Source organism: Nocardiopsis coralli (assembly GCF_014892575.1).
GTDB classification, from domain to species: Bacteria; Actinomycetota; Actinomycetes; order Streptosporangiales; family Streptosporangiaceae; genus Nocardiopsis; species Nocardiopsis coralli.
The window spans coordinates 228,931-285,630 of the sequence record NZ_JADBGI010000004.1; the positions used below are offsets into that span (position 1 = coordinate 228,931).

Here is a 56,700-nt window from a genome sequence, read left to right on the forward strand (position 1 = left end):
ATCGCGGAGGGGAAGGCCTCCCGCATGCGTTCGAGGGTGCCCGGGTCGATGGGGGCGGCGCCCGACGACAGGCACGTGAGGGAGGAGAGGTCGCGGGTGCTCAGGTCCGGGCAGTCCAGGAGCGCGACCCACATGGTGGGGCTGCCGGTGATGTAGGAGACGCGGTGGTGTTCGACGAGCGCGAGGAATTCCGGCGGGCGGAACCGGCCCGAGAGCACGACCGTGACCCCGCACAGCATCAGGAACCCGGTGTTGACCAGGGCCTGCGCGTGGTACAGCGGCGCGACGACGAGCGCGGTGTCCGAGCCGATGCGGACCGCGCCCTCCACGCCGCTCGGGAACGGCCGCAGGGCCACCCCGGTGCCGTCGGCCTCGACGGCGTGGCCGGCCCGCCAGCCCGTGAACTGGGTGATGTTGGCGACGAGGTTGCGGTGCAGCACGCGCACACCCTTGGGCTCCCCGGTGGTGCCGCCGGTGAAGGCCAGGTGGGCGACGTCGTCGGCGGCGATGCCGGTCGCGGGGCGGGTGTCGGGCTGCCCCTCCACGAAGCGGTCCCACGCCACCGCGCCTCGGTCGAGCAGAGCCTGTCGCCCCGGCCCGTCCGCCCCCGCGGGCGCGACCGCGGTGGGCGGGACGAGCACGGTCGCCCGGACGGCGGTGCCCTCGGCGGCGGCCAGCGCGGTCGCGGCGTGCTCGGGGTGGGTCACCACGACCGCGGCTCCGGTCCCGTTCAGGTGCGAGCGCACGGAGGGTTCCGGCGAGAGCGGGTTGATGGGGGAGAGGGCCGCCCCGGAGTGCAGGGTCCCGAAGTAGGCCACGAAGAACCACAGGCTGTTGGGCAGGTGCAGGGCGACGACGTCCCCGCGGCCCACACCGCGTGCGTGCAGGGCGTGCGCGAAACGGTGGGCGCGGGAGTGCAGCTCCGCGAAGGTGAGCTCGTCGTCGCCGTCGACCAGCGCCGTGCGGTCCGGGAAACGCACGGCCGACGAGTACGCCAGGGCCGAGGCGTCGGTGTCGGGGTAGGACAGGCTCTCCGGGAGTCCTTCGGGCCAGTACGTGCTCAACGGAGCATCTCCCCTCTGTCGCTGTGTGAAGCACTTCACCACCGGTGCGGAGCCGCTGGCAAAGACGGTTGGGCGAAGGGAGGTAGAGACGCCTCCTATGGCCCCGGGCCACGGGTCCTCGCTGAGGGCCCGCACCGTAGGCTTCCGCCATGGACGTGCACCAGCTCCAGTACTTCGTGGCGGCCCTGGACCACGGGAGCGTCAACGCTGCGGCGCAGCGGCTCGGGGTCGCCCAGCCGACGGTCTCCCAGGCGATCCGCGGGCTGGAGCGGGAGCTCGGCACGGCGCTCTTCCACCGGATCGGCCGCGGCATGGTGCCCACCTCGGCCGGGCACGCCCTGGCCTCCCCGGCCCGGCAGGTGCTGCGCGGGGTCACCGCGGCCGGGCACGCCGCGCTCGGTGTGGCCGGGCGGGTGCGCGGGACCCTCGAACTGGCCGCGCTGCCCTCGATGGCCGGCCCCGCCCTCACCGGCCTCATCGCACGGTTCTGCGAACACCACCCGTGCGTGGACGTGGCCATCGACGACGTCCCGGACGAGGCGGGGATCGTCCCGCTCCTGCGCAGCGGTTCCAGCGAGCTCGTCGTGACCCACCTGCCCGCACAGCTGTCGCTCGACCCGGACGGGGGCGAGCGGCCGCTGGAGACCCTGGAACTCGGGCGCCAGCAGTACTGCATCGCCCTGCCCCCGGACCGCGCGGAGCTGGTGCCCGACCGGGATCCCCTCGGTTGGCACGAACTGCCCGACGTGCCGCAGGTGATCGTGCCCGGCGGCGGCAGCCACGCGGGGGAGATCGTGCGCGCCATGGCCCGCGCCGGCCGCAACCCCGCGCCCGTGGCCGTCGTCGAGCAGCGGGAGGCGCGGCTCTCCTTCGTGCTCGCGGGGGTGGGTGCGTCCTTCGTGGAACGCGGGCAGGCGCAGCACGCGCGCGAGCGCGGGGCGATCGTGCGCAGCCTCGACCCGCCGCTCAGCCGCGCGTTCGGCCTCGTCTACGACCCGCGCACCGTCTCCGAGGCGGGCGCGGCCTTCGTCGGCCTCGCGCGCTCGACGGGGTACGGGGCGCCGGCCGTGTGACCGGCGCCCGGTGCCGCCGACCGCGCGTCGATGGCTCCGGGTCAGCGGCCGCGGGTCAGCGGCCCTTCCAGACCGGGTCTCGCTTCTCGGCGAAGGAACGTGCGCCCTCCTGCGCGTCCTCCGAGGTCAGCACCGGATCGGTGATGCGGCGCTGGCGCTCCCAACGCTCCTCCTCCGGCCATCCCCGGTACTCCCGCAGGACCTGTTTGCTCGCGCGCACCGACAGCGGCCCGTTCGCGGCGATGCGCTGCGCCAGCTCCATCGCGGCCGGCAGGGTCCCGCCCTTCTCGGTGAGCACGTTGACCAGCCCGAGCTCGTGGGCGCGTTCGGCGTCGTAGGTCCCGCCGGTGAGGATCCACTCCGCGGCGACGTTGGCGGGGATCCGCTCCGGCAGTCGTTGCAGCCCTCCCGCGGCGGCGGCGAGCCCGAGCTTGACCTCGGGCAACCCCATCCGGGCCCCGCGCGCGGCCACGACGAGGTCGCAGGAGAGCACGACCTCGAACCCGCCCGCCAGGGCGTGCCCCTCGACGGCGGCCACGACCGGTTTCTCCGGCGGGCGCTCGGTGATGCCCGCGAAACCGCGCCCCGGAAGGGACGGACGCTCGCCGCGCAGGTACGCCTTGAGGTCCATGCCCGCGCAGAACGTGGGCCCCGCGCCGGTGAGCACGGCGACGGCCAGGTCGTCGCGGGCCTCGAACGCGTCGAGCGCGTCACGCAGGCGTTCGGCGACGCCGAGGTCGACCGCGTTGCGCACCTCGGGGCGGTTGAAGGTGATGACCAGGACGGAACCGTGCTCCTCGGTGAGCACCGTGTTCTTGTCGGTGTCCTGCCTTGCCATGGGGGACTCCTTCCTCACAGGTCCAGCGACTTGGCGATGATCGACTTCATGACCTCCGAGGTCCCGCTGAAGATGCGCGTGACCCGGGCGTCGGCGTACAGGCGGGCGATGGGGTGCTCGGTGATGTAGCCGTAGCCGCCGTGCAATTGCAGGCACGCGTCGACCACCCGGTGCTGCATCTCGGTGGTGAACAGCTTGACCTTGGCCGCGTGCGCTCCGGTCAGCTCGCCGCGCGAGTGTGCCTCCAGCGCCTGGTCGAGCAGGGCCTGCCCGGCGGCGACGTCGGTCTCGCACTCGGCCAGGGTGAACTTGGTGTTCTGGAACCCCGACAGCGGCCGCCCGAAGACCTCCCGCTCACGCGCGTACGCGGTGGCCAGCTGCACCGCCCGCACCGCCGAGGCCTGCGCGGACACCGCGATCGTCAACCGTTCCTGCGCCAGGTTGTTGGCGAGGTACTCGAACGCGCGGCCCTCCTCGCCCAGCAGGTCCGCGGCCGGAACACGCACGTCGGTGAAGGACAGCTCGACGGTGTCCTGCGCCTTCAGCCCGATCTTGTCGAGCGTGCGGCCCACCTCGAACCCGGGGGAGGAGGTGTCGACCACGAGGATGCTCAGCCCGGAACGCCGGTCGCCCCCGCCCGGTTTCGACGTGCGGCACACGACGAGGATCCGGTCGGCGTTGCGGCCGCCGGTGATGAAGGTCTTCGCGCCGTTGAGCACGTAGTGGTCGCCCTCGCGCACCGCGGTCGTGGCGATCCCGGCCAGGTCGGAACCGGTACCGGGCTCGGTCATCGCGATCGCCAGGAACAGCTCGCCCGCGGCCACCGCCGGGAGCCACCGCTCGCGCTGGGCCGTGTCGGCGTAGGAGAGCAGGTAGGGCAGGGCGATCTCCGAGTGCACCCGCAGCGACCCCAGGCTGCAGTCGGCGAGCGCGGACTCCTCGATGAAGACCGCGTTGAACCGGAAGTCGTCGGTGCCCGGGCCGCCGTACTCCTCCGGGACCTGCAGGTTGACCAGGCCCAGCTCGGCGGCCTTGCGGTAGGCACCCTTGTCGGGGACCCCGCGCCGTTCCCATTCGGCGAAGTGCGGGACGACCTCCTTGTGCAGGAACCTGCGTGCGGTCTCCCGGAAGGCCTGGTGGTCCTCGTCGAAGATGCTCCTGTGCATGTGGGTCTCCTCCGGTGTCGAGGGCGGGGCGAGAGTGCGGGGGCGAAGGGGGCGTCAGATGAGCCCGGCCTGGCGGGGCAGGGCGAGCACGATCTCGGGGAAGACGATGATGAGCGCGATGACGGCGGCGTCGGCGAGGAGGAAGACCGACGCGCCCCGGAACGCGTCGCCCACCCGTTTGCCCGGCACCGCGCCCGAGGCGATGAAGCAGTTCATGCCCACCGGGGGCGTCACGAGGCCGACCTCGACCATCTTGATCGCGACGATGCCGAACCACACCGGCTCGTAACCCAGCGCCAGCACGACCGGCATCACCACCGGCAGGGTCAGCACGAGCACCTCGATCTGGCTGAGGAAGCACCCGAGCACGAGGAACATCGCCACGAGCATCAGCACGATCACCAGCGGAGGCAGGTCCAGGCCGAGCATGAACGCGCCGAACGCCCGCGTCACACCCGTCACCGTCAGGAAGTAACCGATGAAGGCCGCGGCGATCACGAGCATGAGGATCATGACGGTGGTCCGGATCGTGGCGTCCACCGAGGCCGACAGGGCGCTCCGGGAGAACCGCTGTGGGCGTTCGTGCTCGTTCTTGCGGTTGAGCGCGCTTATGCCCAACCACACCAGCAGCGTGGCGACCGCGCCCAGGCCGGCCGCCTCGGTCGCGGTGGTGAGCCCGCCGTAGATCGACCCGACCACGACGACCACGATGACCAGGAACGGCCACACGGGCCCCAGGGCCCGGCGCTTCTCCGTCCACGAGTAGCGCACCGGGTCGCCCTGCGGCAGGTCCTGCGGCCGGATCCGGGTCCAGCAGAAGATGACCACGCCGTAGGCCACCGCGGTCATCAGCCCGGGGACCACACCCGCCATGAAGAGCGCGCCGACCGACGTCTCCGTCAGCACCCCGAACAGGATCAGCCCGATGCTGGGCGGGATCATCACCGCCAGGGTCCCGGCCGAGGCGACAACTCCCAGTACCAGGCGGTCGTTGTAGCCGCGGGACGACATCTGGGGCACGGCCAGCCGCGAGACGGCACCCGTGGCGCCGATGCTCGAGCCCGACAGCGCGCCCATCATTGAGCCCGCCAGCACCACCGCGTACGCCAGCCCGCCGCGGATGCCCGAGACCGCCCGCTCGGCGAAGACGAAGAGGCGGGCGATGATGCCGCTGCGGGTCGCGAACTCCGCCATGAGCAGGAACAACGGGATCGTCGTCAAGGTGTACGACGCCGCAGTGCGGTACGGGGTGGTCTCCAGATAACCGATCGTGGGCTCGAGGTTCAGGAAGATCAGCAGCCCGACGACGCTGGTGACGCCGAGCGCCCACGCGATCTCGACCCCGTACGCGAGGAGGACGAAGAAGACGGCGACGGGGAGCGCGATCAACAGGAACGTGGTCACGGGTTTCCACCTTCGTTCCGGGCAGAGGGGGGTGAGGGGGAGGCCGGGGCGGGCGGAACGTCAGCCGGGGTGGGCCTCCTCGGCCGCGGCGTGTTCGGCCGGGCGCAGGAGGAAACGCACGAGGACCGCCGCCGCGACCAGCGTCGAGACCGCGACCATGCCGTAGGCGATGCTCGGGTGCAGCGACCACGCCTGGCCGGAGGGTTCGTCGAAGCGGCGGACGGCCGTGACCGCGTTGGCCAGGCCGATCGGTACCAGGAAGAGGACCCCGCACACCCAGCCCACGATCCGGAAGGCCAGGCGGAACCGGGGCGGCCTGTTCTGCACGAACGACGTCACACGGATGTGGCCCTGTACGGCCGTCGTGTACACCAGCCCGAAGAAGACGATCGCGGGCATACCGAGCTCGGTGAGGAACGTGACCACCCAGCCCGGCGAGGAGCCGGTGATGATCCGGGCGACGGCGTTGCCGGCCATGATGAACATCGTCGACAGCAGCGCCAGGGCGGCCAGCGGTTGGAACACTCGGTACGTCAAGAAGTCGAACACGGGCATCCCGCCTTCCTTTCCGGCGATTCCACCAGCGGCGTGCGCGGGGTGACAAAGACGGGGAACCGAAGGCGCCTATAGCCCGCGCCTATGCCGTGAGTCACATGAAGGCGGCCCCGGACGGTGGTCCGGGGCCGCGCTCGAGGGGGGATGGGGGTCAGGCAGCGGGCTCCTCACCGTGGGGGCAGGAGTCGCGGTAGTCGGAGAAGTCCGTGCCGATACCGGTGTCCGGCGCGGGGCACAGGAACTGCTCGTAGCGCACGTCGTCGTCCACGAACCGCTTCAGCCACGAGATGCTGTACTTGGCGATCGCGTCGTCGGGCGTGTTCGGGGCGAAGTGGCTCGCGCCGCGCAGCTCCAGGTAGGTGGTGTCGAGGTCCTCGTCGAGGCTCTCGTACTGCGGGATCGCGTGCGACCGGGTGGAGGCGATGGTGTCGTTCTCCGCGCCGATGATCATGGTGGGGACCTCGACGCTCGACCAGTCGTTGCTGGTGTGCCACGGCGTCAGCGGGATCGCCGCACGCAGCTCGGGGCGGTCGTCGGCCGCGGCGAGGGTTCCGCCGCCGCCCATGGAGTGGCCCATGACGGCGAGCCGGTCGCCGTCGACCACGTCGGTCACACCGCTGTCCTCGACCATGTGGTCCAGGGCGGCCTCCAACTGCCGTCCCCGGCTGTTGGGTTGGTCGTAACGGGTGTTGGTGTCGATGGTCATGACCACGAAACCCTGGGACGCGAGACGCTCGCCGTACCAGGACATCGTGGACTCGCCGGCGGTGTAACCGGGTGAGATGACCACACCGCCGAAAGTGCCCTCGCTGTCGTCGGTGGGGTAGTAGATGGTGCCGCCGCCGAAGCCGTCCACGAGGGACGACACGTTCTCGGTGTCGGTGTCGAAGGGCCCGGTCGGCGCGGTGACGCTCTCCTCGGTGGGGTCCGGGCCGCGCTCGTTCGGGTTCTCGGCGTGCACGGGGGAGAGCACACCGAGGGCGGTGGCGGCGGCGACGCCGGCGACGACGGCGGTGCGGGCCGCCATGCGGGCGGCGCGTGCGGGGCGCGGGGGTTCGGGGGACGCCGACGGGGGCCGGGGGATCGTTCTTGGCACGGGTTGTCCTTTTGCAGCGGGGGTCCGGGCGGTGACTGCGTGTCACGTCCCGGCTGATGTCGTCCCACTATGGGGTCGCCCCCGGGGCCGCGCATCGGTTGAACCACCAGTCCCCGAGAGCGCCGTGACCACGGGAAACAGGGGAACCACGGGGCCTGCGGAGACTGCCGTGATTGTGGTGGTTCGTGGGGTTCCGGTGTTTTCTGTGGACGGCGCCGGGGCAGGGCCGTGACCGACAGGCACCACGTCTTTCGGGGGTCGAGCGACATGCCCGGAGCACAGGAACTGCCCGCGACGCTGCAACGCTCGCCGGTCAAGGCACAGCGCACCTGGATCGAGGCGCACGACAACGCCGTCGAGGAGTACGGGGAGGGCGAGCGCGCCCACCGTGTCGCCTTCGCCGCGGTCAAGCACAAGTTCGAGAAACAGGGCGACCGGTGGGTTCCCAAACAGCGCAAGGGACCCTCGGACGCACAGGCCGAGAACCCGAGCGCCGGCAAGCGCCGCGGCCCCGACCGCCCCACCGCGGGCGGTGTCGACGCCAACGCCACCAAGGGGCACCTGTACGAGCGGGCGCGCGAGCTCGGTATCGAGGGCCGCTCCACGATGCGCAAGGACGAGCTGGTCGAAGCCCTGCGCAAGGAGAGCGACCGGCAGACCTCCGCCTCGGGCCGCCGGCGCCGCTCCTGAACCCCGAACCGCGCCCCGATCCGGCCCCGGTATGCCCGGGTCCCTAGGAGGACTGATGTCGCAGACCGTCGCCAACCACCTGCTGCGCCGCCTGGCCGACTGGGGGGTCACCGATATCCACGGGTATCCGGGCGACAGCGTCAACGGGCTCGTCGCCGAGCTCGGGAAGATGAAGGGCGGCCCACGGTTCGTCCAGAGCCGCCACGAGGAGATGTCGGCCTTCGCCGCGGTCGGCCAGGCCAAGTTCGGCGGCGGTGTCGGCGTGTGCATGGCCACCGGCGGACCGGGCGCGATCCACCTGCTCAACGGGCTCTACGACGCCAAGCTCGACCACGTTCCGGTCGTCGCGGTCCTGGGCCAGGCCACCCGGAGCGCGGTCGGCGGCAGTTACATGCAGGAGATCGACCTGCACAGCCTGTTCAAGGACGTCGCCGGCGCCTACCTCGCGACGGTGTCCGTGCCCGAGCAGCTGCCCAACGTCCTGGACCGCGCCGTGCGCACCGCGTTGTCCGAACGAGCCCCCACCGCCGTCATCGTGCCCGCCGACGTCCAGGAGGCCGACTACTCCCCGCCCACACACGACTTCCTCCAGGTCCCCTCCAGCAAGCCGGCCGCCGGGCCGACCGAGCCGAGCACCGTCCTGCCGCCCGAGGGCGAGCTCGACCGCGCCGCCGAGGCCGTCGACGCGGGTGACAAGGTCGCGCTACTCATCGGGCAGGGTGCGCGCGGTGCCGAGGAAGAGGTTCGGGCCTTCGCCGACGCCACCGGGGCGGGCGTGGCCAAGGCGCTCCTGGGCAAGGACGTGCTCGACGACACCCTGCCCTACGTCACCGGAGCCATCGGACTGCTCGGGACCCGCCCGTCGTGGGAGCTCATGCGCGACTGCGACACCCTGGTGATCGTCGGGTCGAACATGCCCTACACCCAGTTCCTGCCGCCCTTCGGCCGCAAGGCGGTGCAGATCGACCTCGAGCCGGGCCGTATCGGCCTGCGTTACCCGACCGAGGTCAACCTGGTCGGCGACGCCGCGGCCACCCTGAGCGCCCTCACCGACCGGCTCACCCGCGACGGGACGAGCGGCGGCCGACAGGGCTGGCGCGAGACGGTCGAATCGAACGTGGAACGCTGGCGCAGGGTGCAGGCAGCGCAGGCGGAGGTCCCGGCCGACCCGATCAACCCGATGAAGGTCTTCCACGAGCTCTCGCCGCTCCTTCCCCAGAACGCCGTCGTCACCGCCGATTCCGGCTCGGCCACCAACTGGTACGCGCGCTTCGTCGACCTGCGCCCCGGCATGCGGGGGTCGCTGTCGGGCACGCTCGCGACCATGGGGTGTGCGGTCCCGTACGCGATCGGCGCGAAGTTCGCCCATCCCGACCGTCCCGTGATCGCGCTGGTGGGCGACGGCGCGATGCAGATGAACGGTCTCACCGAGCTCCTCACCGCCCAGGGCTACAGCGATCTGTGGGAGGACCCGCGCTTCGTCGTGTGCGTCCTGCACAACAACGACCTCAACCAGGTCACCTGGGAGCTGCGTGCCATGGCCGGATCGCCGAAGACCACGTTCTCGCAGGACCTCCCCGACCTGTCCTACGCCGGGTTCGCCGAATCGGTCGGAATGAAGGGCATCACCGTCGAAGACCCCGACATGGTCGGCCCGGCCTGGCGCACCGCCCTGGCCGAGGAGGGGCCGGTCGTGCTCGACGTGCACTGCGACGACGACGTGCCGCCGATCCCGCCGCAGGTGGAGTTCGACCAGGCCGTGGACACCGCGAAGTCGTTGCTGTCCGGCGACCCCGACACCCGGGGCGTGGCCGCGCGCGGCCTGGCCCTGAAACTGCGGGAGTTCCTGCCGCAGCGGGGAGGATGATCCCGGACCCTGCGGCGCTCCTCCACATAACGCGGGGCGCGGACGAGGTGGCCCGTCCGCGCCCCGTTCGTGCGCTGTCAGCTCCCCTGGATCTCACCGCCCGTGGGCGCGAGCACCTCGCCCGAGTAGAACGACGACAGCCGGTCCGCGGCGAAGAACACGTACGAGGGTGCGATCTCGTCCGGGTCGGCGGCGCGGCCCATCGGCGACTGCTTCCCGAAACCCTCCGCGCCCTTCTCGCCGAGCGTGGACGGGATCAGCGGGGTCCATACGGGGCCCGGGGCCACGCAGTTCACGCGGATGCCGCGCTCCCTGAGTACCTGTGACAGCGAGAGCGTCAGGTTCATGACCGCGGACTTGCTGGCCGCGTAGTCGATCAGCGACTTGTTGCCGCGCAGCCCGTTGATCGACCCGGTGATGATGATCGAACCCCCGTCGGGGATGTGTTCGAGCGCCTCCCTGATGGTCCAGAACACCCCCATGACGTTGACGTCGAACGTGCGGCGCAGCTGCTCGGTGCTCAGGTCGGTGAAGTCGTCCACCGGGGCCTGTGTGGCGGCGTGCTCGACCAGGATGTCGATGCCGCCGAGCTCCTCGACGGCCCTGCGAACCAGGTGGCCGCAGAAGTCCTCGTCGGCGAGGTCGCCCCGCACACCGACGGCGTTGCGGCCCTGCTCCTGCACGAGCGACACGGTGTGTTCGGCCTCGGCGTCCTCGCTCAGGTAGTTGAAGACGACGTCGGCGCCCTCCTTGGCGTAGGCGACCGCGACCGCGCGGCCGATCCCCGAATCGCCCCCGGTGATGAGAGCGCGCCGGTCCTCCAACAGGCCGCGGCCCTCGTACCCGCGCATCTCGTCGCGCGGCTGCGGATCCATCGGTTCGGTCCGCCCTGGATGGGGCTGGCTCTGTGGCGGAGGCGGTGTCTCGGACATGGGTCCTCCTCTCCTACGTGCCTCGGGGTGTCTGCCGCCCCCTACCCGGGACCGCACGCGGTGAATACACAGGTCGGGGCGGCGCAACGACGGCGTGCCGTGTCGGTGGAAAGCCTGCACAAAGTCGCGCGCGGGCGTGTTTCACGGGACACGTGTCCGGTCAGGGCGGTCAGGGAGAAGCAGGACGTGCGAACGCCCCCCGACCCACCACCGGTGGAGGAGACCATGGGCCACGACGAGCACGACGCCAAGGACCGGCAGCTCGAACACGACCGCACGGACTCGACCGAGCCCCTCACCACGGACACCGGGGTGCGGGTCGAGGACACCGACAACTCCCTGCGCGCAGGGGCCCGCGGGCCCACGCTGCTCGAGGACTTCCACGCGCGGGAGAAGATCACCCACTTCGACCACGAACGCATCCCCGAACGGGTGGTGCACGCCCGCGGCGCGGGCGCGTACGGCCACTTCACGCCCTACGAAGGGCTCAGTGACCTGACCGCCGCGCATTTCCTCAGCAGCCCCGACGTCACCACGCCGGTCTTCGTGCGGTTCTCGACCGTGGCGGGCTCCCGGGGTTCGGCCGACACCCCGCGCGACGTGCGCGGGTTCGCGGTGAAGTTCTACACCGAGCAGGGCAACTACGACCTGGTCGGCAACAACATGCCGGTCTTCTTCATCCAGGACGGCATCAAGTTCCCCGACTTCGTGCACGCGGTCAAACCCGAACCGCACAACGAGATCCCGCAGGCGCAGTCGGCGCACGACACCCTGTGGGACTTCGTGGGACAGCAGCCCGAGACCACGCACATGATGATGTGGCTGATGTCGGACCGTGCGATCCCGCGCAGCTACCGCATGATGCAGGGTTTCGGCGTGCACACGTTCCGGTTCGTGAACGCCGACGGCAAAGGCACCTTCGTCAAGTTCCACTGGACGCCGAAGCTGGGCACCCACTCGCTGGTCTGGGACGAGGCGCAGCGAGTGCAGGGCAAGGACCCCGACTTCAACCGCCGCGACCTGTACGAGTCGATCGAGCGCGGCGACTTCCCGGAGTGGGAGCTCGGTGTGCAGCTGGTCGCCGAGGAGGACGAGCACAGCTTCGACTTCGACCTGCTCGACGCAACGAAGATCATCCCGGAGGAGCAGGTCCCGGTGCGGCCCGTGGGCAAGCTCGTCCTGGACCGCAACCCGGACAACTTCTTCGCCGAGACCGAGCAGATCGCCTTCCACACCGCGAACGTGGTGCCCGGCATCGACTTCACCAACGACCCGCTGCTCCAGGCCCGCAACTTCTCGTACCTGGACACGCAGCTCCTGCGGCTGGGCGGGTCCAACTTCCAGCAGATCCCGGTGAACCGGCCGGTCGCCCCGGTCTCCAACAATCAGCGGGACGGGTTCGCCCAGCACCGGGTCCACCGCGGACAGACGTCGTACTACCCGAACACCCTGGGCGGGGGCTGCCCGGCCCTGGCCGACGAGGGTGTGTACCGGCACTACACCGAGCGGGTGGACGGCGACAAGATCCGGGTCCGCAGCGAAAGCTTCCAGGACCACTACTCGCAGGCCACCTTGTTCTGGAACAGCCTCGCCGACTGGGAGCGCGAGCACGTCGTGGCGGCGTTCCGGTTCGAGCTCGGCAAGTGCGAGGAGCTCGCCGTGCGCCAGCAGGCCGTGGCCAACCTCAACCACGTCGACCACGGTCTCGCCGTGAGCGTGGCCGAGGGCGTGGGTGTGGCGGCACCACCCATCGAACAGACCCCGAACCACGGGCGTTCCTCACCCGCGCTCAGCCAGGCGAACACGGCCTTCGGCGACATCACCGGACGCCAAGTGGCACTGCTGGTCGCCGATGGCGTCGACGCGCCCGCGGCCGAGGCGGTCCGCAGGGCCTTCTCCGACCAGCACGCGCACGTGGAGTACCTGGCCCCGCGCGACGGGGCTTTGCACACCCGCGAGGAGGGCGTGCTCAACGCCGACCGTGCCTACACCACCGTCTCGTCGGTGCTGTACGACGCCGTGGCCGTGATCGGCGGGCCGGAGTCGGCGCAGGCGCTCGCGGAGGACGGCACGGCGCGGCACTTCGTGCTGGAGGCCTACAAGCACCACAAACCGGTCCTCCTGGTCGCCGACGGCCGGAGCATCGTCGACGGGACCCCGTTGGCCGACCGGCTCCCGGCGTCCTTCGGCAGCACCACCACGCCGGAGGGTGTGACCGTGGCGCCGGCTCTGGACGAGGAGAGCGTCATGGCCTTCCTGCGGCAGGTCGGCCTGCACCGGCACTGGGAGCGGGAGACCGGATCGATCCCCGCCTGAGTGAAGGAGTGACATGAAGGTCGGATTCAAGCTGTTCGCCGAGGGGTTCGGACCGCGCGAGATCGTCGAACAGGCCGTGCGGGCCGAACGCGCCGGCTTCGACTTCGTCGAGGTCAGCGACCACTACCACCCCTGGCTGTTCAGCCACGGGCACTCCGGGTACGTGTGGTCGATGCTCGCCGCGATGGCCGAACGCACCGAGAACATCGGACTGGCCACCGGTGTGACCTGCCCGATCATCCGGCAGCACCCGGCGATCGTCGCGCAGGCCGCAGCGACCACCGCGCTGCTGTCGGACGGGCGGTTCACGCTCGGCCTCGGGTCGGGTGAACGCCTCAACGAGCACGTCGTCGGCATGCCGTGGCCGAACGCCACGGTGCGCCACGAGATGCTCCGCGAGGCCATCGAGATCATCCGGCTGCTCTGGAACGGCGGTTACCACTCCTACGAGGGCAAGCACCTCGACCTGGAGGACGCGCGCGTCTTCGACCTGCCCGAACGCTCGCCCGACATCGTCGTGGCGGCCGGGGGAGAGCGTGCGGCGAGCCTGGCCGCGGACCTGGGGGACGGCCTGTTCGCCACCGAACCCGACCCCGGCCTGGTCGGGACCTACCGCGAGTCGGGCGGCCGCGGTCCGCGCTACGGTGAGGTCCCGCTCGCGTGGGCGGAGGACGACGCGTCCGCGCTCGCCTCGGCACGGGAGATGTTCCGGTTCGGGGTCACCGGGTGGAAGGTCCAGGCCGAGCTGCCGAACCCGGTCAACTTCGAGGCCGCCACCGCGACCGTGCGCGAGGACGACATGGCCGAGGCGTTCGGATACGGCCCCGACCCGGAACGGCACCTGGCGGCGGTGCGCGGGTTCGCCGACGCCGGTTTCGACCACCTGTGCCTGATCAACGCCGGGCCGGACCCGGAGGGGTTCTTCCGGTTCTTCGAGGAGGAACTCTCCGGGCCCGTGCGCGCCTTGGGGGACTGAGGCCCCGGGGCACGGGGGTCAGCCGCGCAGCCCGCGCCACCAACCCATGAGCTTGCCCAGCAGGTCCTCGGGCTCGTCCGGGCCCGGAACCGCGACCTCACGGGTGCGCGGTTCCGCCGCGGCCGTCTTCTGCGGTCCTCTGGGCGCGGCCGGCACGAACTGCACCGGCAGTTCGCGCAGGCCCCGCACGAACGGGGACTGGTGCCAGCGCAGCTGCTCGGGCGCGACGTCCAGCTGCAGGCCGGCCAATCGTTCGTGCAGCACCGTCACGCCGGTCGCGGCGATCATGCGCGCCAGTTCGCGGGCCGGGCAGGCGTGCGGTCCCGCCCCGAACATCAGGTGGGCGCGGCTGCCCCCGGCCACCCCGGTGTCCTTGTCCTCCTCACGCTGTACCGACGGGTCGCGGTGGGCGGGCGCGAACCCGAGCAGGACGGCGTCGCCCGAGCGGATCTGGGCGCCGCCGATCCGGATGTCCTGGAGGGCGATGCGTCCCAGCAGGGTCTGGAACGGGGTGTTGCTCCACATGACGTGGTCGAGCAGCGACTGCACCGACAGACGGGCGTCGGTGTGCGCGGTGCGGATACGAGGGTCGGTCAGCAGGGTCCACACCGTGTTGCCGATGAGGTGTGTGGTGGGCATGTGGCTGGCGTTGTTGATCAGCGCCGCCTGGTGGGCGACCTCGTTGTCGCTGAGCCCGATCGGGTGCTGCAGCATCCACGAGACGAGGTCCGGGCCCGGGCGGTTGCGCTTGCGGTTGACCAGGCCGGAGAAGTACTGGTGCATGCGCGCGACACCCTCTTCCCCCCGCTCGGCGTCCTGGTCGAAGACGATCCGGGTGATGTCTCCGAGCATGTGCCCGTAGCTGTCGGGGAGCCCGTAGAGGCTGTTGACCACCAGCACCGGCAGGTGCACGGCGTACTCGGAGACGAGGTCGGCGCGCCCGTCGGCGATGAAGGAGTCGACGAGCTCCTCGGCGATGCGGCGCACCGTGCGGTCGGTGGCGGCCATGTCGACCTTGCCGAGGGCGTCGACGATGGGCGAGCGCAACCGGGTGTGTTCGGCGCCGTCGGCGTAGAGGGCGTTGGGACGCCAGGAGAAAGTGGGGCGCGAGAGGTCCATGCGGCCCTCGACGACCTCGCGCCAGCGCCGGGTGTCACGGGTGAACAGGTGCGGGTTCTGCAGTACGGAGAGGTTCTCCTGGTAGCCCAGGAGCAGCCACACGCGCACGCCCGGTTCGATCTCGACCGGGGCGACGGGGCCGTGCTCCTGGCGCAGCTGGTCCCAGAGCGCGTCGCGCCCTGACACGGGGACGGGTTCGTGCAGCCGGGCGTACTGCGCGGGGCAGCCGTGGGCGGCGGTGTGGTCGCCGCCGGATCGGGTGGTCGTCATCGGGTGTGCGAACCCCGGGGTGTGGGCCGCTTCCCTCCCTTCGAGGAAATGGGCATCGCTGCGGTGATGGAAGGGGGAGCGGGGACCGCCGCGCCGGATCGAGTACGTGCGGGTCAGTACCATGCCGGTCGTGGAATTCTAAGAGGGAAATGGGCCTGCTTTCAATGCGGCCACGTTTATGGTGGGCCGTATTTCGGAGCCTTGATACCCGGGTGTTCCGAATTCGCCACGGAGGCGGTTTCACGTGCGGTGGCGACCGGTGTCCCGGTTGGCGGCGTAGTGTCGCACATGGGTACGACATTCTGAAAAAATGTCGTCCGGGCGGAAATCGGAGCCGATTCTGTCAGTGCCCGTCCCTAGGCTTTTCCCGTGAGCGATCGATGGAATGCCGACGACGTCGAGGCCCTGGCTCCCGACGCCCCGTCGTGGAAGGCCGCCCGCACGACCTCCCGCCCCGGCGCCTGGGAGCACGCCGGCCTCCTGCCCGGCGACGCCCTCGTGGTGTGGGGCGAGTGCCGGGGCAGCGGCAGCCGCAGTTACCGCGTGGCCGTGCACGTGGACGCCGACCAGGGGCCCGCCTGCACCTGCTCCTGCCCCAGCCGCAAGACCCCCTGCAAACACGCGCTCGGCCTGCTCGTCCGGTGGACCCGCGATGAGCTGGCCGAAGCGGACGCATCGCCCGAGTGGGCCGGACGGTGGATCGCCCGCCGCACCGCACGTCGGGCCCGCCCGGCCGCCCCCGACCCCGCCCGGGCCGAGGCCGCCCGACGCGAACGGGAGCACGCCGTCGCCGAAGGGCTCGCGGAACTGTCCCTGTGGCTGCGCGACCAGGTCGGGTCCGGGCTCTCCGAGGCACCATCCCGCGGTTACGACCACTGGGACCGGATGGCCGAACGCCTCGTCGACGCCAAGGCCGCCGGCGCCGCCGCACTCGTCTCCGGCCTGCCCGCCCTGGCCCGCCACCGCGACTGGCCCGAGCGTGTGCTCGAACGGTTCGCGCTCCTGCACCTGCTCGCCGAGGCGCACCGGGCACGCGAGCACCTGCCCGACACGCTCCGGGCCGCCGTACGCGCCCGCATCGGTGTGACCACCCGGGCCGACGAGGTGCTCGCTCACGGGGAGCGGGTCGCCGACACCTGGACCGTGCTCGCCCGCAGCCGAACCCACGACCCCGCGTCCGGGGTGTGGAGCCGCCGTGTGTGGCTGCGCGGGTGCACGCACGGACGCACCGTCGTGACCCTCGCCCACGGCCGCGACCCCGCGGAGCTCGACGGCGGACCGGAACCGGGGACCCGGGCCGAGGCGGAGCTCGCGCTCTACCCCGACGCCCACCGCGCCACCGAGGTACACACCGGGCCGTGCGCACCCGCGCCGGCGCCCCCGGGTTCCTCGGTCGCCGGTGCCCTCGACACCCATGCCGCCGGGCTCGCGCAGGACCCGTGGCTGGAGGCCTCCCTCGTGGTGCTCGCCGCGGTCGTGCCCGCCCGCCGCGAAGGGCGCTGGTACCTGGCCGACCCGGAGGGCGGTGCCCTGCCGCTGACCGATCCCGAACCGTGGCGGCTGCTGGCGGCGACCGGCGCGCACCCCGCCACGGTCGTCGGTGAGTGGTCGCCCGCCGAAGGGTTCACGCCCCTCACCGTGTGGGCCGACGGAACCCCGGCGGTCGCCCTGTGACCCCGGCCGGACGGGTCCGCGTCCGCGAGCCCGGACCCGGGTGTGTCCCCCGGCCTGCGTGTGCCGGCTCGTCCGCATGGGGCGGCGTGCGCACACGCACGTCCGTGCTCGTGGAGGGCTCGTGTGTGCCCGCATGCGGGCGCCTGCGCGAGCACGGCCGCGCCTCGGTCCGCGCCGTGGACAGTCGGCGCTGCGGGGGTCCGTGCACCGTTCTCCGCGCGCTCGCTCGTCCGCATGCCGGGCGGGGCGACCCGTGTGCTCCCACCCCCGGACGCCCGAACACCCCTGACGAGGAGGATCCGCGCATGACCCCACCCGAAGACGTTCCGTCCCCCGACGTTCCGCCCTCCGACCCGTGGGGGTCCCTGCTCCCCGCCGCGCTCGTGGGCACGGCCCGCCGCGCGGTCCCCGACACCCCGGGGCTGCCCGCGCCCGACGCCCTCGGCGCCCCGGACGCCGCAACCGCCCTGCTCGACCGTGCCGCGCTCGCCGCCGTGCGCCGCGCCGCCGGACACACCCCGCACACCGCCGACCCCGTCGAACCCGCCCGGCACGGGGACGCCCCCGAGGTCTCCACCGCCGCCTCCGGGCACCTCGCGGAGATCCTCACCGCGCGCACCGCCCTCCTGCCCGAGTGGCTGCACCTCGTCGCCCGCGCCGGCCTCCGTGCCCCCGCCGCCCACCTGCCCGCCCTCCTCGACCGCGGCGCCCGCGACAGCGAACTCCGCCCCGCCGTCGCCGCCGCCGTGGGCGCGCGCGGGCACTGGCTCGCCCGGTTCCGCGACAGCTGGCACTACCTGGGCTCCCACGGCGCCGCCGCGCACTTCGATCCCCGGGTGTGGGACCACGGCAGCCCGCCGGAACGCCGCCGTGCCCTCGCCGCTCTGCGCCGCACCGACCCCGCCGGCGCACGTGCGCGGGTCGCCGAGGTCCTGCGCACCGAACCCGTGGCCGAACGACGACGCTCCCTCCTGGCGGTCCTGGCCGCGGGGCTCACCACCGACGACGAGCCGACTCTGTCCACCGCCCTCGCCGACCGGGCCGCAGGCGTGCGCGGGCTCGCGCTGTCCCTGCTCAGCCGCCTCCCCGACAGTGGCCACGCCCATCGCCTGCGCGCGCACGTGCGGGACCTCGTCGCGCCCGGCCCCGACGGGACGGTCCGCGTGCGCCGCTCCGGCCTTGCCCCGGACGGGCTCCTGCACGACCTCGCGCTGGCCGCTCCCGCCCCCGACGGCGACACCGGGGCCGCCCGCGCCGAACGCCTGTGGACGCTCATCACCCACGCCCCTCTGGACGTGTGGACCGAGCTGGTCGACCCCGACCCCGCGCAGGTCCTCGCCCGGGTCGAGCGCTCCGGCCGCACCGACGTGCACGACGCCCTCGTCAACGCCGCCGGGTTCCAGGGGTCCGCGCCGTGGAGCCGCGCCCTGTTGGCATCCCTCGCACCCGACGTCGGCGGACACCTCGCCCGCGCCACCAAGGACCGCCGGGTCCTCCAGCTGTCCGCCCTTCTGCGCCCGCTCCCGCCCGGCGAACGCTGCGCCTGGGTGTGCGCCGCCCTGGAACGCACCCACGACCTCCACGACGCCGGATATCTGCTGCGCGTCGCAGGCGGCCCGTGGACCCCCGGATTGTCGGTGGCGGCGACGAGAATGCTCCTGAACCCGGTCACCGACGGCGGATACCGCGCCGTCTGCGAGGCCGCCGCCGAGCACCTGCCCCCCGACCGCCTCGACGACCTGACGCCCGACCTCTCCGGCATCAGCCCCGAGAACCGCCGCCTCTACCTCGACACCCGCGACACCGTCCGGTTCCGCCGCGACATGCACAGGGAGTTGTAGTTGACCCTCACCGCCGCGACCACCGACACCGCACAGGCGCTGCGCCCCCACGCCGAACAGACCCACGCCACCGAACTCCGCCTGCTCGCCGCCGCCGACAGCCGTCCCCGCCCGCCGGGCTGGTCGCTGTCCCCGCAGGCCGTCGTCGACTACCTGCTCGGCACCACCCTGGAGGACGGCACCGAGATCACCCCGAAGTACGTCGGCGCCCGCCGCATCGTCGAGACCGCCGTGGCGACCCTGGCCACCGACCGCGCCCTGCTGCTCATCGGGGTGCCCGGAACCGCCAAGACCTGGCTGTCCGAACACCTGGCCGCCGCCGTGAGCGGGGACTCCACGCTCCTCGTGCAGGGCACCGCGGGTACCTCGGAGGAGTCGGTCCGCTACGGCTGGAACTACGCGCGCCTGCTCGCCGAGGGCCCCAGTGAGGCCGCGCTCGTGCCCGGCCCGGTCATGAACGCCATGTCCCGGGGCGCGATCGCCCGCGTCGAGGAGCTCACGCGCATGCCCTCCGAGGTGCAGGACGGCCTCATCACCGTGCTCTCGGAGAAGTCCCTGCCAGTCCCCGAGCTCGGGGCCGAGGTCCAGGCGCGCCGCGGGTTCAACCTCATCGCCACCGCCAACGACCGCGACCGGGGCGTCAACGACCTGTCCAGCGCCCTGCGCCGCCGTTTCAACACCGTGGTGCTGCCCGTGCCGGACACCGCCGAGGAGGAGCTCGACATCGTCACCCGCCGAGTGGCCCAGCTCGGGCGGTCGCTGCGGATGCCGGAGGTCGATTCGAGCCTCACCGAGATCCGGCGGGTGGTCACCGTTTTCCGGGAACTGCGTTCCGGCGTCACCGAGGACGGGTCCGCGAAGGTCAAGTCGCCCAGCGGCACCCTCAGCACCGCGGAGGCGATCTCCACCGTGATCAGCGGCCTCACCCTGTCCGCGCACTTCGGGGACGGGCAGCTGCGCCCCGCCGACGTCGCCGCGGGCATCCAGGGCGCGGTCGTGCAGGACCGGGTCTCCGACGGCGTGGTCTGGCGCGAGTACCTGGAGACCGTCGCCCGCGACCGCGACGGGTGGGGCGAGTTCTACCGGGCCTGCCGCGAGGTGGGCGCCTGATGCCGACCGTCGACATGGAGGGCGTGCGCGTCCTGGGGGTGCGCCACCACGGCCCCGGGTCCGCGCGCGCCGTCCGGGCCGAGCTGGAGCGCCTGCGCCCGGAGGCGGTGCTCATCGAAGGACCGCCCGAGGCCGACGCGCTCGTGCACCTCGTGGGGGAGCTCGAACCACCGGTCGCCCTGCTCGCCCACCGCACCGGGCGGGGAACCGAGTCCGGGGGAGAGCAGGGCTGGGCGTTCTGGCCGTTCGCGTCGTTCTCCCCGGAGTGGGTGGCGCTGCGGTACGCGGTCGAGCACGGCGCCGAGGTGCGCTTCTGCGACCTGCCCGCCGCGCACACCCTCGCCCCCGAGCCCGAGCCGGAGCCGGAACCCGACGGGGATTCGGCCGCCCCCGCCGACCCGCTCGGCACCCTCGCCCGCGCCGCCGGCTACGACGACACCGAACGCTGGTGGGACGACGTCGTCGAACAGCGCGGCGACGGCGAACCCTCCCCGTTCCCCGCGATCCAGGAGGCCATGGCGGCGGTCCGCGACGAGGCCGGGTCCGGGGGCCCGCGCACCGAACGCCGCGAGGCCCACATGCGCCAGGTCCTGCGTGCCACGCTCCGCACCGGGCACCACCGCGTCGCCGTCGTCTGCGGTGCCTGGCACGCCCCGGCCCTGCACGGGACCGCCCGCCACACCGTCAAGGACGACACCGCCCTGCTCAAGGGGCTGCCCAGGGCCAAGGTCGCCGCCACCTGGGTCCCGTGGACACACGGACGCCTGGCCTCCGCGGCCGGTTACCGCGCCGGGGTGAGCGCGCCCGGCTGGTACCACCACCTGTTCAGCGCGCCCGACCGTCCCGTGCACCGGTGGCTCACCGACGCCGCCCGCACCTTGCGCGAGGACGAAGGCCAGGCGGTCTCCTCCGCCCACGTCATCGAGGGGGTCCGCCTCGCCGAGACCCTCGCCGCCCTGCGCGGACGCCCCCTCGCCGGGCTCGACGAGGTCCGCGAGGCCCTCACCGGGGTGCTGTGCGAGGGCCACGAGGCCCGGGCCGCGCTCGTGCACGGACGGCTCGCGCTCGGGGAACGCATGGGTTCGGTGCCGCCGTCCACCCCGATGGTTCCGCTCCAGCACGACCTGGCCGCCCAACGCCGCCGCCTGCGTCTCAAGGCCGAACCCTTCACCCGCGACCTCGACCTCGACCTGCGCAAGGACCTCCACCGCGAGCGCGGCGTGCTCCTGCACCGGCTCCGGGTCCTGGACGTTGAGTGGGGCGTGCCGCGCACCCCGGAGGGCGGCCACCGCGGCACGTTCCGGGAGGCCTGGCGCCTGCGCTGGGAGCCGGAGATGGACGTGGCCCTCATCGAGGCCGCCCGCTGGGGCGCGACCGTGGAGGAGGCCGCGGCCGCACGTGTCACCGAGCTCGCCGACGACGCCGACCTGCGTGTGCTCACCGCCCTCACGGAACAGTGCCTGCTCGCGGCGCTCGACACCGCCCTGCCCGCCGTGCTCGCCCGCCTCACCGACCGCGCCGCCACCGACGCCGACGTCACCGCGCTCATGGCAGCCCTTCCGCCCCTCGCCCGCGCCGGACGTTACGGGGACGTGCGCCGCACCGAGGGCGCCCACCTGCGTTCGGTCGCCGACGGCCTGCTCCGCCGGGTGTGCGCCGGGCTCGCACCCGCCCTCCGCGGCCTGGACGACGACGCAGCCGCCCATGCCGCCGCCCTCCTCGACCGCACCCACCAGGCCGTCACCCTCCTGGGGGCGGAACCGTTGCGTTCCTGGACCGGCACCCTGTCCGCGCTCGCAGGCGACGACCGCCTTCCGGGGCGCGTGGCCGGACGTGTGGACCGCATCCTCAGCGACGCCGGCGAGCTCGACCCCGCCACCCTCCGCCGGCGCCTGGCCCGCACCATGTCACCCGGCACCGAACCCGCCCGCGCCGCCGCCTGGCTCGAGGGGTTCCTGCAGGGCAGCGGGCTGGTGCTGGTGCACGACGAACGCCTCCTCGACCTCATCGACACCTGGCTGACCGGGCTCTCCCCGGAACGCTTCGCCGATGTGCTCCCGCTGCTGCGCCGCACCTTCGGGGCGTTCGCCGCCCCCGAACGCCGCCGGATCGGCGCCGCCGCCACCCGCACCCGGTCCACTGCCGAGCCCGAGCGCCCGCCCCCGGACCCCGCCCGCGCCGAACCCGCCGTGGCCGCGGTCGGCGCGATCCTCGCCCACGCCGCCGCCGAACGCCCGCACGGGAGGGTCACCGCATGAGCACCGACACCGACGAACGCGCCCGCCGCTGGCGCCTGGTCCTGGGCGAGGACGGCCCCGACACACACCTGGGCGCGGCCGACCGCGGAATGGACTCCGCGCTCGCCGAGCTCTACGACCGTTCCGGCGCGGGCGGCGCGGGTGAGCGCTCCGGTGGCCTGGGCGACTCCGCTCCCCGCGTGAACCGCTGGCTCGGCGACATCCGCACCTACTTCCCGTCCTCCGTCGTGCGTGTCATGCAGAAGGACGCCATGGACCGCCTCGGCCTGCACCGCATGCTCCTCGAACCCGAACTCATGGAGGCGGTCGAGGCCGACGTGCACCTGGTCGGCACCCTGCTCTCCCTGAACTCCGTGATGCCCGACAGCGCCCGCGAGAGCGCCCGCACCGTCGTCCGCCGTGTCGTCGACGACCTCGAGAAACGCCTCGCCCGACGCACCCGGTCCCTCGTGCAGGGCGCGGTCGACCGCTCCACCCGCACGCACCGCCCGCGCCGGGTCGCCGACATCGACTGGAACGCGACGATCCGCCGCAACCTCGCCCACTACCTGCCCGAACACCGCACGGTCGTGCCGCGCACCCTCGTCGGCCACGGGCGCCGCAGCCCCGGGACCCACAAGGACGTGGTGCTCGCTGTCGACCAGAGCGCTTCCATGGCCGAGTCCGTGGTGTACGCGAGTGTGTTCGGCGCGGTCCTGGCGTCGATGCGGAGCGTGCGCACGTCCCTGGTCGCCTTCGACACCGCCGTCGCCGACCTCACCGAGCACCTCACCGACCCCGTGGAGGTGCTGTTCGGAACGCAGTTGGGAGGCGGCACCGACATCAACCGGGCGATCCGCTACTGCCAGGGGCTCATCACCCGCCCCACCGAATCCGTGTTCGTACTGGTCAGCGACTTGTACGAGGGCGGGGTGCGCGAACAGATGCTGCGCCGGGTCGCGCAGATGAAGGCGGCCGGAACCCAGGTCGTGGTGCTGCTCGCGCTCTCCGACGAGGGCGCCCCCTTCTACGACCACGGCAACGCCGCCGCCCTCGCCGACCTCGGGGTGCCCGCGTTCGCGTGCACACCCGACGCCTTCCCCGAGCTCATGGCCGCCGCGCTCCAGGGCGATCCCCTCGCCGCCGGCGACCCCGCCCCCGCCTGAGGCGGTGGGGCGCACGGGAAAACCCCGAGTCGGCCCACCCGGCCACCGGTGTGGTCAGTGCCCGGGGGCGACGGCCCGCGGGGGTACCGTGAGCGCGTGACCGGACCGACACGAGGAGTCATCACGTGGCCACCGCACCGCCCGGGCGCCGCCCCGGGCCCCTGACCGCGATCGAGTCCGACGCCGAGGGGATCGGCGCCACCGTCGCCTGCGACGAGGCGCTCGGCGGGCTCGTGCGCACCCTCGCCGCGGCGAAACCCGGCGGGCGCGCGCTCGAGCTCGGTACCGGTGTGGGCGTCGGCACCGCGTGGTTGCTCGCCGGTCTCGACCCCACCGCGTGCCTGGACACCCTCGATGACGACACCCGCCGCCTCGACGTCGCCCGCGCCCACCACGGGAACGACCCCCGGGTGACGGTCTACGAGACCGATGTGGGCGCGTGGCTCGAGGAGCGTGTGGACGGGCCCGGCTACGACCTGGTCCTGGCCAACACCCGCGCGGGCAGGTTCACCCACCTGGACGAGGCCCTGTCCCTGGTCGAGCGCGGCGGGTTCTACGTCGTCGGGGACCTGGCCTGCCACCCGCCCGGCGCCACCCTTCCCGAGGACCACTGCCTGGAGGCGGAGGCCCTCCTGTCCGACCTGGAGTCCCGCGCGGGCTGGGAGGCCCTGCCGCTGCTCGGCTGGTCCCGGGGCGTCATGGTGCTCGTACGCCGCCAGTAACGGCGACCCGCACAGCCCGTACATGCATGGAGCCGGGCACAACGGGTAACCGGCCGATGGGGTGACACGGGGGACACGTGTGCACCGTGAGACGGACGTCCAGGAAGAGGCCGGTGTGAACACGATCTGGGGTCGGGTCAAGCAGGGGCTCGAACGTGCGGTGCAACTGCGGGGGTACGAACGCGAGACCGCCGTGCTCATCGTCAAGTGCACGATCGCGGCCACGCTCGCCCTGGCCGTGGGCCTGCCCCTGGACCCGCAGGGCTCCTTCATCGGCTTCGCCCCGTTCTCGGCGCTGCTCATCGTCCAGCCGAGCGTGTACGGCTCGGTGCTCCAGTCGGGGCGTTACGTCGCCGCCGTGGCGGCCGGCGCGGTCCTGGCGGGCATGGGCGGGCTCACCGTCGGCCTGCAGGTGTGGGCGTTCGCGATCGTCGTCCTGGTCGGCCTGCTCCTGGCGCAGCTGCGGTTCTTCGGGCAGCAGGGCCAGCAGGTCCCGGTCGTGGCCGCGTTCGCTCTCGCAGGAGGGACGGCGATGAGCGTCGGCGACCTCGGACACCTGCTCCTCATGGTCGGGGTGGGCGCCCTGTCCGCCCTGGCCACGAACCTGGTGATGGCGCCGACGATCCGGTTCAAGGACGCCGAGAACGCCGTGCTCGACTACGCCGACAGCATGCACAACATCGTGGACGGCCTCGCCGACGAGCTCCGCGGAGACCTCGAGGAGAGCAGCCTCGACCACTGGGCCTGGGCCGCCAACACCCTCGACGACACCTCCCGCAACGCCCGCGCGGCCGTGGAACGCCAGGAGTACCGCGTGCGCCTCAACCCCCGCCGGGTCCTGACCGGCGCGGGCACCAGCGGTCACCTGACCGGGTACCGCACGTGGATCGCCGTGCTCGAGCGCTCCTCCCGCCACCTGCAGTCCATCGCCGAGGCCCTCCAGGACGTGCGGGGCGGGTACTCCGAGCACGTCGAACTGAGCGAGGGCTTCCGCCACGAGTACGCCGACCTGCTGGAGAGCACCGCCGAGGTGCTGCAGACCGTGCACGACGAGCAGGAACCCGACCGCGAGTCCGTCTCCGACCGGCTGAGCTCCTGCCTCGACCAGGCCCTCGACCGCGTCGGTGAGTGCCGCCGCAACCTGATGAACGACCCCGGCGAGGAGGAGCCGATCCGCGCCGCCCTGCTCACCGACGTCGTGCGCCTGCTGGAGGAGATCGACCGCGGACGCCGGTACTCCGAAACGTCCGACTGACACCGCCACACCGCCCCAGGACACACGCGTTCCGATCACCCGGAGTGACGGCATGCGTGGCTAACGTGGTCGAAGATTCCCGGTCCGTCGGCGACGGGGACCCCGGGAACCACCGCAGACCATCCACAAGGGGGCGACATGGGGTTCTCACCGGTCGGCAGGGGTCGGCTCGCGACCACGGCGGCGGCAGGGGCGGCGGCCTGCACCGCGGTACTACTCGGTCTCGCCGCCGCGGGGGTCCTCACCTGGCCCACGGCGCTTCTCCTCCTCGCAGCGGCGGCGACCGTCGGGGCCTCCGGCGCAGCCGCACTCCTCGCCCGGAGGTCCGAACGCCGTACCGCCCGGCTGCGCACCGAACTCGAACACGACCGGAAGAACCACGGGAAGAGCAGGGCCGCCCAGCAGGCCCGCGCCCGCGCGCAGCAGCTCTTCGACGACGGGCGTATCCAGGAAGCGGTCGACGAGGTCACCCCGCACGCCGCCCACGACGAAGAATCCGCCCGCCAGCGTGCCCGCTTCGTCAGCATGCGCCGCAGCCTCGGCCCGCTCCCGCCCCTGCCCGAACCCCCGGTCGTGCCGCAGAACGCGGTACCCGGCCGGGTCCTGCACGTGGTCACCAACGCCCTCCCGCGCACCCAGGCCGGCTACACCGTGCGCACCCAGCGCATCCTCTCCGCCCAGCGGGCCATCGGCCTCGACGCCCACGCCGTCACCTTCGCCGGCTACCCCACGCCCAAGGACAAGGACAGGGACACCTACACCGAGGTCGACGGGGTCCCGTACCACCGCGTCGCTCCTGGCCAGAAGTTCCCCGGGATGTTCGAACGCATCGACGCCTCCGTGGACGCCGTCACCGCGCTCGCCCGCGAACTGCGCCCGGCGGTCCTGCACGCGGCGAGCGGCCACAAGAACGCCACCATCGCGCTCAACGCCGGACGCGCCCTGGGCATCCCCGTGGTCTACGAACTCCGGGGTCTGCTGGAGGAGAGCTGGATGGCCCGTCCCGGGGCGCACGACCGCCGCGCCAGCGAGTGGTTCCGGATGACCATGCAGCGCGAGACCGACCTGGTCCGCGAGGCCGACGCCGTGGTCACCCTCGCCGAGACCATGCGAGCCCGGATCCTCGAACGCGGTGTCGACCCCGACCGCGTGTACCTGGCCCCCAACGCCGTCGACGAGAGCCTGCTGAGCGAACGCCCCGACGGCGCCTCCTTCCGGGCCGCCCACGGCATCGGCCAGGAGGAGTTCGTCATCGGCTCCGTCTCCAGCCTCCACCGCTACGAGGGGTTCGGAACGCTCCTGGAGGCCGCCGCCTTCATGCGCGACCGCGACCGCGCCGTGCGGGTCCTGCTGGTGGGAGACGGTGAGGACCGCGACGACCTGATCGCCCTCGCCGACCGCCTGGGCATCGACGACACCTGCGTCTTCCCCGGCCGTGTCGAACCGGCCGACGCCCTGCGCGCCCAGGCCGCCCTCGACGCGATGGTCGTCCCGCGCCTGGACACCGGGGTCGCCCGCCTGGTCACCCCGCTCAAACCGGTGGAGGCGATGGCGTACGGGGTGCCGGTGGTCGCCAGCGACCTGCCCGCCCTGCGCGAGCTCCTCGCCGACGGGCGGGCCGGCACCCTGGTGCCCCCGGCCGACCCCGCAGCCCTCGCCGCCGCGCTGATCCGGCTGCGCAAGGACGACGCGTACCGGGAGGCCCAGGTCGCCCAGGCGCTGGAGGAGGTGCGCCGGTTCCGCACCTGGCCGAGTGTCATGGAGACCTACCGGCAGGTCTACTCCCGCATCGGCGCCCTGGACTGAACCCGGGTCACCCCTGGTCGGGCAGCAGGCCCCGGGCGACGACCTCGCCGGCCATCACCCGGAGCAGCTCCTCGGTCTCCCCGGGGTGGCCCGGGTGGCCGGTGCGTTCGCGCAGTTCGTCCCGGAGCGCGGACAGCACCCGCTCGCCGGTCAGCGCGTCGGCGAGCGCCTCGGACTCCGACGCCTCCCGCCACTTGCGCAGGGCGTCCAACCGGCCGTGCTCGACCGCTTCCCGCGTCAGGTGGAAGAGCGCGTCGACGTTGCGGTCGTGGGCCTCCTCGTCGAGCAGGTCCACGTCGAAGACCACCACCGGGCTCGGCGCACCGCCGTCCGGGTCGGGGCGCAGGTGATACAGGCGCCACACCCGCCCGTTGGTGAGCACGACCCACTCCGCGCCCTCGTCCACGGCCAGGCGCCGGGACATCTGGATGTTGCGCAGGTCGAGCTCGGCGCCCACACCCCGCACCTCGATCGGCGCGAACAGGGAACCGTCGAGCACGACCGCGTAGTCGATGGAGTCGCCGCTGGTGCGGTACTCGGTGGTGAGGTCCTGGTACTTGCTGAAGTTCAGCCCGACACTGAACAGGTCGGCCACCAGGAGGCGGGTGTCGCCGTCGTTCGCGTCGCGTTCGACCAGGTCGGCGAGGGGACCGGAGAACCGGTCGAGGGCCGCGGCCACCCTGCCCCGGACGGTGCGTTCCCACCCCATCGTGCTGGTGAACTCGCCCGTCCTGCTCATGACCTGGGTGGCTTCGGCGTCCATGTGCGTACCGTTTCCGAGTCGTCGGGGAAGCCCCCTCGAGGGGCCTCCGGCACCGGGCGGCCCGCGACGAAGGGGGAGGTTGCGGGCACGATCGTATCGGTCCGGGATCCCCCGTACGGAGGGCGGTCCGGCCTCCGGCGGCTGTCGGAGGGTGACGGGGCACCGGCGGGGTGCGGTTACGGTTCAGTGGGACCACGACGGACGAGGCCCGGCCGACGCCCCCCTGCCGAGCCCTCGTGCACCGCTCTCGTGCGCATTCAGATGGGACAGCATGTGAACAGCGACAACGGACTCCTCGCCACCCAGGACATCCGCCTGATCGTGACCGGGGGCGGAACCGGAGGGCACACCTACCCGGCCCTGACGACCGTGAACGCCCTGCGCGAGCGCCTGGCCCACGGCGGTTTCTCCCTGGAGGTGCTGTGGGTGGGCGCCGACGGCAGCCTGGAGGAGCGGGTCGCGGGCTCGAACGGGATCGCCTTCGAGTCGGTGGCCACCGGCAAGATCCGCCGGGCCAAGAACCCGCTGAAGATGGTCTCGCCGGCCAACGTCAGGGACATGACCAACGTGCCCCGGGGTGTGGCCCAGGCGCGTTCACTCATCTCCGACTTCGCCCCGGACGTCGTGCTCGCCACCGGTGGCTACGTGGCCGTCCCGGTCGGGGTGGCCGCCAAGATCGCCCGCCGCCCGCTGGTCGTGCACGAGCAGACCGTGCGCCTGGGGCTGGCCAACAAGGTCCTGGCGCGCACGGCCGCGCGTGTGGCGGTCTCCTCCCCGTCCACGGTCGACCTGTTGCCGGAGGGCAGTCGCGAGTTCGCGGTGGTGACCGGGAACCCGGTGCGTCCGGAGATCTTCACCGGACGGGCGGACCGCGCGGTGCAGGCCCTCGGGTTCACCGGCCACGACCCGGACCGCCCCACCGTCTACGTCACGGGCGGCGCGCAGGGTTCCAAGCAGATCAACGACACCGTTGGCGGGCTGTTGCCGTGGCTGCTGGCGCGCGCCAACGTCGTGCACCAGTGCGGCCCCGCGCACCTGGAGGCCCTGCGCGGGGCGGCGCGCGGCCTGCCCCCGGGGCTGGGGGAGCGGTACCACGTCACCGACTTCGTGGGCCCGGAGCTGCCCGACGTGCTCGCCCTCGCCGACGTGGTCGTCTCGCGCAGCGGCGCAGGCACCATCGCGGAGCTGACCGCGCTGGGCAAGGCCTCGGTGCTGATCCCGCTGGCCACCTCGGCCGGCGACGAGCAGCGCCACAACGCCGAACACCTGCAGGAGACGGGTGCGGCGGCCGCGCTGGTCTCCGAGGTCGGTCCGGACTCCCTGCGCCAAGCGGCCGAGCCCCTGCTGGCCGACCCGGTGCGGCGCGCACGGATGGCCGAGCGCGCGCGTGAGCACGGGCGCCCCGACGCCGCGGACCGGCTCGTGGACGTGGTGCTCTCCGCCGCCCGAGACTGACCGCGCGACCGCTCACCCGCCTCACGCACGCACCCGCGTGCGCTCGTGTGCGAGGAGCCCGGCGCCGAGTGCGAGCACGGCCATCAGCCCGGCGGGCAGCACGAGGCCGGCCCCCACACCGCCGTGTGAGGCCACCGCGCCGATGACCGGCGACCCCACGAGGGGCCCGACGTAGCCGATCGAGGCGACCGTGCCCATGTTGCGGCCCACGCGGCCGGAGTCGAGGTCGGCCGCGGCGCTCAGGATCTGCGGCACCACACACGACAGACCCAGTCCCACCAGGGAGAACCCGGCCAACGTCGCGGAAACGAACGGCACCGACAGGGCCAGTACGAACCCGGCGAGGGCCGTGGCCGCGCCTGCGCGCACCAGCAGAACCCGCCCCAGGAGCAGGGACAGCCGGTCGCCCATGAGGCGGCCGCACGCCATGGCCACGGTGAACGCGGCGAAGGCGGTCGCGGCCATGGTCTCGCTCGCCCCGACCGACTGCTGTGCGAAGAGGGCGCTCCAGTCCTGGACGGCGCTCTCGGCGAGCACCCCGGCGAGGGCGAGGCCGCCCAGCAGCAGGACCATGGGCGAGGTGCTCGGGCGGAAGCGGGGTCCTCCGCCGACGCCACGTTCCCTTCCGGCCCCCTCAGTGCGCGGCATCCCGCGCAGGAACGGCCGTGCGGCAGCCAGGGACAGCACCGCGAGAGCGAGACCGGCCACCTGGAACGTGGTCAGCGGGTCCAGGCCCAGGCGGGTCGAGGCCACACCGGTCAGGGCCCCCGCGCAGCCGCCGATGGACACGAAGGCGTGGAAGGTCGACAGCATCGACCGGCCCTGGGACTTCTGCAGGTGGGCGGCCTGGGTGTTGACGCAGACGTTGAGGAACGACTGCCCGATCCCCAGCACGACCAGGGCGGCGGTCAGGTGCGCGGCGCCCGTGGCCGTGCCCGGCAGCAGCAGCGCGGCGGAGGCGGCGATCGCGGCGGGCACGACGGCGAGGCGGGGCCCGACCCGGTCGAGCACCGCGCCCCCGGCCCGGGCGGTGACGGTCGCGGCCACCCCCAGCCCGAGCAAGGCCATGCCGAGTGCGTCCGGTCCCACACCGGTCTGTGCGGCGACGGCGGGGATACGGGAGGCCCAGACCGGCAGCAGCGCTCCGGTGACAAAAAAATAGGCGGCCAGTGCGGTACGGGCACGCCGCGCCTCGGCGGCAGGGCCGCCGGCGTTCCGGGCATGGGTCTTCGGGGTGTCGGGGTTCACGGACACGCTCCATTTTCGAAGAGCCGGATCTTGTGTTCGGCCGGAGAAATGGAGGTTACAAGGGGAGGCCGGCAACAAAAAGATCTCGGGGGCCGTTCCAGGCTTCACCGAGTCCAGGGATCGGGGTCATTTCCGCACTTGACGCGGGTTGTGGCGCGAAGAGTGGGGTGGTTTCCGTGTGTACGGGGGGTGGTGTTCGCGCCCCAAGGATCATTCAAGGTTTGACTTGTGTGCTTTGTCGTGTGCACTTCGCCCTGGTGGCAGGGGTGGCGATGCTGCTTATGGCGTTTTCGAGAATGTTTTTTGATGTCGTCCGGTCGTGCAAGCGGAGAAACTTTTCTACGGAACGCGGTGCACGAAAAAGGGAAGTGATCTGCGTCACGGGAAAGGCCGCAGGGGCAGGGAAGCGGGCAGATCGCCCAGGGGGCGTTGAATCGGGCGAGGCAGTTAGGTTAGGCTAATCTTCGTTTGCTTCCACTGCTGTGGAAGTCGCAGTCTCCCCCTTCTCGAGGAAGAACAGGCCGCCCCATGCACATCGCTCTCAGAAGCCTCGGCGCCAGCGTAGCCGCCACGACCCTCACCGTGGCCCTGACGTCCTGCGGGGACGACGGGGGCGACGGCGGGGACGCCGCCTCGGGTGAGGGTTTCCCCGTCACCATCGAGAGCGCACTGGGAACCGCCGAGATCCCCGAGGCCCCCGAGCGCGTGGTCACCCTCGGCCAGGGCTCCGCCGAGACCTCCATCGCCCTGGGCACCGTGCCCGTCGGCATCGAGGAGTACGAGTGGGGGAGTGACGACACCGGCTACCTGCCGTGGATCCACGAGGCCGTCACCGAGGAGGGCGAGGAGCTCCCCGAGCAGTTCCGCGGCGCCGAGGACATCGACTTCGAGGCCATCATCGAGCTCGAGCCCGACGTCATCCTCGCCCCGTGGTCCGGCATCACCCAGGAGGACTACGACATCCTGGAGGACATCGCCCCCACGGTCGCCTACCCCGACCTGGCGTGGAGCATCGACTGGGACGAGCAGATCGAGGTCATCGGCGAGGCGCTCGGCAAGCCCGAGGAGGCCGACGGGCTCATCGAGGAGATCCAGCAGACCCTGGCCGAGACGGCCGAGGAGAACCCGCAGTTCGAGGACGTCACGTTCTCCTACATCTACACCGACGGCCCCGGGACCCTCGGCGTCTTCCTGCCCGACGAGCAGCGCGTGGCGATGGTCCGCGGCATGGGCCTGACCGTCGACCCGGTCGCCGAGGAGTTCCCCGAGACCGAGGGCACCGACTCCGCGCTCATCGGTCTGGAGAACGCCGACGAGCTCTCCGACAGCGACCTGATCTTCACCTTCTACAGCAACGAGGAGGACCGCGAGGAGATCCAGGGCCAGGAGCTCTACTCCGCCATCCCCGCGGTCGAGAACGACGCGGTCGTCTCCAGCGAGGACAACTCCTTCGTCACCGCGTCCTCCCTCATCAACCCGCTCACCGTCCCCTGGGTCACCGAGCGCTACGTGCCGATGATCGACGAGGCCCTCGAGAACGCCGAAGGCTGACCGAGAGACCCACGATGGCGACACAGACGACGGAGCCCGCGAGCCCCGCCCGGAGCACACGCCCGGGCGGGGTCCGCGTCGCGCTCATGTTCGGCCTGGGCACGGCAGCCCTGGCCGCAGCGGTCCTGCTCAGCCTGGTCATGGGTGCCCGTGTCACCCCGCCCGGCGAGGTGATCGGCGCCCTGACCGGTGCGGGCGACGAGTTCACCGCCACCGTGGTGGAGTCGCGCTACCCGCGCACCGTCCTGGGCATCATGGCCGGCGCCGCGCTGGCCCTGGCCGGCACCCTCATGCAGGGCATCACCCGCAACCCCCTGGCCGACCCCGGCCTCCTCGGCGTCAACGCCGGCGCGGCCGCGGCCGTGGTCACCGTGACCGCCGTGGTCGGACCGACCTCCGTCACCGGGACCGTCTGGGCGGCCCTGCCCGGTGCGGTGCTCGCGGGCGCGGCCGCCTACATCGTCGGCACCCGCGGGGGTGAGGGCGGCATGGTGCGGCTGATCCTCGCCGGTGCGGTCATCTCGGCGGTGCTGAACGCGTACGTGCAGGCGGTCGCGCTGAGCATGCCCGACTCCTTCGACAGTTACCGCTACTGGGTCGTCGGTTCCCTGGCGGGACGCGGGTTCGACGTCTTCTGGGCCGCGCTGCCGGTCATCCTCGCCGGGCTCCTGATCGCCCTGTGTGTCATGGGCGGCCTCAACGGGCTGGCCCTGGGTCGGGACGCCGCCGTCTCCCTCGGGGTGTCCACGGTGTGGGTGCAGGGCGGGGGGCTGGTCGCGGCGACCCTGCTCGCGGCCGGCGCGACCGCTGCCGTCGGCCCCATCGCGTTCGTCGGACTCGCCGTACCCCACATCGTGCGTGCCATGGTCGGCGTGGACTTCCGCCTCCAGGTGCCCTTCGCCCTGGTGGTCGGGCCGACGCTGCTGCTGGTCGCCGACGTCGTGGGACGCACCCTGCTGCGCCCCACCGAACTCATGGTCGGGGTCGTCACCGCGTTCGTCGGTGCGCCCGTGCTGCTCTACGCCATTCGCCGGATGAGGAGTACCGCGTGAGCCGCCAGTCCACACTTCCCTCCCGGTCCCGGTCCGCACCGCCGGCCCCGGAAACCGAACACCGCCCGCCGCGGGGCGTGATGGTCCTGCGCCTGGGCCGTGCCCTCGCGCTGCCGATCCGCCGCCGTTCCCTCGTCGTCGGTGTCCTGATCGCCGTCGTCGTGCTCGTCTGCGCGGCCGCCACCCTCACCCTCGGCAACCTCGGCGTCCCGCTCTCCCAGCTCCCGAGCGTCCTGACCGGCGGGGGAGAGGCCACCGACCGGTTCGTGCTCTCCCGTCTGCGCGGCCCGCGCCTGATCGTGGCCGTCGGGGTGGGTGCCGCGCTCGGCATCGCCGGTGCGCTGTTCCAGTCCGTGACCCGCAACCCCCTGGGCAGCCCGGACGTCATCGGTCTCGCCGCCGGGGCCGGTTCCGGGGCCGCGGTCGCCGCCCTCTTGCTGCCCGGTGTCCTGCCCGTTCCGGTCGGGGCCCTGCTCGGTGCGGGACTGGCCATCGGTCTGGTCGCGCTCTCCACCGGGACCGGCCTGCGCCACCCCGGCCGCCTCATCGTGGCCGGGATCGGCGTGGCCGCCATGGCCCAGGCGTTCACGCACTTCGTCGTCGCCGTCCTGGCCCGGGACGAGGCGACCTCGCTGGCCACCTACCTCAACGGCAGCCTCACCGCCCGTGACTGGGAGCACGCGGCCGTCATCTGGGGCGCGCTCGCGCTCTCCCTGCCCGTGCTGGTGTACCTGGCCGGGCCGATCCGGCTCGGGGAGATGGGCGACGAGATCTCCGAGACGCTCGGTGTGCCCGCCAAGAGCACCCGTACCGCGGCGATCCTCATGTCGGTCGTGCTGTCGGCCGCCGCCGTGAGTGTGGCGGGGCCGATCGCGTTCGTCGCCCTGACCGCACCGCAGATCGCCCGGCGCCTGTCCGGTGCCGGCGGGCCCAGCCTGGTGCTGTCCGCGGCCGTCGGTGCGTTGCTGCTCGTCTGTGCCGACCTGGTCGTGCAGCAGGTGCCCGTCGGCGAGGGCCTGCCGGTCGGGATCGTCACCATGGGCCTGGGCGGTATCTACCTGGGCCACCTGCTCATCCGTGAATGGCGAAAGGGATCCCTGTGAGTGACGACGCCTCCGCCTCCGTGCTGGCCGCCAGGTCGCTGACCCTGGGTTACGGTTCCGACCCGGTCGTGCACGGGGTCGACCTCGAGATCGGGGCCGGCGAGTTCACCGTCGTCGTCGGGCCCAACGGCTGCGGCAAGTCGACGCTGCTCAAGGCGTTCGGACGGGTGAACCGCCCGATGTCCGGCCAGGTGATGCTGCACGGCCGCGACCTGCGCACGCGCCGTACCAAGGCGGTCGCCCGCGAGCTCGCCCTGTTGCCGCAGAGCCCCGTGGTGCCCGAGGGGGTCACGGTGCGGTCCCTCGTCGAGCGTGGCCGGTTCGCCCACCACACGCTGCTGCGCCAGTGGAGCCCGGACGACGAACGTGCTATCGGCGAGGCGCTCGACCTCACCGGCACCACCGACCTGGCCGAGGTGCCGGTGGCGTCGCTCTCCGGCGGGCAGCGCCAGCGTGCCTGGGTGGCGATGGTGCTCGCCCAGGACACCGGGGTGCTGCTGCTGGACGAGCCCACCACCTACCTCGACATCGCCCACCAGTACGACCTGCTGCAGCTGTTCGCGCGGCTGCACCGGGGCGGGCGCACCGTCGTGGCGGTCCTGCACGACCTCGCGCAGGCCGCCCGGTTCGCCACCCGCCTGGTGATGATGGACGGCGGCCGTGTGGTCGCCGACGGAACGCCGCAGGAGGTCGTCACGAGCGAACTCGTCGGCGATGTCTTCGGATTGGCATGCGACGTCGTGCCCGACCCGCGCACCGGCACCCCGCTGGTGATCCCGCACGAGGAGCCGGTGGCGGGCTGAGCGCGCCGGCTCACCCCTCGGCGGTCAGTTTCACGAGCGGGGCGCCCTCGTCGTCGAAGGCCACGAGGACCGCGCCGTCCTGCGGGTCGACGACCACGTCGCGCACCCGCAGGCCCTCGTCGACGAGCAGCTCCTCGGCCTCCTCGACCTCGGTGCCGTCGACCGTGAAGCGGGCCAGGTACTGCTGCCCGAGCCCGGCCACGAGCAGGTCGCCGTCCCAGGACGGGAACTCCTCGCCCTCGTAGAAGGCCATGCCGGCCGGCGGGAAGCCCTCGGAGCCGCACTCCCAGTGGTGCAGCGGGGCCTCCACGTCGTCGCGCTCGAACGGGTCGTCGCCCACGGGGATGTCGGTGCCGTACTCGCAGCCGGTGTGCGCGATCGGCCAGCCGTGGTTCTGCCCGCCGTCGATCGTGCGCAGGGAGTCGCCCTCCTGCTCGCCGTGCTCGCTGAGCCAGATGTCGTCGGTGCCGGGCTGTACGGCGATGCCCTGCACGTTCCGGTGGCCGTACGTGTAGATCTCGTCCTCGACCCCGTCGTCGTCCAGGAACGGGTTGTCGTCGGGCACGGAACCGTCGCGTTCCAGGCGCACCGTGGTGCCGAGCGTGTTCGTGGTGTCCTGCGAGGGGTGGTCGTCGAACTCCTTGCTGCCGCGGTCGCCGAAGGCCACGATCAGCTTGCCGTCCTCGTCGAAGGCGAGCACGGACCCGAAGTGGTCGTCACTGGCCTCGGGCTCGGCGGTGTAGACCACCTCGAAGTCGTCCAGGGAACCGCCGTCGGCGTCGAGCTGCCCGCGTCCCACGTGGGTGCTCGTGCCGCCCTCGTCGTCCTCGGCGGAGTAGGTCAGGTAGACCCAGGGTTCCTCGGCGTACTCGGGGTCGACCGCCACGTCGAGCAGGCCGCCCTGTCCCTCGGTGGTGACCTCGGGGGTCCCGTCGATCTCTGTGGTCCCACCGCTGTCGGTGTCGACCAGCGACAGGGTTCCGGCGACCTGCGTGACCAGGAGTTCCCCGGAATCGGGGAGGAACGCCGTCCCCCAGGCCCCGCCCATGTCGTCGACGACGGTCTCCACCGCCACGTCCGGGTCGGCCTCGCTCGCCCCGGAGGCGTTCTCGGCCCCGTCCTGGGCCCCGTCGGGGCCGTCGTCGCCCAGGACGTAGAAGGCGGCCGCAGCGACGACGGCCAGGACCGCCGCGGCGGCCAGTGCGATTCGGGTCCTCGTGCTCATGCGGGTTCTCCCGGATCAGGGGATGCACGTACACCTCTCACCCTAGGAACACTGTCCAGACCCCAGGGTGAACGCGGTTCCGGCCACCTCTCCCCACCTGCGGTGAAGAACCGACATATCACGCACCCGCATTGAAGGTTATTTTCGGGGTAATCCTCCGCGCACGCCTGCGCAGGCGCGCATCCGCCGCCCCGTGCCGGCGCCCCCGCCCCCGCTCAGCGAGGAGAAGAAACCGGATGAGCCCCCGACACATCCCGAAGATCCTCCGCAACCTCGGCGTGCTCGCGGCGATGAGCCTGCTGCTGACCGTGCTCGCCCCCGTCGGAGCCTCGGCCGACGAGCGCATCCAGGACGTCAACCTCCGTACACCCTTCGACTGCGGCCAGGTCTGGAACGCCAACACGCGGACCAACCACAACCCCCAGCTCTCCGTCGACTTCCAGCGCTCGGACGCCATGGGACAGAACACGCGCTCCAGCGCCCCGGGCACGGTGACCACCGTCGAGGACCTGGGCGACGAGAGCTACGGCAAGTACATCGAGATCGACCACGGCAGCGGCGTGTCGACGCTCTACGCCCACCTGGACTCGCAGGCCGTCTCGGTCGGCGACAGTGTCGAGACCGGCACGGTCATCGGCACCGTCGGCACCACCGGCGGGTCGACCGGGCCCCACCTGCACTACGAGCAGAAGGTCGACGGCACGGTCGTCGAGGCGGTGCTCAACGGGCTCGAGATCCTCTACTACGGCAACACCGAGGTCACCAGCAGCACCGGCTGCTGACACCTGTAGCGCGCGGCGGCCCGGGACCGGTTCCCGGGCCGCCGCAACTTTGTTTCCACGCAGTGAAAACCCCTGTTGACAGGGGCAAATGCACACGAATATCGTCAGGCGACCCCGGACCCCGCGGTCACAGAAGTCCCCCCGTCACCCCCCGCCCCCGCCCCAGAAACGCACACAACGGTGAACGAGTGTGGTCGATGACCTCCCTACTTGACCGCGAGCGGAGCGTCGCTCCCGCCGACTACAACCGGTGGTTCATCCCACCAGCGGCGCTGGCCGTGCACCTGTCCATCGGCCAGGTGTACGCCTTCAGCGTCTTCCGCAATCCCCTCGTGGAACGCTTCGACACCTCGCTGACCGCGATCGGTGTCATCTTCAGCATCTCCATCGTCATGCTGGGCCTGTCCGCCGCGTTCGGCGGCAAGTGGGTCGAGCGCAACGGCCCGCGCAAGGCGATGTTCTTCTCCGGTGTCTTCTGGAGCGCCGGCTTCCTCGTCGGCGCCCTCGGTGTGGCCACCGGACAGCTCTGGCTCGTCTACTTCGGTTACGGGTTCCTGGGCGGCCTGGGCCTGGGAATCGGCTACATCTCCCCGGTGTCCACGCTCATCAAGTGGTTCCCGGACCGTCCCGGCATGGCCACCGGCATCGCGATCATGGGCTTCGGCGGCGGAGCGCTCATCGCCTCGCCGCTCTCCCTCGCGCTGCTCGACACCCTCGGCGAGACGCCCGCCGACGCCGTCGCGCCCACCTTCCTGGTGCTGGGCGCGGGCTACTTCGTCGTGATGATGATGGGCGCCTTCACGGTGCGCGTGCCCCCGGAGGGGTGGACGCCCAGCGGTATGCAGGCCCCCGTGTCCCGGGACACGCCGAAGCCCTCCGTGGACGGCGTGACCGTGGAGACCGCGTTCACCACCCGCCAGTTCTGGCTGGTGTGGATCGTGCTGTTCTGCAACGTCACCGCGGGCATCGCGATCCTCGAGCAGGCCGCGCCGATGGTGGAGGTCTTCTTCACCGAGGTCGGGCCCGCCGAGGCCGCCGGTTACGTCGGGTTCCTGTCGCTGTGCAACATGCTCGGCCGCATCGTGTGGTCGTCGGCCTCCGACAGCATCGGCCGCAAGCGCACCTACATCGGTTACCTGGGCCTCGGCGCGGTGCTGTACCTGTTCATCGCCGTGGCCGGCACGAGCTCGGTCGTCATGTTCGTGGGCGTGACCGGTCTGATCCTGTCCTTCTACGGCGGCGGTTTCGCGACCGTTCCCGCCTACCTCAAGGACCTCTTCGGCACCCGGAACGTCGGTGCGATCCACGGCCGCCTGCTCACCGCCTGGTCGCTCGCGGGCGTCGCCGGTCCGATGATCGTCAACGGCATCGCGGATTACCAGATCGCCGCCGGGAACGAGGGCCCCGCCCTGTACGAGCTCTCGCTCTACGTGATGGTCGGCGTGATGACGGTCGGGTTCCTGGCGAACATGATGGTGCGCCCGCTGCCCGACTCGGTGTACCGCAAGGACGCGGCGAAGGAGGAGGTCGAACATGACCGAGGCTAGGACCAAGCTCAGTTCGAAGATCGCCGCCCTGGTGCTCTGGGCGATCGTCGGCGCCGCCCTGCTCTACGGCGTGGTGCAGACGGCCATGCAGGCCGCCGCGCTGTTCACCTCGTAGGCCCGCGACCGCGTAGGCCCCACAGACCTACAGCCACAGAGAAGGCCGCCCGTGCACACCACGGGCGGCCTTCTTGCTGTCCGGCTCGGGCCGGCGGGCTCAGGTCGCGAAGACCTGCGAGTCGTCGGCGAAGGCCTTGAACTCCATCGCGTTGCCGGCCGGGTCGAGCAGGAACATCGTCCACTGCTCGCCGGGCTCGCCCTCGAACCGCACGTAGGGCTCGATGACGAACTCCGTCCCGGCCGCGCGCAGGCGCTCGGCGAGCTCCTGGAACTTCGCGACGGTCAGGATCAGGCCGAAGTGCGGGACGGGGACGTCGTGGCCGTCCACCGGGTTGTGGATGCGGCGCTGGCGTTCGGGCGCCAGGTGGGTCACGAACTGGTGGCCCTCAAGGTTCCAGTCGACCCAGCTGTCGGAGCTGCGGCCCTGGGAGAGGCCGAGCACCTCGCCGTAGAACTTGCGCGCGGCGGCGAGATCGTCGACCGGAACGGCGAGGTGGAAGCGGGGGATGGGCGAGTCCAGAACGGTCATGGCTGAACCTTCCTGTGGAGGGAGCCGCGGGCGTCGGCCGCGATGTCCGAATGTTAACATTAGGACATTCTGAGGAGGTGGGACAAGAGTGGCATCCGAGACCAGACCGCCCGGCAAGGTCGGGCCGGCCCGCCGCCGGGGCCTCGCCGACGAGGTGGCCGACACCGTGCGCGCGGCGATCTTCGACGGCACCTACCCGCCCGGCACCCAGCTGCGTGAGACCGAACTGTCCGCGGAGCTCGAGGTCAGCCGCGGCCCCGTGCGCGAGGCACTCATGCGGCTCGAGGGCGAGGGCCTCCTGCGCAGCGGCTGGCACCGCGGCGCGGTCGTCGTCGAGCTCTCCGCCGACGACGTGGCCGAGATCGACAGCCTGCGCGGGGCCCTCGAACACCTCGCCGTCCAGCTGGCGGTGGAACACGCCTCGGACGAGGACCTCGACACCGTCGCCCGCGCCGCCGACCGCATGGCCCGTGCCGGGGACGCCCACGAGCTCGCCGCCCTCGACGTCGCGTTCCACGACGCGGTCTACGCCGCGACCGGCCACCGCCGCCTGCAGGAGGCCTGGAACACGATCCGCTCCCAGGTGCACCTGTTCCTCGTGAGCCGCATCGGTGTGAGCGTCGACGGTTACCTCACGACCGTGCCCGGGGAGCACCGCGAACTGGCCGAGGCGCTGCGCGCGCGTGACACCGAGTCCGCGCTCCGCCTCTTCGCCGACCACCGTGAGCACGCCCTCGACGTGCTCACCGGCCGTGCCGACTGAACACGGTGTTCATGGGCGCCGGGCGCAGCCGATACAGGCCCGGGCCGTGGGCCGGGCGGCCAGGCGGTCCGGGTCGATCGGGCCGCCGCAGCGTTCGCAGGTCCAGTAGGTGCCTTCCCGCAGCCGCTCGGCGGCGAGGTCGAGGGCTTCGAGCTCGCGCTTCACGCGGCCGAGCATCGAGCGCACCTGCTCGCGCTCGTAGGCGATGGTCGAGCCCTCGGGGTCGTGCTCGTCGTCGTTGTTCGTGAACTCGGACGCCTCCACGACCTGCTCCCACTGCCGGGCGAGCTCCTCGGCCGACCGGGCGGCGTCGTCCCTGGCCCGCCGGACGCGTTCGGGCGCATCGGGGTCGGGCAGGTCCGGTTCGTGCTCCATGGCCTCGCTCTACCCCGGGTGGGCACCCCGGATCACACGCTGCCCTGTTCCAGGTCGTCCAACAGCCGCCCGAACCCGCCCGGGGCCCGGAAGGCACGACGGGCCGAGGTCAGGACCGGCAGGTCGGCAGGCCTGCGCACGGCGTGGCCGCGTACGGTCAACCGCTCCACCAACGCACGGTCCTCCCCGGACACGAGACCGGGGAACCCGCCGGCGTCGATGTAGGCCGAGGCCCGCACCCCGAGGTTGGCGCCGTGCACGTGCGCATGTCCGTCCGTGACGGGAAAACGCCGTGCGAAGTGCGCGGCCAGCCCCTCGGGGCGCAGCGACCAGTCCCCGACCTCGACCGTCCCCGCGACCGCGTCGTGGCCCTCCTCGGCGTACCGGAGCTGGGAGCTGATCCACCAGGGCGGCACGAGCGTGTCGGCATCGGTCGAGGCGAGCCAGAGAGCCCCGGGGCGCACACCCGTACACAGCTCCATCGCGTACTGCACGCCTTCGGCACGCGCCGTCCCCACACCCACGCGGGGCACATCGAGCACGTGCGCGTCCATGAGCCGAGCGGCCGCCGCGGTCGTGTCGTGGCACCCGTCCGCAACGACCACCACGTGGCAGCGGTGTGGAGGCAGAGGCGCGAGGGCGAGGGAACGGTGCACCGCGGCCACGCAGGCGGCCACGGACGCCCCTTCGTCATGGGCGGGCACGACCACCGCCGCGGCGCGGATCACGGTCACGGCCTCCCACCCGGGTGAACGGCGAAGGTGTCGAGGAGGAAGTCGGCCTCCACGTGGCCGGCCGTGCGGGACAGTTCCGGGACCTCCGCCAACACGCGGTGCACCCCGTCACCGGACCGCACGTGTCCTTCGGCCTCGTGCCTCCAGTGCACCGCCACGACCGTGGCACCCGGCAGCGCGCACGCCAGGGTCCGGCCGATCACCTCGTGCAGCTCCGCATCGTCGAAGTAGTAGAGCATCTCCGAGAGCACCACCAGGTCGAACGTGCCCTCGGGCCAGTCACGCGGAACCCGCCCCCGCTCGACCCGGACGTGGTCGACCCCGGCCGCTTCGCGACGCGCCTGTTCCACCGCGGTGGGAACGGGGTCGATGGCGTGCAGGGACGCGCACCGCTGGGCCAGGCCGCGGGTGAGCATGCCGATCGAGCACCCGGGTTCGAAGGCGCGCGCATACCGTTCCTCGGGCAGGCAGGCCAGGGTGAGGTCCCGCTTGCGCTGCTCGTACCAGCGGGAACGGAAACCCCACGGGTCGTCCGAGCCCTCGTACATGCGGGTGAAGTACGCCGGGTCCGTGCTCACGCGAACACGACCTCCTCCCCGCGCCCGAAGTGCGCCACCATGCCGGGCGTCAGGACGGCCTCGTCGCCCGAACGCTCGCTCAACGGTGCGATCTGCGTGCGGAACCTGGCCACGGCCCTCTGCTTGCGCGCGACGGCCTCGGCCGACAGGGGCACCCGTCGCGCCCGGTCCCAGGGCACCGCGTCAGAACCGGGCTCGGCCCAGTGCCACATCCACACCGGGTACCGGAGCAGGTCCACTCCGCAGGCCCGCGCGGCCTCGGCCGCTGCCCCGCCCGCGGCCATGTGGTCGGGGTGCAGGTCCCCCTCCCACGACGTCACGCACAGGTCGGCACCGTCCAGCAGATGCCGCAGCCGGCCGGAGAGCTGTGCGACCGCCCCGGCGGCCTTCCCGTCCGGTAGCCCCAGACGGACCACGTCCGCGTCGTCGGCGCCGAGTTCGGCCAGGGCCGCCGAACGCTCCTCCACCCTCAAGCGCACGAGTTCCTCCGGCGGTGTGGTGGGGCTGTCCGGGTGCGAGCCCTCCCCGTCGGTCACGGAGACCACGCGCACACGCACGCCCCGCTCGGCGAGCATCGACAGGGCCCCGCCGAACCCGAGGACCTCGTCGTCCGGATGCGGGGCGACGACCACGACGTTGCGCACGCCGCGAAGATCGGCCTCGGGCAGGCGCGCCCCGGCCGCCCACCTCTGCCATGTGCTCTCGTCCGTCCCTGGGGCATCGATCGGGTGGGAACGCCTCATGGCCCCGCTCCTGCCGCCCCGTGTGCGGCCCGTTCCCCCAGCTGTGCGAGGTCGCGCGCACCGTGGTGCTGCCGGATGTACACCGACAGGTCCTGCGCAGCGCGTGTGTAGGCGGCGTCCGACGCGAGAGGGCCGGCGCCCAACGCCTCCGCGCAGTGGCCCAGGACGGAGGAACAGGCCGAGGCCACGACAGAACGGACCAGGAGGGCACGTTCGGCGGCCCGGCCCCCGAGGTCGTCGGGGTCGTCGTCGATCTCCTCCGCAGCCCGCCGCAGCACGTCGCGGGCCGCACGCAGGTCACGGACGACAGCGCCGTAGTACCCGAGCGTGTGCGGGTCGGGAGAGCCGACACCGGCCTTGTCGGCCAGCGTCTCGGCCACCGCCTCCGCGCCCCCGTACCAGCACGCCGCGACGCCGCACCCGCCGTGGTGGAACCCGGGGCGGCCGGTGTAGTCGCCCGGCTCGCCCACCTCCACGGCGGGGACGTCCTTGAAAGCGAGAGTGAGGGTGTCGCTGTCCGACATCCCTTCCGCGGCCCAGGTGGAGGGGTCGGCGGTGGTGCCCTCGTTCTCGATGGCGAACAGGCGCCGCCCACCCGAGTCGGCGCCCGCGGTGACCAGGGCGTGTGTGCAGGTCCGGGCGCCCGAGCAGAAGGGCTTGCTGCCGTTCAACACCCACCTGGAACCGTGTCGGCGAGCGCTCAGCCGGTGGGTCGGCGGGTGCGCGGCCCACACACCCCAGAGCTCCCCGGAGGCCGGCAGGTCCGCACCGAGCTCGTCCAGGATCGCCGCGGCGTCGGTGTGGCCCTCGGCCAACCGGGCCAAGGACAGGTCCTGTCGCCCCAACCGGATCAGGGACTCCCACCTCTGCCAGGTGTTCCCGTCCCCGGGGAGCGGGAGATCGAGGTTCCCTTCCTGGAGCTCGCTCAGGAGCGCCGGCGCGGTCGGCGCCCTCGCGTGGCGGCCCGGCCCCCGGTGGCCGGGAGCGTCGCCGTCGGTGGGGCGCGGTGCGGGTACGTGCGCCGTTTCGGCCCTGCTCATGTGCCCCCCTGTGCAGCCGCGGTGTCCTCCTCCGCTGCCCGGGGGTCGGGACCACGAAACAGGCGGTTGCCGGGGCCCGGGGGTCAGCCCTGACGGTCCGGGCCCGAGGAACCCCGGGGGAGAGCACCGGTCTCGACGAGGACCTCGGCGAGCTCCCGGAGCTTGGTGTTGAGGTTCTGCGAAGCCTTCACGAGCAGCGCGAACGCCTGGTCGCCGGGCACCTTGTAGCGCTCCATCAGGATCCCGGTCGCCTCACCGATCCTGGAGCGCGTCTGCATGGCGTCGCGCAGACGCGCATCGTTCTGGGCGCTGGCGAGTGCGACGGCCGCGTGCGCGGCCAGCACCTGCCCGATCTCCACCGAGCCCCGGTCGAAGGCGTTCAGCTCCGTGGAGTACAGGTTGAGGCAGCCCAGGACCTCGCGCCGTGTGTACAACTGGTGCGACATCATGCTCCGCACACCCAGTCCGGCGACCTCGGCGGCGAAGACGGGCCACCGCCCGTCCTGGCGCACGTCGTCGACGACGTAGACCTGCCGGTCGTGGATCGTCTCGAGGCACGGACCCTGGCCTGTCGTGTACTGGAGCTGGTCGGCGTGTTCGACGAGCGGATCCGTGGCCACGGGGGTCGATATCGTGCCGTCACCGCCCACGAGTGAGATCCCCGCGAACTCGCAACCGCCGACCTCGCTCGCGGCCAGGTCGGAGATCTCCTCGAGCGTGGCCTGCACGGACCCCCGGTCGAGCAGGTTCCTGGCCACGTCGGCGAAGGCGTCCGCGGTCTTCTGGGCTGCGCTGGTCATTCCCGGTCCTCCGGACCCCTGACGGATGGTCCGCACAGGATTCGACGGCGTTCGTCCGCGCGTTCATCATCGCCCGTCCGATGGTGGGGCTCAAGCTCGACGGGGGGCGGACACGCCTCGCCGTGATGCGGGTGTGGCGTTTGAGTGGAAGTGTCCGGGGTATCCCGCGAGAAGGTCCGACAGCGCGGCCTCCCTCGTGGGACGTACGGCGATCTACGAAGCCGATCCGTCCCACCACGACCTCCGCTCACACGAGGCGGAAGGTGGGAGATGATGGCCATGCGCGAAGCCCGGACCGACACCCGCAACCCCGTACCGCAGCCCCGCAGGCCCAGCGAACCGGTCAACGGGGAGACGCTCCTCGCGGATCTGGTCCGAGTGGGCAGCGACGAGCGCGCCGCCGGACGGCTGCGGGCCCGCATCGTGCAGATGTACCGCCCCGTGGTGGCCAGGGAGGCCTTGCGGTACCGCAATCGTGGTGTGGACTCCGAGGAGCTCCTCCAAGTGGGGTCCCTCGCCATGATGAAGGCGATCCAGGGGTTCGACCCCTCCCGCGGATCGCGGTTCGTCTCCTACCTGCTCCCGATGGTCTCGGGGGAGATCAAACGGCACTTCCGCGACACCCAGTGGGCGGTGCACGTCCCCCGCAACTGGCGGGACCAACGCGGGGCACTGATCCGCTTCGTCGCCGACTTCGTCCACGAGCACGCCCGGGAACCGACGCAGAGCGAGATCGGCGCCCACTTCGACCTGGATCCCTCGGAGACCGGGGCCTTCATCAACGCGACCTCGGCCTACTCCGCGGCGTCCCTGGACACCCCGCGGGGGACCGACGAGGAAGGCAACGAGGTCCCTCTGGCGAGCACGATCGGTTCCCGCGATCCCGACGTCGAATCGGTGGTCGACAGGGAGCTGTTGCGCGACGCCCTCAGCCGGTTGTCGCAGAGGGAGCGCCGCGCCGTCGTCCTCAGTTACTTCGGTGAGCTGTCGCAGACCACCATCGCCGGGTACCTCGGTTGCTCCCAGATGCAGGTCTCCCGCATCATCCGTGCCGCCCTGGACCGGATGCACGCGGAGTTCACCGACGAGGAGTGATCGCCGGCGGGCGTGGCGACGCCCGGGCCGAGCACGAGTGAAGGGGCGGCCGGGCTCTCCCCCCGGTGAGTCGGCCGCCCCGGTGGGGCCCGGCTCTCTCCCCTGTGGAACCGGGCCCCGGTGGGAACACGCGCCCGGACGGGGGCGGTTCCCTGGGATGCTCGGGCACCTCCGGAGCGGGTTCCGCGTCCGGGCCCCGAGCGGGTCTACCGGACCCCCTGCACAGGCCGCGCCGCGGTCAAACAGGCCCGGCCCCGGACACACACGTGCCCCCGGACACACAAAAAAGGCCAGGTCGCTGGACCTGGCCTCGGGTGATCGGAGCGGATGACGGGAATCGAACCCGCGTTATCAGCTTGGGAAGCTGAAGTTCTACCATTGAACTACATCCGCGTCGTCGGATCGGGCGCGTGTCCCGCTCCGTCAACGGGGCCCATCCTAGCCCACGTTCGGGGCCGGTCGGCAACTCGGTCCGGCCCGCGGCCGCCCGCGCGGTGCCTGCGGGGGGCATCGATCGAGGTCGCACAGGGTGTCGGGGCAGGCGGTAAATTCGGAGCGTGCTGCTCTCCGATCGCGATATCAGGTCCGAAATCGACGCCGGCCGGGTCAAGCTCGACCCCTTCGACCCCGGCCTCATCCAACCCTCCAGCATCGACGTCCGGCTGGACCGCTTCTTCCGGGTCTTCGAGAACCACAAGTACCCGCACATCGACCCCTCGGTCGAGCAACCGGACCTCACCCGGTTGATCGAGACCGACGGGAGCGAGGCGTTCATCCTCCACCCCGGCGAGTTCGTGCTGGCCTCCACCTACGAGGTGGTCTCCCTGCCCGACGACATCGCCAGCCGGTTGGAGGGCAAGAGCTCCCTCGGGCGCCTGGGTCTGCTGACCCACTCCACGGCGGGCTTCATCGACCCCGGTTTCTCGGGGCACGTGACGCTGGAGCTGTCGAACGTGGCGACGCTGCCGATCAAGCTCTACCCCGGCATGAAGATCGGGCAGCTGTGCATGTTCCGGCTCTCGTCCCCGGCCCAGCACCCGTACGGTTCTGCCGTGTACGGATCGAAGTACCAGGGGCAACGGGGTCCGACGCCCTCGCGCGCCCACCAGAACTTCATCCGGACCAGCATCGATCCGGAAGGCTGACCCCGGCTCTTCACCGCGGAAACCCCTTACGGTACGGTCATAAAAAGACACATACAGTATCTCTGTGCAGCGTATACCTGATTGTTACCCAGAGTCGCCTAAACTGGCCAGTGGTGTAAATCACGATCGGGCGCCTTGTGGGATCGACAACCACGGCTGTAGGTCGGCGTACGGATTTTGTCCCGGTTAAACCTGTTATTTCCCGGTGACAAACCGCCTGAACTGTGCGTTCACATCTCGGTAAGGTAGCGCTCCGACGTGAACCGGGTAGCGGGTCCCGCCTTCGAAGGGCGCGCACAGGGGGCTCTGCGCAGGCCTGCTGCCCTCGGGATCCGCGGGTCGAACGCGGGGTGGAGACACCTCATGCGTGCCTCGCGGCCGGGACAGCCCCATAGAGGAGACCGTGCCAGCAGTACGCGCAGACAACCTGTACAAGGTGTTCGGGAAGCAGTCGAGGACGGCCGTCGAGCGGCTCTCCGACGGCAGCCACCGTGACACCATCGCCGACCTCGACGTGACTGCAGCCGTCATCGACGTGTCCTTCGAGGTCGAACCCGGCGAGATCTTCGTCGTCATGGGCCTGTCCGGGTCGGGGAAGTCCACCCTGATCCGGATGCTCAACGGCCTCCTGGAGCCCACCGCGGGCACCGTGGAGGTCGACGGCGTCGACATCACCGCCCTGAGCAAGAAGCACCTGCTGAACCTGCGGGGCGAGAAGATCAGCATGGTCTTCCAGCACTTCGCCCTGCTCCCGCACCGCACGGTGCTGGAGAACGCCGCCTACGGCCTGGAACTGCGCGGCCTCCCCAAGGAGGAGCGCGACGCCAAGGCGATGCAGAACCTCGAGATGGTCGGCCTGGAGGGCTGGGAGCACAAGTTCCCGCACCAGCTGTCCGGCGGTATGCAGCAGCGCGTGGGTCTGGCCCGCGCCCTCGCCGCCGACACCGACATCATCCTCATGGACGAGGCCTTCAGCGCCCTCGACCCGCTGATCCGCCGGGACATGCAGACCCAGCTCCTGGAGCTGCAGAAGTCCCTCGGCAAGACGATCGTCTTCATCACGCACGACCTGAACGAGGCCATGCGCCTCGGCGACCGGATCTGCGTGCTGCGGGACGGCCGCGTCGCCCAGATCGGTACGGCCGAGGAGATCCTGAACGAGCCGGCCAACGAGTACGTGTCCCGCTTCATCGAGGACGTGGACCGCACCCGTGTGCTGACCGCCTCGTCGGCCATCGACGCCGGCGTCGCCGCGGACCCCGGCGCGCGCCAGGTCGGCGCCGCCACCCCGATCGCCGAACTGTACGAGGACATGACCACAGCTGATCGACTCCGTGTCGTCTCCGAGGAGGGCGAGGTCCTGGGCATGGTGTCCCGTGGTTCCGTGCTCGCTGCCCTCGCCGCCGGGAAGGAGGGCCAGTCGTGAATCAGGTCGACTTCCCTCCGGAGATCCCGATCGGCTCCTGGTTCGAGGCCGGTAACGAGTGGCTCAAGGCCAACTTCGGGATCGTCTTCGACGCCATCGGCGCGTTCGTGCGCTGGGCCGTCGAAGTACTGTCCGGTTTCTTCATGGAACCGGGCGCCGGGCAGCTCGCCTTCATCGCCGCGGTGCTCATCGCCGCACCGCTGGTCCGCACCGCCAAGCGCCTTCCGCTGGCGATCGTGGTCGGCGTGGTCTCGTTGCTCTACATCCTGCAGGCAGGGGCAGAGTTCGGGAACACGATCATCAACAACATGCCGCCCTTCCTGTTCCTGTGGGCGGTCGATCTCTTCGACACCGGCGTCGTGGACGCCTACTTCTGCATCTCGCTGGTGTTCCTGGTCGCGGTGACCGTGCTGGGTGCCATGGACAAGGGCGCCCGCATCCGCACCGCCGTGATCGCCGGCGGCTGGCTGGTGGCGCTCCTGCTCGGCTGGCTCGTCCTGCCGATGGTCGTCACCGACCCGATGTCGCTGCTGATGATCCTGCTGCTCAGCCTCCTCGCCCTTGCGGTGGCCGGCTGGCGCATGGGCCTGTTCGCGCTCCTGACGCTGACCCTGGTCGCCTCGGTCGGCCAGTGGGACAACGCGATGGACACCCTCGGGCTCGTCCTGGTGGCCGCGGCGATCGCCGTCGTCATCGCGATCCCGATCGGTGTCGTGGCGGCCTACAACGACACCGTCAGCAAGATCGTCAAGCCGGTCCTGGACCTCATGCAGACCCTGCCGGCGTTCGTGTACCTGATCCCCGCGATCTTCTTCTTCTCCATCGGCGCGGTTCCCGGCGTCGTCGCGACCATCGTCTTCTCGATGCCTCCCGGCGTGCGCCTCACGGAGCTGGGCATCCGCCAGATCGACAAGGAGCTGGTCGAGGCGGGTGAGGCCTTCGGTGCCTCCAACCGCAAGATCCTCACCGGCATCCAGCTCCCGCTGGCCCTCCCGACCATCATGGCCGGTGTCAACCAGGTCATCATGCTCGGCCTGTCCATGGTCGTCATCGCCGGCATGGTCGGCGCCGGCGGTCTGGGCAGCGACGTCTATCAGGGCATCACCCGCAACGACGGTGCCCTCGGCTTCGAGGCGGGTATCGCAGTGGTGATCCTGGCGATCTTCCTGGACCGCCTGACCGTGGCAGTGACCAAGAACGGGCCGCAGTCGCGGTCCGGAGCCTGACCCACCCCGCCAAGCCCCGCACAACCGAATTCCCCGAGGGAAGGATTCCCTGATGTACAGCCGTAAGCGCATGACCGGGCTGGCCGCGGCCGGCATGGCAGGTGCCCTGATGCTCTCCGCGTGTGGCGGTGACGGACAGGACCTGACCGGTGACGACAACGGCGCCGCCGAGGACGCCCAGTCCATCGACATCGCGCTGATCGCCTGGGAGGAGGCCATCGCGGTCACCGCCATGTGGGAGGTGATCCTGGAGGAGAAGGGTTACGACGTCAACGTCACCGAGGTCGACGTGGCCCCCGCTTACCAGGGTCTCGCCCAGGGCGACATGGACCTCTACCTCGACACCTGGCTCCCCGTCACCCACGAGGAGTACTGGGACGACTACGGCGACCAGCTCGAGGACCTCGGCGTCTGGTACGACAACGCGGTCCTGACGCTGACGGTCCCCGAGTACATGGAGGACATCAACGAGATCCCGGACCTGGTCGACCACGCGGACGAGCTCGACAACCGCATCGTCGGTATCGACCCGGGCGCCGGTCTGACCCGTGTGACCGAGGAAGACGCCATGCCGGGTTACGGCCTGGACGACGACTTCGAGCTGGTCACCTCCTCCGGTGCCGCGATGCAGGCCGAGCTGGCCGCCGCGGTCGCCGACGAGGAGCCCATCGTGGTGACCCTGTGGCGTCCGCACCCGGCCTACGCCGAGCACGACCTCAAGGACCTCGAGGACCCCGAGGGCCTCATGGGCGAGGCCGAGGAGATCCACGCCCTGGGCCGTGACGGCTTCGCCGAGGAGTTCCCGTCCCTGTCCGGCTGGATCGAGGGCTGGGAGATGAGCGACGACGAGCTGGCCGAGCTCGAGGTGCTCACCCTCGACGAGTACGAGGACGACCCGCAGGAGGGCGCTCGCGTCTGGCTGCAGGACAACCAGGAATTCCTGGACCGCACCCTGGGCGAGGACGCCGAGGGCCTGGAGTTCTGATCCCGGTACCGCGCCGTATCTGATGCCCGACCCGGTTCCCCCGCGCCAGAGGCCGTGGGGAGCCGGGTCGTCGTGTGTCAGTCCCCATTCCCCACACCCCCCGGCCCCCCATGCCCCCCGTGATCCTGTCCCCTGATGTGAAGGAACCCCGGATGTACAGCCGTAAGCGCATGACCGGGCCGGTCGCGGCCGGCGTGGCAGGTGCCCTGATGCTCTCCGCGTGCGGCGGTGACGGCCAGGACCTCACCGGCGGCGAGGACGGTGGCGGCGAGGACACGCAGTCCATCGAGATCGCGCTCGTGCCCTGGGAGGACGGGATCGCGGTCACCGCGCTGTGGGAGGCCGTCCTGGAGGAGAAGGGCTACGACGTCGAGGTAACCGAGGTCGACATCGCCCCCGCGTTCCAGGGCCTGGCCAACGGCGACGTCGACCTGTTCCTCGGCATGTCCTACCCGCTCACGCACGAGGAGTACTGGGAGGACTACGGGGACGACCTGGAGAACCTCGGGCCCTGGTACGACAACGCCTCCCGCGTCCTGGCCGTGCCGGAGTACGTCGACGAGGTCGACTCCATCCCCGACCTGGTCGACCACCCCGAGCTGTTCGACAACCAGATCGTGGGCATCGACCCGGGCGCCGGCCAGACCCGGCTGATGGAGGAAGAGGTCATCCCGGGTTACGGCCTCGACGAGGACTTCGAGCTCGTGAACTCCTCGAGCGCCGCGATGCAGGCCGAGCTGGCCGGGGCCATCGCCGAGGAGGAGCCGATCGTGGTGACCCTGTGGCACCCGCACCCGGCCTACGCCCAGCACGACCTCAAGGACCTCGAGGACCCGGACACGCTCCTGGGCGAGCCCGACGGACTCAATTCGGTCGGCCGCGAGGGCTTCGCCGAGGAGTACCCCGCCATGGCCGAGTGGCTCGGGGACATGCACATCGAGGACGACGTCTTCGCCGAACTCCAGGTGCTCACCGTGCACGAGCACGAGGACGACCCGGTCGAGGGCGCCCGCGAATGGCTCCGCGACAACCCCGACTTCCTCGAGGACACCTTGGGCGAGGACGCCGAGGGCCTGGAGTTCTGACCCGCCGTCCGGACCGAGCACCCGGACGGCCATCCCCTGATGGAAGGAACCCCACGATGTACAGCCACAGACGTCTGACCGGGCTCGCGGCCGCCGGCATGAGCGGTGCCCTGCTGCTCACCGCGTGCGGCGGCGGGGCCGAGGACCTCACCGGTGAGAACGGCGAGGCGGCGGAGGACGGGCAGTCGATCGACCTGGCGATGATCGCCTGGGACGACAGCATCGCCGTCACCTCGCTCTGGGCGGTGATCCTGGAGGAGAAGGGCTACGACGTCGACATCACCGAGCTCGACGTCGCCCCCGCGTTCCAGGGCCTGGAGAACGGCGACGTCGACGCCTACCTGGGTGTCTGGCTCCCCGTGACCCACGAGGAGTACTGGGAGGACTACGGCGAGAACCTCGAGAGCCTCGGGGTCTGGTACGACAACGCGGTCCTGACGTTGACGGTCCCCTCGTACATGGAGGACGTCAACGAGATCCCGGACCTGGTCGACCACGCCGACGAACTCGGGAACCGGATCGTGGGCATCGACCCGGGCGCGGGCCTGACCCGTGTGACCGAGGAAGAGGCGATGCCGGGCTACGAGCTGGAGGACGACTTCGAGCTCGTCACCTCCTCGGACGCCGCGATGCAGGCCGAGCTCGACGCGGCGGTCGCCGAGGAGGAGCCCATCGTCGTCACCCTGTGGCGCCCGCACTCGGCCTACGCCCAGCACGACCTGAAGGACCTCGAGGACCCCGCCGCCTACATGGGCGAGGCCGAGGACCTGCACGCGGTGGGCCGCGAGGGTTTCCGGGACGAGTACCCGGCCCTGACCGGCTGGATCGACGAGTGGGACATGAGTGACACCGAGCTCGCCGACCTCGCCGGGCTCACCCTGGTCGAGCACGAGGGCGATCCCCAGGAAGGGGCGCGCGAGTGGCTGAGCCAGAACCCGGAGTTCCTGGAGCGCACGCTGGGCGAGGACGCCGAGGGCCTGGAGTTCTGACGCTCCGTCCCAGCCCCTCCGCATGAGGACGCGGGCCGCCTCCCGGGTGGGAGACGGCCCGCGCCGTCGTGTCTGTGCCGTTGTGTCCGCGCCGTCGTTCCAGGGGCCGGCCTCGGGTCAGATGCCGTAGTAGCGCCCTTGGGCGCCGCCCTCGTATCCGGGGTTGATCTGTGCACGGCGGGCGTCGCGCCGGGGCAGGGCGTAGGCGGACACGAGCCCGCCGATGAACCCGAACAGGTGGGCCTGCCAGGAGACGCCCGGGTACTGGGGCAGCACGCCCCAGATCATGGTCCCGTAGAAGAGGACGACGCAGATCATGATGACGATGTCGACCGTCTTGCGTTCGATGACTCCGCGCAGGACCGTGTAACCGAAGTAGCCGAAGACGAGGCCGCTGGCCCCGACGGTGAGGCTGTAAGGGGTGCTGAACAGCCATACGCCCACGCCGCTGACCACGATGATGATGAGTGTGGTCAGCAGGAACCGGCCCAGTCCGCTGAAGGCGACGAGCGAGCCGAGGACCAGGAACGGCAGCGAGTTGCCGATGAGGTGTTCCAGGTTCCCGTGCATGAACGGCGCCGTGAAAACGGTCCAGGGTGAGTCGAGGTCCCAGGCGCGCAGGCCGAAGGCGCGGTCGAGGTGACCGAACATCAGGAAGCTGTCGATCAGCTCGAACACCCACATGGCCGCGAGCATGCCGGCCACGGTCAGGATGGCGGTGATTCTGGACTCCTTCACGCCATCGAGGGTAGAACACGCGACTCGGGTCGAGCATGCGCATGGGGTGTGTGTGGCGCAATGGGCTGATGTGTTGTGGAAAACCCGAGATGGACGTTTTGTCCGGGCGGTCCCGGCCGAGCGCGGCCTCGGGCCGGCGTCAGCCCCGCGTGAGGGAGCGGTCGCGCGGCGGGATCCCGGCGGCGGCCATGAACATCTCGACCCGGGCCGGGTCGGTCATGCCGGTGAGCGGCAGGTAAGAGCGGGCGGTGCGCCGGTTGCGCAGCGACGGGAAACGCATGGGGCGCCCGGTGGTGTCGCACAGGCCGAGAGAGCGGATGCGCCCGGGGAGCACGTGGTAGGAGCCGATCTGCTCGGGGTCCAGGCTGACGGTGTACCGGCCGAGCGTGTAGCGGAACTCCTGCTCGTCGAACTCGAGCACGGGCGCGTGGATGCGGTGGCCGTGCACGGCCAGGGCGGTGCCGGCGGCCGCGAGGAGGACGGCGAGCACGAGGTTCGCCCAGTGCGCGGGGTCGACCAGGACCGTGATCACCGCGAGCACGAGCATGGTGTAACCGGACCACAGCTCCACGTGTTTGCGGCCGACAGGGCAGACCATGCGGACTGTCTCGGGCACGACACAAGCCTCTCTCGGTGGGGCGCTGAGCGGGGGCGGCAGCGGGGGTCCTGGCGCGATCCTATCGGCTCGGGCGGTAGGGCATCCCGGGTTTCGGACATCCCGGGCGCTCGATTGCGGTCTCCCGTGACGGTGTTCCTCGTGTGAATGAATGATCCTTATGCGTCGTATGTCTGGATTTCTCTGCGTCACCATTCGGCGTTGTTCTGTGAGAAAAGGCCGGTCGAGAAAAAGTCAGCACTGTTGACACAAGGGCGTGGAGAAGGGTTTTCCCGAGTTGGCCGAATCCGGTCGCGAGTGGTGGTCGATTCCCTGGTGGCCTGCGCAAACGCGGTTGTGACCGGCGGGTTAAGGGCGTGTGTCGGCGTGAGTGCGCCGAGAACCGCGGACGGGTTGCGGATGGGTCACGAATCCGGCATTGGGGCTATACAGACATTTCGCTGAATGGTGTTGTATGCGACTAATCGCCTAAGTTCGGCGGGGTGTGCGAAGAGTGCCCTCGCCGCGAGCACGGCTCGTTTCACGGATCAAGGGTGTCTCCAATGCACAAACGCAGGAAAACGCTGGCGCTGGCCGCGGCCGCGACGTCGGCCGTGCTGGTCGCGAGCGGCTGCTCCGGTGAGGGCGGCGACGACAGCGGGCCCGCCGAGGTCACCTGGGTGATCAACAGCCTCCCGGGCGCCTGGCAGAGCATCAGCCTGGCCGGCGGCAGTGTCTACAACGTCCAGATGCTGTCCGGGACCATCCCCTTCACGGGTCAGTGGAACCCCGAGGGCGAGTACGAGTTCAACATGGACGTGCTCGCCGAGGAACCCGAACTCCTCAACGACGACCCCGACGAGGGACCGTTCGAATGGCAGTTCACCTTCAACGAGGACGCCGTGTGGAGCGACGGCACCCCGATGAGCGGTGAGGACCTGCGCGTCACCTGGATGATGGCGGCCACCCCGGGCGAGGAGCACTGCAACGGGTGCGACAGCCGAGGGGGCATGAGCGAGGACAAGATCGAGGAGATCGAGACCGACGGCCAGACCGCCACCGTCCGGCTGAAGGAGGGCCTCGCCGACCCCGAGTGGGAGAGCACCTTCGACGCCCACAGCACCTCCGGCGGTTTCCTGCCCGCGCACCTGGCCGAGGAGAACGGCTGGGACATCGACGACCCGGACGAGCTCGGCGAGTACTACGAGTGGCTGCACTCCACCATGCCCGAGTGGTCCGGCGGCCCCTTCCAGATCGTGGAGGGCGACCTCGAGAACGAGGTCATCAAGGAGCCCAACCCCGAGTGGTGGGGTGACGAGCCCGGCCTGGACCGCATCACGATGCAGTTCAACGACGACGAGGGCACCTTCTACAACGCCTTCGTCAACGGCGAGATCGACGGCGGCAGCCCGGCCGACTACAACGAGGACGTCTTCACCCAGTTGGAGGACGTCGACAACGCCGTCACCGACATCGGCGAGGGCGAGACCTGGGAGCACATCGACTTCAACATGGGGGTCGAGGAGTTCGACGACGTCGAACTGCGCCGGGCGATCTTCACCGCGATCGACCGCGACGACATCGCCAACCGCAACTTCGGCGCCGGTTACCCCGAGTACGAGCTGAAGAACAACCACATGTTCGCCAGTGACAACGAGTACTTCGTCGACCACTACGAGGGCGAGACCCAGGGCACCGGCGACATCGAGGAGGCCCAGAACATCCTCGAGGAGGCCGGGTACGAGCTCGAGGGCGACCAGCTCACCCTCGACGGCGAGGACATCGGCCCGTTCCGCCTGCGCAGCACCGACACCGACGTGCGCAACACGTCGGTCCAGCTGATCCAGAACCAGCTCGCCGAGATCGGCATCACCGCCAACATCGAGATGACCGACGACCTCGGCGCCATGACCTCCGAGGCCGACTACGACATCATCCAGTACGGCTGGTCCGGCTCCCCCTGGTTCGCCACCAACCCCGAGCAGTACTGGCACTCCGGCAGCGGCAGCAACTACGGCAACTACGAGAACGAAGAGGTCGACGAGCTGACCGAGGAGGTCACCAACGCCACCGACCTCGACGACGCCGCCGACCTGGCCAACCAGGCCATGGAGGTCCTCGTCCCGGACGCCTACGTGATGCCGATCATGGCGGAGCCGAACTACTTCTTCGCCAACGACCGGCTGGAGAACGTGCACGACAACCTGAACTCCAGCTACCGCGCCACGTACAACATCGGTGAGTGGACCCTGGCCGGCCAGTAGGCCCCCGGTCCGCAGGTTCCACACGGCCCGGCCCAGGAACACCCCCGCCTGGGCCGGGCCGGTCCTCGTCACCCCGAAGGATCACACCCATGCTCGTTTACACGGTGCGGCGGATCCTGGGCGCGATACCCGTCCTCGTCCTCGCATCCCTTCTCACGTTCGTGATGATCGACGTCTCCGGAGACCCCCTCGCCGAGCTGCGGATGCAGACCCCGGCCCCGACGGAGGAGGTCATCCAGCAGGAGAGCGAACGTCTCTACCTCGACCGGTCGATGCCTGAGCGCTACTGGCTCTGGATCACCGGCGTCGGCGGCAACGGCGACATCGGACTGCTGCAGGGGGAGTTCGGACCCTCGACCCAGGGCCAGCAGTACGAGATCGGCCCCGCCATCGCCGAACGGCTCTGGACCACCCTGCGCCTGGTCGGCATCGCGATGATGCTCGCGCTGGGCCTGGCGATCATCGCCGGCTGCGTCAGCGCCATGCGGCAGTACTCCAAGCTCGACTACACCCTGACCTTCATCGGCTTCCTCTGCCTGGCCATGCCGACCTTCTGGCTCGCCGGCATCGTCCAGGCCTCCGGCGTGGAGCTCAACCAGCTCGTCGGCGGACAGGTCTTCAACACCATCGGCGACGGGCGCTACAACGCCGAGGGCCAACCACTCTGGGACCAGTTCGCCAACGCGTTCGCCCACATGGCCCTGCCGACCCTCGTGCTCATGCTGACCAGCTTCGCCCAATGGAGCCGGTACCAGCGCACGTCGATG

At 71.3% G+C, this 56,700-nt stretch carries 51 protein-coding genes and 1 tRNA gene (2 of these 52 cut by a window edge); 31 read left to right on the plus strand and 21 right to left on the minus strand.

Annotation, left to right across the window (positions count from 1 at the left end; translation table 11 throughout):
- Positions 1–1,064, minus strand: the 5' portion of a protein-coding gene (locus tag IDM40_RS06100; RefSeq protein ID WP_193120916.1) for a class I adenylate-forming enzyme family protein. It extends 628 nt beyond the left edge of the window; only the first 1,064 of its 1,692 coding nucleotides appear in the window; it begins with the start codon at positions 1,062–1,064; its stop codon lies beyond the left edge, outside the window.
- Between the two features lie 149 nt (positions 1,065–1,213).
- Between IDM40_RS06100 and IDM40_RS06105 the strand changes: the two genes are divergently transcribed.
- Positions 1,214–2,137, plus strand: coding sequence for a LysR family transcriptional regulator (locus IDM40_RS06105; RefSeq protein WP_193120917.1), 924 nt, complete (start codon positions 1,214–1,216; stop codon positions 2,135–2,137).
- Between the two features lie 55 nt (positions 2,138–2,192).
- Here IDM40_RS06105 and IDM40_RS06110 read toward each other — a convergent pair whose 3' ends face one another.
- The 5 genes from IDM40_RS06110 to IDM40_RS06130 all read right to left on the minus strand — a co-directional run bounded on the left by IDM40_RS06110 (position 2,193) and on the right by IDM40_RS06130 (position 7,127).
- A complete protein-coding gene (locus tag IDM40_RS06110) occupies positions 2,193–2,975 on the minus strand; it encodes a crotonase/enoyl-CoA hydratase family protein (RefSeq protein WP_193120918.1) in 783 nt (260 codons plus the stop codon).
- Between the two features lie 14 nt (positions 2,976–2,989).
- Complete coding sequence (locus IDM40_RS06115; protein WP_193120919.1) at positions 2,990–4,141, minus strand: acyl-CoA dehydrogenase family protein; 1,152 nt, start codon at positions 4,139–4,141, stop codon at positions 2,990–2,992.
- A 54-nt stretch (positions 4,142–4,195) separates the two neighbouring features.
- Positions 4,196–5,545 carry a TRAP transporter large permease gene (locus tag IDM40_RS06120; protein ID WP_193120920.1) on the minus strand — a complete coding sequence of 450 codons (1,350 nt, stop codon included), beginning with the start codon at positions 5,543–5,545 and terminating at the stop codon, positions 4,196–4,198.
- A gap of 60 nt (positions 5,546–5,605) precedes the next feature.
- Entirely contained in the window at positions 5,606–6,100 is a 495-nt protein-coding gene (locus IDM40_RS06125; RefSeq protein ID WP_193120921.1) for a TRAP transporter small permease, read from the minus strand.
- Positions 6,101–6,251: 151 nt separating this feature from the next.
- Positions 6,252–7,127 carry an alpha/beta hydrolase family protein gene (locus tag IDM40_RS06130; protein ID WP_193121030.1) on the minus strand — a complete coding sequence of 292 codons (876 nt, stop codon included), beginning with the start codon at positions 7,125–7,127 and terminating at the stop codon, positions 6,252–6,254.
- Between the two features lie 336 nt (positions 7,128–7,463).
- Here IDM40_RS06130 and IDM40_RS06135 point away from each other — a divergent pair, with 336 nt between their 5' ends.
- The gene (locus IDM40_RS06135; protein WP_193120922.1) at positions 7,464–7,886 is read left to right on the plus strand and encodes a ChaB family protein; all 423 of its coding nucleotides are present in this window, start codon (positions 7,464–7,466) and stop codon (positions 7,884–7,886) included.
- Positions 7,887–7,941: 55 nt separating this feature from the next.
- On the plus strand, positions 7,942–9,753 hold the full coding sequence (locus IDM40_RS06140; protein WP_193120923.1) for a thiamine pyrophosphate-requiring protein: 1,812 nt from the start codon (positions 7,942–7,944) through the stop codon (positions 9,751–9,753).
- Between the two features lie 77 nt (positions 9,754–9,830).
- On the opposite strand, the gene IDM40_RS06145 is transcribed toward IDM40_RS06140, so the two are convergent.
- Positions 9,831–10,685: an SDR family oxidoreductase gene (locus tag IDM40_RS06145; protein WP_193120924.1), complete on the minus strand. Its 855-nt coding sequence runs from the start codon at positions 10,683–10,685 to the stop codon at positions 9,831–9,833.
- A 225-nt stretch (positions 10,686–10,910) separates the two neighbouring features.
- Here IDM40_RS06145 and IDM40_RS06150 point away from each other — a divergent pair, with 225 nt between their 5' ends.
- Together IDM40_RS06150 and IDM40_RS06155 are read left to right on the plus strand one after the other, a co-directional pair.
- Positions 10,911–13,001: a catalase gene (locus IDM40_RS06150; RefSeq protein ID WP_193121031.1), complete on the plus strand. Its 2,091-nt coding sequence runs from the start codon at positions 10,911–10,913 to the stop codon at positions 12,999–13,001.
- A 13-nt stretch (positions 13,002–13,014) separates the two neighbouring features.
- A complete protein-coding gene (locus IDM40_RS06155) occupies positions 13,015–13,977 on the plus strand; it encodes a TIGR03557 family F420-dependent LLM class oxidoreductase (RefSeq protein ID WP_193120925.1) in 963 nt (320 codons plus the stop codon).
- 18 nt (positions 13,978–13,995) lie between these two features.
- On the opposite strand, the gene IDM40_RS06160 is transcribed toward IDM40_RS06155, so the two are convergent.
- Complete coding sequence (locus IDM40_RS06160; protein WP_193120926.1) at positions 13,996–15,366, minus strand: cytochrome P450; 1,371 nt, start codon at positions 15,364–15,366, stop codon at positions 13,996–13,998.
- 369 nt (positions 15,367–15,735) lie between these two features.
- Here IDM40_RS06160 and IDM40_RS06165 point away from each other — a divergent pair, with 369 nt between their 5' ends.
- The 8 genes from IDM40_RS06165 (at position 15,736) to IDM40_RS06200 (ending at position 27,177) form a co-directional block, all read left to right on the plus strand.
- Positions 15,736–17,040 (plus strand): SWIM zinc finger family protein, encoded by a 1,305-nt coding sequence (locus IDM40_RS06165; RefSeq protein WP_193120927.1) that lies wholly within the window; start codon positions 15,736–15,738, stop codon positions 17,038–17,040.
- Positions 17,041–17,345: 305 nt separating this feature from the next.
- Positions 17,346–18,881 carry a DUF5691 domain-containing protein gene (locus IDM40_RS06170; protein WP_193120928.1) on the plus strand — a complete coding sequence of 512 codons (1,536 nt, stop codon included), beginning with the start codon at positions 17,346–17,348 and terminating at the stop codon, positions 18,879–18,881.
- Positions 18,882–19,991, plus strand: coding sequence for an ATP-binding protein (locus IDM40_RS06175; RefSeq protein ID WP_193120929.1), 1,110 nt, complete (start codon positions 18,882–18,884; stop codon positions 19,989–19,991).
- On the plus strand, positions 19,991–22,249 hold the full coding sequence (locus tag IDM40_RS06180; protein WP_193120930.1) for a DUF5682 family protein: 2,259 nt from the start codon (positions 19,991–19,993) through the stop codon (positions 22,247–22,249). Before IDM40_RS06175 ends, IDM40_RS06180 begins: the two co-directional genes overlap by 1 nt.
- Complete coding sequence (locus IDM40_RS06185; protein WP_193120931.1) at positions 22,246–23,394, plus strand: VWA domain-containing protein; 1,149 nt, start codon at positions 22,246–22,248, stop codon at positions 23,392–23,394. The genes IDM40_RS06180 and IDM40_RS06185 overlap by 4 nt, the downstream gene beginning before the upstream one ends.
- Positions 23,395–23,519: 125 nt before the next feature.
- Positions 23,520–24,116 carry an O-methyltransferase gene (locus IDM40_RS06190; protein WP_193120932.1) on the plus strand — a complete coding sequence of 199 codons (597 nt, stop codon included), beginning with the start codon at positions 23,520–23,522 and terminating at the stop codon, positions 24,114–24,116.
- Between the two features lie 79 nt (positions 24,117–24,195).
- Positions 24,196–25,371, plus strand: coding sequence for an FUSC family protein (locus IDM40_RS06195; protein WP_328806948.1), 1,176 nt, complete (start codon positions 24,196–24,198; stop codon positions 25,369–25,371).
- Positions 25,372–25,509: 138 nt separating this feature from the next.
- The gene (locus IDM40_RS06200) at positions 25,510–27,177 is read left to right on the plus strand and encodes a glycosyltransferase family 4 protein (protein WP_193120933.1); all 1,668 of its coding nucleotides are present in this window, start codon (positions 25,510–25,512) and stop codon (positions 27,175–27,177) included.
- A 7-nt stretch (positions 27,178–27,184) separates the two neighbouring features.
- Here IDM40_RS06200 and IDM40_RS06205 read toward each other — a convergent pair whose 3' ends face one another.
- A complete protein-coding gene (locus IDM40_RS06205; RefSeq protein ID WP_193120934.1) occupies positions 27,185–27,940 on the minus strand; it encodes a hypothetical protein in 756 nt (251 codons plus the stop codon).
- 261 nt (positions 27,941–28,201) lie between these two features.
- Between IDM40_RS06205 and IDM40_RS06210 the strand changes: the two genes are divergently transcribed.
- Positions 28,202–29,395: a UDP-N-acetylglucosamine--N-acetylmuramyl-(pentapeptide) pyrophosphoryl-undecaprenol N-acetylglucosamine transferase gene (locus IDM40_RS06210; RefSeq protein WP_216630394.1), complete on the plus strand. Its 1,194-nt coding sequence runs from the start codon at positions 28,202–28,204 to the stop codon at positions 29,393–29,395.
- Between the two features lie 21 nt (positions 29,396–29,416).
- Here the strand turns inward: IDM40_RS06210 and IDM40_RS06215 are convergent, their stop codons facing one another.
- Complete coding sequence (locus IDM40_RS06215) at positions 29,417–30,643, minus strand: MFS transporter (protein ID WP_193120936.1); 1,227 nt, start codon at positions 30,641–30,643, stop codon at positions 29,417–29,419.
- A gap of 528 nt (positions 30,644–31,171) precedes the next feature.
- Between IDM40_RS06215 and IDM40_RS06220 the strand changes: the two genes are divergently transcribed.
- From IDM40_RS06220 to IDM40_RS06235, 4 genes are read left to right on the plus strand one after another with little or no spacing between them, the layout of a single operon-like run.
- Positions 31,172–32,194 carry an iron-siderophore ABC transporter substrate-binding protein gene (locus IDM40_RS06220; RefSeq protein ID WP_193120937.1) on the plus strand — a complete coding sequence of 341 codons (1,023 nt, stop codon included), beginning with the start codon at positions 31,172–31,174 and terminating at the stop codon, positions 32,192–32,194.
- 14 nt (positions 32,195–32,208) lie between these two features.
- Positions 32,209–33,246 (plus strand): FecCD family ABC transporter permease, encoded by a 1,038-nt coding sequence (locus tag IDM40_RS06225; protein ID WP_193120938.1) that lies wholly within the window; start codon positions 32,209–32,211, stop codon positions 33,244–33,246.
- Positions 33,243–34,349, plus strand: coding sequence for a FecCD family ABC transporter permease (locus tag IDM40_RS06230; RefSeq protein WP_407939934.1), 1,107 nt, complete (start codon positions 33,243–33,245; stop codon positions 34,347–34,349). The genes IDM40_RS06225 and IDM40_RS06230 overlap by 4 nt, the downstream gene beginning before the upstream one ends.
- On the plus strand, positions 34,328–35,152 hold the full coding sequence (locus tag IDM40_RS06235) for an ABC transporter ATP-binding protein (protein ID WP_193120939.1): 825 nt from the start codon (positions 34,328–34,330) through the stop codon (positions 35,150–35,152). The genes IDM40_RS06230 and IDM40_RS06235 overlap by 22 nt, the downstream gene beginning before the upstream one ends.
- 10 nt (positions 35,153–35,162) lie before the next feature.
- Here IDM40_RS06235 and IDM40_RS06240 read toward each other — a convergent pair whose 3' ends face one another.
- Positions 35,163–36,377, minus strand: coding sequence for a PQQ-dependent sugar dehydrogenase (locus IDM40_RS06240; RefSeq protein ID WP_193120940.1), 1,215 nt, complete (start codon positions 36,375–36,377; stop codon positions 35,163–35,165).
- A gap of 236 nt (positions 36,378–36,613) precedes the next feature.
- Here IDM40_RS06240 and IDM40_RS06245 point away from each other — a divergent pair, with 236 nt between their 5' ends.
- The 3 genes from IDM40_RS06245 to IDM40_RS28580 all read left to right on the plus strand — a co-directional run bounded on the left by IDM40_RS06245 (position 36,614) and on the right by IDM40_RS28580 (position 38,821).
- Positions 36,614–37,159, plus strand: coding sequence for a M23 family metallopeptidase (locus IDM40_RS06245; protein ID WP_193120941.1), 546 nt, complete (start codon positions 36,614–36,616; stop codon positions 37,157–37,159).
- Positions 37,160–37,356: 197 nt separating this feature from the next.
- Positions 37,357–38,706: an L-lactate MFS transporter gene (locus tag IDM40_RS06250; RefSeq protein ID WP_193120942.1), complete on the plus strand. Its 1,350-nt coding sequence runs from the start codon at positions 37,357–37,359 to the stop codon at positions 38,704–38,706.
- Positions 38,693–38,821 (plus strand): MFS transporter small subunit, encoded by a 129-nt coding sequence (locus tag IDM40_RS28580; RefSeq protein ID WP_268959312.1) that lies wholly within the window; start codon positions 38,693–38,695, stop codon positions 38,819–38,821. The genes IDM40_RS06250 and IDM40_RS28580 overlap by 14 nt, the downstream gene beginning before the upstream one ends.
- 99 nt (positions 38,822–38,920) lie before the next feature.
- Here the strand turns inward: IDM40_RS28580 and IDM40_RS06255 are convergent, their stop codons facing one another.
- Positions 38,921–39,352, minus strand: a complete 432-nt coding sequence (locus IDM40_RS06255; RefSeq protein ID WP_193120943.1) for a VOC family protein — start codon at positions 39,350–39,352, stop codon at positions 38,921–38,923.
- Positions 39,353–39,440: 88 nt separating this feature from the next.
- Here IDM40_RS06255 and IDM40_RS28775 point away from each other — a divergent pair, with 88 nt between their 5' ends.
- The gene (locus IDM40_RS28775; RefSeq protein ID WP_193120944.1) at positions 39,441–40,115 is read left to right on the plus strand and encodes a GntR family transcriptional regulator; all 675 of its coding nucleotides are present in this window, start codon (positions 39,441–39,443) and stop codon (positions 40,113–40,115) included.
- A 9-nt stretch (positions 40,116–40,124) separates the two neighbouring features.
- Here the strand turns inward: IDM40_RS28775 and IDM40_RS06265 are convergent, their stop codons facing one another.
- The 6 genes from IDM40_RS06265 to IDM40_RS06290 all read right to left on the minus strand — a co-directional run bounded on the left by IDM40_RS06265 (position 40,125) and on the right by IDM40_RS06290 (position 44,385).
- Positions 40,125–40,490, minus strand: a complete 366-nt coding sequence (locus IDM40_RS06265) for a TraR/DksA family transcriptional regulator (RefSeq protein WP_193120945.1) — start codon at positions 40,488–40,490, stop codon at positions 40,125–40,127.
- Between the two features lie 32 nt (positions 40,491–40,522).
- Entirely contained in the window at positions 40,523–41,224 is a 702-nt protein-coding gene (locus IDM40_RS06270) for a glycosyltransferase (protein ID WP_328806949.1), read from the minus strand.
- Positions 41,221–41,802, minus strand: a complete 582-nt coding sequence (locus IDM40_RS06275; RefSeq protein ID WP_193120946.1) for a class I SAM-dependent methyltransferase — start codon at positions 41,800–41,802, stop codon at positions 41,221–41,223. Before IDM40_RS06275 ends, IDM40_RS06270 begins: the two co-directional genes overlap by 4 nt.
- The gene (locus tag IDM40_RS06280) at positions 41,799–42,545 is read right to left on the minus strand and encodes a PIG-L deacetylase family protein (RefSeq protein WP_193120947.1); all 747 of its coding nucleotides are present in this window, start codon (positions 42,543–42,545) and stop codon (positions 41,799–41,801) included. The genes IDM40_RS06275 and IDM40_RS06280 overlap by 4 nt, the downstream gene beginning before the upstream one ends.
- The gene (locus tag IDM40_RS06285) at positions 42,542–43,585 is read right to left on the minus strand and encodes an acyl-CoA dehydrogenase family protein (protein ID WP_235997365.1); all 1,044 of its coding nucleotides are present in this window, start codon (positions 43,583–43,585) and stop codon (positions 42,542–42,544) included. The genes IDM40_RS06280 and IDM40_RS06285 overlap by 4 nt, the downstream gene beginning before the upstream one ends.
- Positions 43,586–43,668: 83 nt before the next feature.
- Positions 43,669–44,385 (minus strand): GAF and ANTAR domain-containing protein, encoded by a 717-nt coding sequence (locus IDM40_RS06290; protein WP_193120948.1) that lies wholly within the window; start codon positions 44,383–44,385, stop codon positions 43,669–43,671.
- 273 nt (positions 44,386–44,658) lie between these two features.
- On the opposite strand from IDM40_RS06290, the gene IDM40_RS06295 reads away from it, so the two are divergent.
- Positions 44,659–45,480: a sigma-70 family RNA polymerase sigma factor gene (locus tag IDM40_RS06295; protein WP_235997366.1), complete on the plus strand. Its 822-nt coding sequence runs from the start codon at positions 44,659–44,661 to the stop codon at positions 45,478–45,480.
- Between the two features lie 322 nt (positions 45,481–45,802).
- Here IDM40_RS06295 and IDM40_RS06300 read toward each other — a convergent pair.
- Positions 45,803–45,873, minus strand: a tRNA-Gly gene (locus IDM40_RS06300).
- 164 nt (positions 45,874–46,037) lie between these two features.
- Here IDM40_RS06300 and dcd point away from each other — a divergent pair.
- The 6 genes from dcd to IDM40_RS06330 all read left to right on the plus strand — a co-directional run bounded on the left by dcd (position 46,038) and on the right by IDM40_RS06330 (position 52,336).
- Positions 46,038–46,625: a dCTP deaminase gene (gene dcd / locus IDM40_RS06305; protein WP_193120950.1), complete on the plus strand. Its 588-nt coding sequence runs from the start codon at positions 46,038–46,040 to the stop codon at positions 46,623–46,625.
- A 427-nt stretch (positions 46,626–47,052) separates the two neighbouring features.
- Complete coding sequence (locus IDM40_RS06310) at positions 47,053–48,051, plus strand: quaternary amine ABC transporter ATP-binding protein (RefSeq protein ID WP_193121036.1); 999 nt, start codon at positions 47,053–47,055, stop codon at positions 48,049–48,051.
- The gene (locus IDM40_RS06315) at positions 48,048–49,277 is read left to right on the plus strand and encodes an ABC transporter permease (RefSeq protein WP_193120951.1); all 1,230 of its coding nucleotides are present in this window, start codon (positions 48,048–48,050) and stop codon (positions 49,275–49,277) included. The genes IDM40_RS06310 and IDM40_RS06315 overlap by 4 nt, the downstream gene beginning before the upstream one ends.
- Before the next feature lie 52 nt (positions 49,278–49,329).
- A complete protein-coding gene (locus tag IDM40_RS06320; protein WP_193120952.1) occupies positions 49,330–50,262 on the plus strand; it encodes a glycine betaine ABC transporter substrate-binding protein in 933 nt (310 codons plus the stop codon).
- 152 nt (positions 50,263–50,414) lie between these two features.
- Positions 50,415–51,347: a glycine betaine ABC transporter substrate-binding protein gene (locus tag IDM40_RS06325; protein WP_193120953.1), complete on the plus strand. Its 933-nt coding sequence runs from the start codon at positions 50,415–50,417 to the stop codon at positions 51,345–51,347.
- 56 nt (positions 51,348–51,403) lie between these two features.
- The gene (locus IDM40_RS06330; RefSeq protein WP_193120954.1) at positions 51,404–52,336 is read left to right on the plus strand and encodes a glycine betaine ABC transporter substrate-binding protein; all 933 of its coding nucleotides are present in this window, start codon (positions 51,404–51,406) and stop codon (positions 52,334–52,336) included.
- A 117-nt stretch (positions 52,337–52,453) separates the two neighbouring features.
- On the opposite strand, the gene IDM40_RS06335 is transcribed toward IDM40_RS06330, so the two are convergent.
- On the minus strand, positions 52,454–53,074 hold the full coding sequence (locus IDM40_RS06335) for a rhomboid family intramembrane serine protease (RefSeq protein WP_193120955.1): 621 nt from the start codon (positions 53,072–53,074) through the stop codon (positions 52,454–52,456).
- 139 nt (positions 53,075–53,213) lie between these two features.
- Positions 53,214–53,672, minus strand: a complete 459-nt coding sequence (locus tag IDM40_RS06340) for a hypothetical protein (RefSeq protein ID WP_193121037.1) — start codon at positions 53,670–53,672, stop codon at positions 53,214–53,216.
- Between the two features lie 560 nt (positions 53,673–54,232).
- On the opposite strand from IDM40_RS06340, the gene IDM40_RS06345 reads away from it, so the two are divergent.
- Together IDM40_RS06345 and IDM40_RS06350 are read left to right on the plus strand one after the other, a co-directional pair.
- Complete coding sequence (locus IDM40_RS06345) at positions 54,233–55,933, plus strand: ABC transporter family substrate-binding protein (protein WP_193120956.1); 1,701 nt, start codon at positions 54,233–54,235, stop codon at positions 55,931–55,933.
- An 89-nt stretch (positions 55,934–56,022) separates the two neighbouring features.
- Positions 56,023–56,700, plus strand: partial view of an ABC transporter permease gene (locus tag IDM40_RS06350; RefSeq protein ID WP_193120957.1) — the 5' portion only. It continues 333 nt past the right edge of the window; only the first 678 of its 1,011 coding nucleotides appear in the window; the start codon lies at positions 56,023–56,025; its stop codon lies beyond the right edge, outside the window.

What these genes read in the sequence shown, in the direction of transcription:
- IDM40_RS06105 (WP_193120917.1), top strand. Translation starts at nt 1,214, where the DNA reads ATGGACGTGCACCAGCTCCAGTACTTCGTGGCGGCCCTGGACCACGGG.
- IDM40_RS28580 (WP_268959312.1), top strand. Translation starts at nt 38,693, where the DNA reads ATGACCGAGGCTAGGACCAAGCTCAGTTCGAAGATCGCCGCCCTGGTG.
- IDM40_RS06265 (WP_193120945.1), bottom strand. Translation starts at nt 40,490, where the DNA reads ATGGAGCACGAACCGGACCTGCCCGACCCCGATGCGCCCGAACGCGTC.
- IDM40_RS06290 (WP_193120948.1), bottom strand. Translation starts at nt 44,385, where the DNA reads ATGACCAGCGCAGCCCAGAAGACCGCGGACGCCTTCGCCGACGTGGCC.
- IDM40_RS06150 (WP_193121031.1), top strand. Translation starts at nt 10,911, where the DNA reads ATGGGCCACGACGAGCACGACGCCAAGGACCGGCAGCTCGAACACGAC.
- IDM40_RS06285 (WP_235997365.1), bottom strand. Translation starts at nt 43,585, where the DNA reads ATGAGCAGGGCCGAAACGGCGCACGTACCCGCACCGCGCCCCACCGAC.
- IDM40_RS06185 (WP_193120931.1), top strand. Translation starts at nt 22,246, where the DNA reads ATGAGCACCGACACCGACGAACGCGCCCGCCGCTGGCGCCTGGTCCTG.
- IDM40_RS06240 (WP_193120940.1), bottom strand. Translation starts at nt 36,377, where the DNA reads ATGAGCACGAGGACCCGAATCGCACTGGCCGCCGCGGCGGTCCTGGCC.
- IDM40_RS06110 (WP_193120918.1), bottom strand. Translation starts at nt 2,975, where the DNA reads ATGGCAAGGCAGGACACCGACAAGAACACGGTGCTCACCGAGGAGCAC.
- IDM40_RS06320 (WP_193120952.1), top strand. Translation starts at nt 49,330, where the DNA reads ATGTACAGCCGTAAGCGCATGACCGGGCTGGCCGCGGCCGGCATGGCA.
- IDM40_RS06155 (WP_193120925.1), top strand. Translation starts at nt 13,015, where the DNA reads ATGAAGGTCGGATTCAAGCTGTTCGCCGAGGGGTTCGGACCGCGCGAG.
- IDM40_RS06295 (WP_235997366.1), top strand. Translation starts at nt 44,659, where the DNA reads ATGGCCATGCGCGAAGCCCGGACCGACACCCGCAACCCCGTACCGCAG.
- IDM40_RS06170 (WP_193120928.1), top strand. Translation starts at nt 17,346, where the DNA reads ATGACCCCACCCGAAGACGTTCCGTCCCCCGACGTTCCGCCCTCCGAC.
- IDM40_RS06325 (WP_193120953.1), top strand. Translation starts at nt 50,415, where the DNA reads ATGTACAGCCGTAAGCGCATGACCGGGCCGGTCGCGGCCGGCGTGGCA.
- IDM40_RS06145 (WP_193120924.1), bottom strand. Translation starts at nt 10,685, where the DNA reads ATGTCCGAGACACCGCCTCCGCCACAGAGCCAGCCCCATCCAGGGCGG.
- IDM40_RS06340 (WP_193121037.1), bottom strand. Translation starts at nt 53,672, where the DNA reads ATGGTCTGCCCTGTCGGCCGCAAACACGTGGAGCTGTGGTCCGGTTAC.
- IDM40_RS06135 (WP_193120922.1), top strand. Translation starts at nt 7,464, where the DNA reads ATGCCCGGAGCACAGGAACTGCCCGCGACGCTGCAACGCTCGCCGGTC.
- IDM40_RS06280 (WP_193120947.1), bottom strand. Translation starts at nt 42,545, where the DNA reads ATGAGGCGTTCCCACCCGATCGATGCCCCAGGGACGGACGAGAGCACA.
- IDM40_RS06345 (WP_193120956.1), top strand. Translation starts at nt 54,233, where the DNA reads ATGCACAAACGCAGGAAAACGCTGGCGCTGGCCGCGGCCGCGACGTCG.
- IDM40_RS06205 (WP_193120934.1), bottom strand. Translation starts at nt 27,940, where the DNA reads ATGGACGCCGAAGCCACCCAGGTCATGAGCAGGACGGGCGAGTTCACC.
- IDM40_RS06250 (WP_193120942.1), top strand. Translation starts at nt 37,357, where the DNA reads ATGACCTCCCTACTTGACCGCGAGCGGAGCGTCGCTCCCGCCGACTAC.
- IDM40_RS06220 (WP_193120937.1), top strand. Translation starts at nt 31,172, where the DNA reads ATGCACATCGCTCTCAGAAGCCTCGGCGCCAGCGTAGCCGCCACGACC.
- IDM40_RS06235 (WP_193120939.1), top strand. Translation starts at nt 34,328, where the DNA reads ATGGCGAAAGGGATCCCTGTGAGTGACGACGCCTCCGCCTCCGTGCTG.
- IDM40_RS06130 (WP_193121030.1), bottom strand. Translation starts at nt 7,127, where the DNA reads ATGGCGGCCCGCACCGCCGTCGTCGCCGGCGTCGCCGCCGCCACCGCC.
- IDM40_RS06160 (WP_193120926.1), bottom strand. Translation starts at nt 15,366, where the DNA reads ATGACGACCACCCGATCCGGCGGCGACCACACCGCCGCCCACGGCTGC.
- IDM40_RS06225 (WP_193120938.1), top strand. Translation starts at nt 32,209, where the DNA reads ATGGCGACACAGACGACGGAGCCCGCGAGCCCCGCCCGGAGCACACGC.
- IDM40_RS06210 (WP_216630394.1), top strand. Translation starts at nt 28,202, where the DNA reads ATGGGACAGCATGTGAACAGCGACAACGGACTCCTCGCCACCCAGGAC.
- IDM40_RS06200 (WP_193120933.1), top strand. Translation starts at nt 25,510, where the DNA reads ATGGGGTTCTCACCGGTCGGCAGGGGTCGGCTCGCGACCACGGCGGCG.
- IDM40_RS06180 (WP_193120930.1), top strand. Translation starts at nt 19,991, where the DNA reads ATGCCGACCGTCGACATGGAGGGCGTGCGCGTCCTGGGGGTGCGCCAC.
- IDM40_RS06255 (WP_193120943.1), bottom strand. Translation starts at nt 39,352, where the DNA reads ATGACCGTTCTGGACTCGCCCATCCCCCGCTTCCACCTCGCCGTTCCG.
- IDM40_RS06115 (WP_193120919.1), bottom strand. Translation starts at nt 4,141, where the DNA reads ATGCACAGGAGCATCTTCGACGAGGACCACCAGGCCTTCCGGGAGACC.
- IDM40_RS06245 (WP_193120941.1), top strand. Translation starts at nt 36,614, where the DNA reads ATGAGCCCCCGACACATCCCGAAGATCCTCCGCAACCTCGGCGTGCTC.
- IDM40_RS06140 (WP_193120923.1), top strand. Translation starts at nt 7,942, where the DNA reads ATGTCGCAGACCGTCGCCAACCACCTGCTGCGCCGCCTGGCCGACTGG.
- IDM40_RS06330 (WP_193120954.1), top strand. Translation starts at nt 51,404, where the DNA reads ATGTACAGCCACAGACGTCTGACCGGGCTCGCGGCCGCCGGCATGAGC.
- IDM40_RS06125 (WP_193120921.1), bottom strand. Translation starts at nt 6,100, where the DNA reads ATGCCCGTGTTCGACTTCTTGACGTACCGAGTGTTCCAACCGCTGGCC.